At 45.1% G+C, this 57,671-nt stretch carries 52 protein-coding genes and 1 other RNA gene (1 of these 53 running past the window's edge); 45 read left to right on the top strand and 8 right to left on the bottom strand.

The features are described 5' to 3' along the window. The 9 genes from rnr to C3B52_RS27630 form a co-directional block, all read left to right on the top strand. On the top strand, window positions 1-445 hold the end of the coding sequence (rnr, locus tag C3B52_RS27670) for a ribonuclease R (protein WP_103109605.1). Its footprint begins 2,060 nt before the window's first position; 445 of the gene's 2,505 nt are visible here — the last part of the coding sequence; the start codon falls outside the window, past its left edge; it ends in the stop codon at window positions 443-445. A 106-nt stretch (window positions 446-551) separates the two neighbouring features. Then, window positions 552-1,025, top strand: coding sequence for an SsrA-binding protein SmpB (gene smpB, locus C3B52_RS27665; protein WP_049742086.1), 474 nt, complete (start codon window positions 552-554; stop codon window positions 1,023-1,025). A 255-nt stretch (window positions 1,026-1,280) separates the two neighbouring features. After that, window positions 1,281-1,636: a transfer-messenger RNA gene (gene ssrA, locus C3B52_RS27660) on the top strand. 205 nt (window positions 1,637-1,841) lie between these two features. Next, window positions 1,842-3,209 carry a sigma-54 interaction domain-containing protein gene (locus C3B52_RS27655; protein WP_103109604.1) on the top strand — a complete coding sequence of 456 codons (1,368 nt, stop codon included), beginning with the start codon at window positions 1,842-1,844 and terminating at the stop codon, window positions 3,207-3,209. Window positions 3,210-3,420: 211 nt separating this feature from the next. Further along, window positions 3,421-4,830, top strand: a complete 1,410-nt coding sequence (locus tag C3B52_RS27650) for an APC family permease (RefSeq protein WP_103109603.1) — start codon at window positions 3,421-3,423, stop codon at window positions 4,828-4,830. Further along, window positions 4,823-5,701, top strand: coding sequence for an agmatinase family protein (locus C3B52_RS27645; protein WP_235615880.1), 879 nt, complete (start codon window positions 4,823-4,825; stop codon window positions 5,699-5,701). The genes C3B52_RS27650 and C3B52_RS27645 overlap by 8 nt, the downstream gene beginning before the upstream one ends. Window positions 5,702-6,349: 648 nt before the next feature. Continuing rightward, the gene (locus C3B52_RS27640) at window positions 6,350-8,623 is read left to right on the top strand and encodes a S8 family serine peptidase (RefSeq protein ID WP_103109601.1); all 2,274 of its coding nucleotides are present in this window, start codon (window positions 6,350-6,352) and stop codon (window positions 8,621-8,623) included. 297 nt (window positions 8,624-8,920) lie between these two features. After that, window positions 8,921-9,028 carry an IS3 family transposase gene (locus tag C3B52_RS38285; protein ID WP_103109600.1) on the top strand — a complete coding sequence of 36 codons (108 nt, stop codon included), beginning with the start codon at window positions 8,921-8,923 and terminating at the stop codon, window positions 9,026-9,028. Window positions 9,029-9,225: 197 nt separating this feature from the next. Continuing rightward, window positions 9,226-9,702 (top strand): uracil-DNA glycosylase, encoded by a 477-nt coding sequence (locus C3B52_RS27630; RefSeq protein WP_235615879.1) that lies wholly within the window; start codon window positions 9,226-9,228, stop codon window positions 9,700-9,702. A 291-nt stretch (window positions 9,703-9,993) separates the two neighbouring features. On the opposite strand, the gene C3B52_RS27625 is transcribed toward C3B52_RS27630, so the two are convergent. Next, a complete protein-coding gene (locus tag C3B52_RS27625; RefSeq protein WP_103109599.1) occupies window positions 9,994-10,788 on the bottom strand; it encodes a pirin family protein in 795 nt (264 codons plus the stop codon). Window positions 10,789-10,935: 147 nt separating this feature from the next. Here C3B52_RS27625 and C3B52_RS27620 point away from each other — a divergent pair, with 147 nt between their 5' ends. The 13 genes from C3B52_RS27620 to C3B52_RS27560 all read left to right on the top strand — a co-directional run bounded on the left by C3B52_RS27620 (window position 10,936) and on the right by C3B52_RS27560 (window position 23,677). Continuing rightward, complete coding sequence (locus C3B52_RS27620) at window positions 10,936-11,496, top strand: NADPH-dependent FMN reductase (protein ID WP_103109598.1); 561 nt, start codon at window positions 10,936-10,938, stop codon at window positions 11,494-11,496. Window positions 11,497-11,748: 252 nt separating this feature from the next. After that, entirely contained in the window at window positions 11,749-12,594 is an 846-nt protein-coding gene (locus C3B52_RS27615) for a GIY-YIG nuclease family protein (protein WP_103109597.1), read from the top strand. Between the two features lie 63 nt (window positions 12,595-12,657). Next, window positions 12,658-13,302, top strand: coding sequence for a hypothetical protein (locus C3B52_RS27610; protein WP_103109596.1), 645 nt, complete (start codon window positions 12,658-12,660; stop codon window positions 13,300-13,302). A gap of 251 nt (window positions 13,303-13,553) precedes the next feature. Continuing rightward, window positions 13,554-14,201, top strand: a complete 648-nt coding sequence (locus tag C3B52_RS27605) for a 2OG-Fe(II) oxygenase (protein ID WP_103109595.1) — start codon at window positions 13,554-13,556, stop codon at window positions 14,199-14,201. Between the two features lie 260 nt (window positions 14,202-14,461). Then, window positions 14,462-14,704: an antitoxin VbhA family protein gene (locus C3B52_RS27600; RefSeq protein ID WP_103109594.1), complete on the top strand. Its 243-nt coding sequence runs from the start codon at window positions 14,462-14,464 to the stop codon at window positions 14,702-14,704. Then, window positions 14,697-15,293, top strand: coding sequence for a Fic/DOC family protein (locus C3B52_RS27595; RefSeq protein WP_103109593.1), 597 nt, complete (start codon window positions 14,697-14,699; stop codon window positions 15,291-15,293). Before C3B52_RS27600 ends, C3B52_RS27595 begins: the two co-directional genes overlap by 8 nt. 446 nt (window positions 15,294-15,739) lie before the next feature. Beyond that, window positions 15,740-16,933, top strand: coding sequence for a M20 metallopeptidase family protein (locus C3B52_RS27590; protein ID WP_235615878.1), 1,194 nt, complete (start codon window positions 15,740-15,742; stop codon window positions 16,931-16,933). A 34-nt stretch (window positions 16,934-16,967) separates the two neighbouring features. Beyond that, the gene (locus C3B52_RS27585) at window positions 16,968-18,281 is read left to right on the top strand and encodes an SLC13 family permease (protein ID WP_103109592.1); all 1,314 of its coding nucleotides are present in this window, start codon (window positions 16,968-16,970) and stop codon (window positions 18,279-18,281) included. Between the two features lie 19 nt (window positions 18,282-18,300). Beyond that, a complete protein-coding gene (locus C3B52_RS27580; RefSeq protein ID WP_103109591.1) occupies window positions 18,301-19,098 on the top strand; it encodes a serine hydrolase in 798 nt (265 codons plus the stop codon). A gap of 22 nt (window positions 19,099-19,120) precedes the next feature. Continuing rightward, window positions 19,121-20,458 (top strand): CapA family protein, encoded by a 1,338-nt coding sequence (locus tag C3B52_RS27575; protein ID WP_103109590.1) that lies wholly within the window; start codon window positions 19,121-19,123, stop codon window positions 20,456-20,458. A 160-nt stretch (window positions 20,459-20,618) separates the two neighbouring features. After that, window positions 20,619-21,914 carry a hypothetical protein gene (locus tag C3B52_RS27570; protein WP_103109589.1) on the top strand — a complete coding sequence of 432 codons (1,296 nt, stop codon included), beginning with the start codon at window positions 20,619-20,621 and terminating at the stop codon, window positions 21,912-21,914. Between the two features lie 157 nt (window positions 21,915-22,071). Continuing rightward, window positions 22,072-22,647 (top strand): sigma-70 family RNA polymerase sigma factor, encoded by a 576-nt coding sequence (locus C3B52_RS27565; RefSeq protein ID WP_103109588.1) that lies wholly within the window; start codon window positions 22,072-22,074, stop codon window positions 22,645-22,647. Continuing rightward, on the top strand, window positions 22,637-23,677 hold the full coding sequence (locus tag C3B52_RS27560) for a hypothetical protein (RefSeq protein ID WP_201264951.1): 1,041 nt from the start codon (window positions 22,637-22,639) through the stop codon (window positions 23,675-23,677). Before C3B52_RS27565 ends, C3B52_RS27560 begins: the two co-directional genes overlap by 11 nt. Before the next feature lie 74 nt (window positions 23,678-23,751). On the opposite strand, the gene C3B52_RS27555 is transcribed toward C3B52_RS27560, so the two are convergent. Continuing rightward, on the bottom strand, window positions 23,752-24,303 hold the full coding sequence (locus tag C3B52_RS27555; RefSeq protein ID WP_103109587.1) for a GNAT family N-acetyltransferase: 552 nt from the start codon (window positions 24,301-24,303) through the stop codon (window positions 23,752-23,754). 128 nt (window positions 24,304-24,431) lie between these two features. On the opposite strand from C3B52_RS27555, the gene C3B52_RS27550 reads away from it, so the two are divergent. The 4 genes from C3B52_RS27550 to C3B52_RS27535 all read left to right on the top strand — a co-directional run bounded on the left by C3B52_RS27550 (window position 24,432) and on the right by C3B52_RS27535 (window position 28,945). After that, window positions 24,432-24,767 carry a winged helix-turn-helix transcriptional regulator gene (locus tag C3B52_RS27550; protein WP_201264950.1) on the top strand — a complete coding sequence of 112 codons (336 nt, stop codon included), beginning with the start codon at window positions 24,432-24,434 and terminating at the stop codon, window positions 24,765-24,767. Between the two features lie 249 nt (window positions 24,768-25,016). Continuing rightward, the gene (locus C3B52_RS27545) at window positions 25,017-26,600 is read left to right on the top strand and encodes a sensor domain-containing diguanylate cyclase (protein WP_103109585.1); all 1,584 of its coding nucleotides are present in this window, start codon (window positions 25,017-25,019) and stop codon (window positions 26,598-26,600) included. Between the two features lie 141 nt (window positions 26,601-26,741). Further along, window positions 26,742-27,755: a hypothetical protein gene (locus tag C3B52_RS27540; protein ID WP_103109584.1), complete on the top strand. Its 1,014-nt coding sequence runs from the start codon at window positions 26,742-26,744 to the stop codon at window positions 27,753-27,755. A gap of 227 nt (window positions 27,756-27,982) precedes the next feature. Further along, window positions 27,983-28,945 (top strand): metal-dependent hydrolase, encoded by a 963-nt coding sequence (locus C3B52_RS27535; protein WP_103109583.1) that lies wholly within the window; start codon window positions 27,983-27,985, stop codon window positions 28,943-28,945. 120 nt (window positions 28,946-29,065) lie between these two features. Here the strand turns inward: C3B52_RS27535 and C3B52_RS27530 are convergent, their stop codons facing one another. After that, window positions 29,066-29,383, bottom strand: a complete 318-nt coding sequence (locus C3B52_RS27530) for a hypothetical protein (protein WP_103109582.1) — start codon at window positions 29,381-29,383, stop codon at window positions 29,066-29,068. A gap of 318 nt (window positions 29,384-29,701) precedes the next feature. Here C3B52_RS27530 and C3B52_RS27525 point away from each other — a divergent pair, with 318 nt between their 5' ends. From C3B52_RS27525 to C3B52_RS27505, 6 genes are all read left to right on the top strand, one after another. After that, the gene (locus C3B52_RS27525; RefSeq protein WP_103109581.1) at window positions 29,702-31,021 is read left to right on the top strand and encodes an MFS transporter; all 1,320 of its coding nucleotides are present in this window, start codon (window positions 29,702-29,704) and stop codon (window positions 31,019-31,021) included. 162 nt (window positions 31,022-31,183) lie between these two features. Next, on the top strand, window positions 31,184-33,763 hold the full coding sequence (locus tag C3B52_RS38055; protein WP_103109580.1) for a LuxR C-terminal-related transcriptional regulator: 2,580 nt from the start codon (window positions 31,184-31,186) through the stop codon (window positions 33,761-33,763). 88 nt (window positions 33,764-33,851) lie between these two features. Beyond that, window positions 33,852-34,028: a hypothetical protein gene (locus C3B52_RS36855; RefSeq protein ID WP_164684970.1), complete on the top strand. Its 177-nt coding sequence runs from the start codon at window positions 33,852-33,854 to the stop codon at window positions 34,026-34,028. An 88-nt stretch (window positions 34,029-34,116) separates the two neighbouring features. Further along, a complete protein-coding gene (locus tag C3B52_RS27515; RefSeq protein WP_103109579.1) occupies window positions 34,117-34,935 on the top strand; it encodes an alpha/beta fold hydrolase in 819 nt (272 codons plus the stop codon). Between the two features lie 225 nt (window positions 34,936-35,160). Further along, window positions 35,161-35,781, top strand: a complete 621-nt coding sequence (locus C3B52_RS27510; RefSeq protein ID WP_164684969.1) for a stalk domain-containing protein — start codon at window positions 35,161-35,163, stop codon at window positions 35,779-35,781. Window positions 35,782-35,804: 23 nt separating this feature from the next. Continuing rightward, window positions 35,805-36,623 carry a hypothetical protein gene (locus tag C3B52_RS27505; protein ID WP_103109577.1) on the top strand — a complete coding sequence of 273 codons (819 nt, stop codon included), beginning with the start codon at window positions 35,805-35,807 and terminating at the stop codon, window positions 36,621-36,623. Window positions 36,624-36,701: 78 nt separating this feature from the next. Here the strand turns inward: C3B52_RS27505 and C3B52_RS27500 are convergent, their stop codons facing one another. After that, window positions 36,702-37,136 carry a DUF488 domain-containing protein gene (locus tag C3B52_RS27500; protein ID WP_103109576.1) on the bottom strand — a complete coding sequence of 145 codons (435 nt, stop codon included), beginning with the start codon at window positions 37,134-37,136 and terminating at the stop codon, window positions 36,702-36,704. 262 nt (window positions 37,137-37,398) lie between these two features. Here C3B52_RS27500 and C3B52_RS27495 point away from each other — a divergent pair, with 262 nt between their 5' ends. From C3B52_RS27495 to argH, 3 genes are all read left to right on the top strand, one after another. Continuing rightward, window positions 37,399-38,694: a hypothetical protein gene (locus C3B52_RS27495; protein ID WP_103109575.1), complete on the top strand. Its 1,296-nt coding sequence runs from the start codon at window positions 37,399-37,401 to the stop codon at window positions 38,692-38,694. A gap of 343 nt (window positions 38,695-39,037) precedes the next feature. Beyond that, window positions 39,038-40,603 carry an APC family permease gene (locus C3B52_RS27490; protein WP_103109574.1) on the top strand — a complete coding sequence of 522 codons (1,566 nt, stop codon included), beginning with the start codon at window positions 39,038-39,040 and terminating at the stop codon, window positions 40,601-40,603. A 36-nt stretch (window positions 40,604-40,639) separates the two neighbouring features. Next, window positions 40,640-41,959, top strand: a complete 1,320-nt coding sequence (gene argH / locus C3B52_RS27485; protein ID WP_103109573.1) for an argininosuccinate lyase — start codon at window positions 40,640-40,642, stop codon at window positions 41,957-41,959. A gap of 62 nt (window positions 41,960-42,021) precedes the next feature. Here the strand turns inward: argH and C3B52_RS27480 are convergent, their stop codons facing one another. Both C3B52_RS27480 and C3B52_RS27475 read right to left on the bottom strand, forming a co-directional pair. Then, complete coding sequence (locus C3B52_RS27480) at window positions 42,022-43,182, bottom strand: hypothetical protein (RefSeq protein ID WP_103109572.1); 1,161 nt, start codon at window positions 43,180-43,182, stop codon at window positions 42,022-42,024. Continuing rightward, window positions 43,166-43,720 carry an RNA polymerase sigma factor gene (locus C3B52_RS27475; protein WP_103109637.1) on the bottom strand — a complete coding sequence of 185 codons (555 nt, stop codon included), beginning with the start codon at window positions 43,718-43,720 and terminating at the stop codon, window positions 43,166-43,168. The genes C3B52_RS27480 and C3B52_RS27475 overlap by 17 nt, the downstream gene beginning before the upstream one ends. A 157-nt stretch (window positions 43,721-43,877) precedes the next feature. Here C3B52_RS27475 and C3B52_RS27470 point away from each other — a divergent pair, with 157 nt between their 5' ends. The 4 genes from C3B52_RS27470 to C3B52_RS27455 all read left to right on the top strand — a co-directional run bounded on the left by C3B52_RS27470 (window position 43,878) and on the right by C3B52_RS27455 (window position 48,914). Next, window positions 43,878-44,561: a response regulator transcription factor gene (locus tag C3B52_RS27470; RefSeq protein ID WP_103109571.1), complete on the top strand. Its 684-nt coding sequence runs from the start codon at window positions 43,878-43,880 to the stop codon at window positions 44,559-44,561. Window position 44,562: 1 nt separating this feature from the next. Further along, entirely contained in the window at window positions 44,563-45,564 is a 1,002-nt protein-coding gene (locus tag C3B52_RS27465) for a sensor histidine kinase (RefSeq protein ID WP_103109570.1), read from the top strand. Window positions 45,565-45,660: 96 nt separating this feature from the next. Beyond that, on the top strand, window positions 45,661-46,344 hold the full coding sequence (locus C3B52_RS27460) for an ABC transporter ATP-binding protein (RefSeq protein WP_103109569.1): 684 nt from the start codon (window positions 45,661-45,663) through the stop codon (window positions 46,342-46,344). Continuing rightward, window positions 46,341-48,914: an ABC transporter permease gene (locus tag C3B52_RS27455; RefSeq protein WP_103109568.1), complete on the top strand. Its 2,574-nt coding sequence runs from the start codon at window positions 46,341-46,343 to the stop codon at window positions 48,912-48,914. The genes C3B52_RS27460 and C3B52_RS27455 overlap by 4 nt, the downstream gene beginning before the upstream one ends. A 63-nt stretch (window positions 48,915-48,977) precedes the next feature. On the opposite strand, the gene C3B52_RS27450 is transcribed toward C3B52_RS27455, so the two are convergent. Further along, entirely contained in the window at window positions 48,978-49,835 is an 858-nt protein-coding gene (locus C3B52_RS27450) for an SDR family NAD(P)-dependent oxidoreductase (protein ID WP_103109567.1), read from the bottom strand. A gap of 276 nt (window positions 49,836-50,111) precedes the next feature. Next, window positions 50,112-51,206: a suppressor of fused domain protein gene (locus C3B52_RS27445; protein ID WP_103109566.1), complete on the bottom strand. Its 1,095-nt coding sequence runs from the start codon at window positions 51,204-51,206 to the stop codon at window positions 50,112-50,114. 148 nt (window positions 51,207-51,354) lie between these two features. Here C3B52_RS27445 and C3B52_RS27440 point away from each other — a divergent pair, with 148 nt between their 5' ends. The 6 genes from C3B52_RS27440 to C3B52_RS27415 form a co-directional block, all read left to right on the top strand. After that, window positions 51,355-52,533 (top strand): DUF4272 domain-containing protein, encoded by a 1,179-nt coding sequence (locus tag C3B52_RS27440; RefSeq protein WP_103109565.1) that lies wholly within the window; start codon window positions 51,355-51,357, stop codon window positions 52,531-52,533. A 351-nt stretch (window positions 52,534-52,884) separates the two neighbouring features. Beyond that, window positions 52,885-53,823: an ABC transporter permease gene (locus C3B52_RS27435; RefSeq protein ID WP_103109564.1), complete on the top strand. Its 939-nt coding sequence runs from the start codon at window positions 52,885-52,887 to the stop codon at window positions 53,821-53,823. Window positions 53,824-53,825: 2 nt separating this feature from the next. After that, on the top strand, window positions 53,826-54,713 hold the full coding sequence (locus tag C3B52_RS27430) for an ABC transporter permease (RefSeq protein ID WP_103109563.1): 888 nt from the start codon (window positions 53,826-53,828) through the stop codon (window positions 54,711-54,713). 34 nt (window positions 54,714-54,747) lie between these two features. Further along, on the top strand, window positions 54,748-55,737 hold the full coding sequence (locus tag C3B52_RS27425) for an ABC transporter ATP-binding protein (RefSeq protein ID WP_103109562.1): 990 nt from the start codon (window positions 54,748-54,750) through the stop codon (window positions 55,735-55,737). Then, window positions 55,734-56,690, top strand: coding sequence for an ABC transporter ATP-binding protein (locus tag C3B52_RS27420; protein WP_103109561.1), 957 nt, complete (start codon window positions 55,734-55,736; stop codon window positions 56,688-56,690). The genes C3B52_RS27425 and C3B52_RS27420 overlap by 4 nt, the downstream gene beginning before the upstream one ends. 44 nt (window positions 56,691-56,734) lie before the next feature. Next, the coding region (locus C3B52_RS27415; protein ID WP_103109560.1) for an aminopeptidase at window positions 56,735-57,671 on the top strand (937 nt) is incomplete at its 3' end.

Below are 57,671 nucleotides of genomic sequence, written 5' to 3'. Positions count from 1 at the left end.
GGTTCGCGTTGCAAGTGTCAACGTAGATGAGCGGACTATCGACTTCGAAATTGTCGGCATGACCAAAGCAGCAGGCTTCCGCGGCAGCCGTGAGCGTACACCGCGTGTCATCGATGGTCGCAGCGGAGATCGTAAGCCTACGCGTGGCAAGCAGGATCGTTCTCGCTCCGGTCGCCCAGATCGCCCAGATCGTCAGCGGGACAAGAAGCATCCGGCAGAAATCCGCCAAAAATATAAGGATCGTCGCAAGAATGAAGGCAACAAGCCGCCTCGTCGGGCAGGTGCCAAAGCAGCTCCTGGCAGTGACGACGTTGTAGCACTCGGAACTGGTGAAGCAGCAGAAACGGCGACGAAACGTGAAAAAGGGTTCTGGGAAGATCTCGTAAAGTCCAAGAAAAAGAACCGTAAAAACGTCACCAGCCAAGCAAAACGGAAGCGTCGTTAAACATTTGTTTAAGAGCCGTTTTAGTGACTTTACCGGGTAAATGGCTTGCCACAAAGGGTAAAATTTGCTAGACTAACTGTTACGAAACACAAGCGAGGTGATCTCCATGTCAAAGGATAAAGCCGGAACCAAGACAGTCGCCCAAAATCGAAAAGCACGCCATGATTACCATATCGAGCAAGTATTCGAAGCAGGGATTGCTCTGACCGGTACGGAGATCAAATCAGTGCGCGCTGCCCGCGTGCAGCTCAAAGACAGCTTTGCCAGTGTTCAGGACGGCGAGCTGCTGTTGCACAAAGTACACATCAGCCCGTACGAGCAGGGGAATCGCTTTAATCATGAGCCGGAGCGGACACGCAAGCTTTTAATGGGACGTCTCGAAATCCTCAAGCTCAACGGTTTGATTCGCGAGCGAGGATACTCGCTGGTTCCGCTCAGCATTTATTTGAAGGGCGGCTGGGCCAAGGTCGAGCTGGCACTCGTCAAAGGGAAAAAGAACTACGACAAGCGCGAAGACCTCAAGAAGAAGGATGCAGCGCGAGAAGTGGAGCGTGCCCTGCGCGAGCGGCAGAAGGTGTAGGAGCGTTAGCCGCGATTTATTAGTGGCTTTGCGCAACTGGTGCACTCTGGCAAGCTTGGCAGCAATCAACGTTGAGTTTTGCATCACGGATGTGCTATATTAAATAGGCAGCAAGCAGTACACACTGTTAACAACTACTACAGTCTAGGTGTTGAACGGTTAGTCCTTTTCTTCACCTAGACTTTTTGTCACCTTTCCTTATAGAGCCAGTTTGAAAAGGCCAAATGACCTTTTTAAACACTCCTCTTATACCATGGGGGCGTTCTGGATTCGACGGGGATGGTAGAGCATGAGAAGCGAGCCGGGGGGCTGCGGACCTCGTCAACAACGCGGAACGCCATTAACTGGCAACAAACAACTTTCTCTCGCTGCTTAATAACCAGTGAGGCGCTACCATTCCATCGCCCATGTGGCATGACTAGCGCTCAACTTTAGTGGGATATGCCGGAGGCTTCCGCCTGGAGCCAAAGGAAGAAGATCAATCAGGCTAGGTAACGGGTCAGCGCGTCACTCCGCGAATCCGGTGCCGAAATTTAAATGAGTGACTGCGCTCGGAGATGCTCATGTATCGCTGTTTTCGGACGGGGGTTCGAATCCCCCCGCCTCCACCAAATACATAAGTGAAGCCACCTGATGAGGGTGGCTTTTTTGTTGCTCTTTGCTATTTATTCTGGGAACGAAAAATTTTTTATTGTCATCTCACAGTTTGAAAGCATATTCAAAGAAAGATCCGATCTGAATTATCCATCAATTCCAAAGTGTAAAAATACTAATAAAAAGTGTAAAATATTTTTACACACCTAGGAGGGATATAGATTGTATCATGAACAATTAAACCAGATGAAAGAGAATTTTAAACAAACAGATTTAATTTGTATTGTTGATAAAAAGGGAAATATATTATATTACAACAACTATAATGACGTTTGTAATAAATTGGGGAGCAATGATGTTATTGGCATGCCATTATTGGAGGTTTATCCGTGGCTTTCAAATGAAACAAGTACAGTGTTAAAAGTTATTGAAAAGGGAGAACCAATTGTAAATGAACTTCAATGCTATGAGGTTAATAAAAGCTTTACTGTTAATGCTATTAACTCCGCATTCCCACTAAAAAATAAAAGTGATTTATTGGGAGCTGTTATAGTTTCGACAAACTTAGATGAAAAACCTCATAAAATGAAGAAAAATAGCAGGATGAATAAAGATGCTCTTGCATCGTTGCATGCAAAGTATACATTTAACGATATTGTAACAGTTAGCGAGGAGCTGAATTTAACGAAAAATCAACTAAAAAAAGCAGCTCTTAAGGATTCTAATATATTTATTTATGGCGAAACAGGAACGGGAAAAGAGTTGTTTGCGCATTCGATCCACAATGATAGTAGCAGGGGAAATTTCCCTTTGGTTGCACAAAATTGTGCTGCCATTCCTAGTACTTTAATTGAAAGTATTTTGTTTGGAACAACAAAAGGAAGTTTTACAGGTGCTGAAGACAAGCAGGGAATATTTGAAGTTGCTGATGGTGGGACCATTTTTCTAGATGAGATTAACTCTATGCCTATAGAAATGCAGGTTAAGCTATTAAGGGTTATTGAGGAAAGAGCAGTTAGAAGAATAGGAGATCACAGAGATATCCCAATAAACGTAAGAGTTATTGCTTCAACAAACGAAAATCCAATGAATTTGTTAAAGGAAAAAAGGTTTAGAGAAGATTTATTTTATCGTTTAAATGTTGTTAGTGTAGAAATTCCCCCATTAAGGAAGAGAAAAGAAGATATTGATTATTTATGCTCCTATTTTATTAATTATTATAATCAAGCTTTTGGTGAAAACATAACTGGTTTAGACTCAGATGCAAGGAAAATACTAAATAATTATGGGTGGCCAGGTAATGTTAGAGAGTTACGGAATTGTATTGAAGGTGCGTTTAATTTAGTGGATGGAAGTGTAATAACCCCGCGAGAATTGCCCACACATATTTTAGCATCAGAGGAAGATGCACCAATAGAAAAGTTATCTGACGAAAGCTCATTAATGGATTTAGTAGAGCAGTATGAGAAGGAAATTTTGAAGGATGCTTTAGTTAAAACTCATTTTAATATTGCAAAGGCTGCTAGACTATTAAAAATACCCCGGCAATCCTTTTATAACAAAATGAAAAAGTACAAGCTTCAGACGTAGAACATATGTCAAAGAATTTTACACTTCTAAACATGGAGTTAAAAATGTTTGGCCCATTAATAATCAATTTATATGTGAATGGCTTAATAAGCTCCCTTAAAATCCAGTGATAAACTACGTTGGCATAATTGTTGCTTTGATAGTTTGCGATCTCTGAATTTTTTATCAATTGGCTAGAAAATGAAGAGATGAAACGAAAGGAGGAAAATACTTGAACAGTAACAGCAAGGGAATGTCTACAAAAGATTACTTTGGCCTGGCATTCGGAAGTATGATTGGGATTGGCTGGGTTATTTCCGTTCCTGCTTGGATGGGAACTGCAGGAAGTGTTGGTGCTATCATCGCTGTCGCACTAACAATGCTCATGATCATCCCAATTGGCTTTGTTTATGGTGAACTTACATCAAGTTTAAAAGTCAGAGGAGGAGAGTTTGCTTATACATTCGTAGCTATAGGGAAATTGCCAGCATTTATATGTGGATGGTTTCTTATTCTAGGCTATTTAATAATATTACCATGGGTTGCTATATCTGTTTCATTACTGGCAAGTTATGTTTTCCCATGGTTAAACTCAATACCCATTTATTCAGTGTTTAATTATCAAGTGTATCTGCCACAATTGTTAGTAAGTTTATTAGTGGTCGGGATAATTGTTTATATGAACTGGAAAGGTACAAAGCAATCAACTGTTTTTCAAAATACAGCCACCTTTATGATGATAGTTACTTTTATTCTCTTTATTATCGGAGGGATGTTCGTAGGAGATTCGGAAAATTTTAAACCATTATTCTCTTCCGAGGGAAAAGTAAATAGTATTGTTTTAGCGATGGCAGCTATTCTGTTTTTTATGAACGGGTTTGACACCATTCCAAAGACGGTCGAAGAGGCAGATAGCAAAATAAATTATTCTAATCTAGGAAAAGTTATAGTTGGAACTATCACATTAGGTGGTCTACTCTATATTCTAATTATCATTTCTTCCTCTTTTATAATGCCTGCAGATAAAATCGGAAATATGGGATCGTTGCCGTTAATCAATGCACTTGAAACAACTACGGGTTCAAAATTTCTTCCGTATATCGTTGCTTTTGGTGCACTTATGGGAGTTATTACAACATTTAATGGGTTTTTATTAGCAGGAAGCCGTTTAATTGTTTCATTTTCTAAAGCTGGTTTTTTACCTGAAGCATTTTCAAAAACCCATCCTAAATATAAATCCCCAACTGTTACCTTGATAGTTATGACAATTATTTCGGTCATCGGTATTTTATTAGGAAGTGGTGTCCTTCTTCCGTTTATTATCATGGGGGGAATTTCCTTCCTTATTGCATGGTTTTGTATGGCAATAAGCAGTGTGAAAATTCGTAAGGATCGTCCGAATCTGCACAGACCATATAAAATTCCAGGTGGACTTTCAATGGCATATATAGCGACCTTTTTCTCAGGACTCTTTCTTGTCTTGATGATAATTCCTGGTACTCCTATTTCAATGGGAAAAGTTGAATATATTTTATTTACCTGCTGGCTAGTTATTGGGTTTGTCGTATACGCATTCTTCTCAAAAGGTGACATAGCAATCGAAGATAATACATTAAAAAATGAGGGTGAGTATGTTGAGTAATCAAAAATTTGGTGTTGTCGGATTTCCATGGGACGGAGGAGCTTCTTTAGGACGACCAGGTTCTCGTTATGCTCCTAGTAAAATACGTGAGGCGTTTGTATGGTTTGTTAATCGCATTGAAAATAATCAAGTTTACAATGTTGAAAAGCGACAAACTTATCAGCTAGCTGATAATGGTATTCAAGATTTTGGGGATATAGATATTGCAGCGTATAGCACTGACGTTACTTTTAGAAATGCTGAAGAGAAAATACGTGGACTATTAGATGATAATGTATTTCCATTTGTATTAGGGGGAGACCATTCTATTTCATACCCTGTAATTAAAGCTCTTCATGATAAAACAGAGGGGAAAATTGGTATCATTCAATTTGATGCTCATTTAGATTTAGTTGATGAATCTCCAATTCAAGGGAAATTTTCCCAAAGTAGTCAAATGCGTAGAGCACTTGAACTTCCAAGAATTAATCCAGAGAATATTGTTCAAATTGGGGTGCGCAGTATTAATTATCCTTGGTATGAAAATTATTTAAAGGAAAGTGGAATTGTTCAAATTACAGCTAGAGAGGTACACAAGTCTACACCAGAGGAAGTCGTTGCTAAAACAATGGCGGCAATGAAAGATGTTGAGAAGATATATTTAACATTTGATATTGATGTATTAGATCCAGCATATGCACCAGGTTCTGGGGCAAATGAACCAGGTGGATTAACTCCTGTACAATGTATGGAGATGCTAGATATGCTTTATTCTAAAGTAGACGCATTTGATATTGCTGAAGTTAATCCACTTTACGATCATCAAGATATTACTACTACCTTTGCAGCCCGTATAATGTTTGACTGTGCGGTTGCAAGATTAAGTAAATAGTTACATTAAAACAAGAAAAGGAGGGCTTATATTACTGGCTCTCCTTTTCTTTGATTTTGGAGTTATTTTTTATTTACGATGAATAGTCAACCAACGCCGAACGTTTCCACCTGAAGCCGAAGGAAGAAGATCATTCACGCTAGGTAACGGGTCAGCGCGTCACTCCGCGAATCCGGTGCCGAAATCTAAATGAGTGACTGCGCTCGGAGATGCTCATGTATTGCTGTTTTCGGACGGAGGTTCGAATCCCCCGCCTCCACTTAAGTACCGAATAAAATACCGCCGGTTAGGCGGTTTTTTTAATTTATACAGATAAGATTTTCTGAATGACCCACATTCGTTCCATTTTTTCTATGACAATTTCTCTGAACATAGACTGTACCAGCTGCTTTGCACCGGCCCCTTGTCCAGTAGCACTCAAATATCAAGGAAAATAATACCTGAGTAACGAGTTCTAATGATAGTTGATATTAGTTAGACATTAATTTACAAAACTTTACATAACAAGCGATTTAAGCAAGTGATCTGAATTGACTGCTAAAATGGAGACAAGCAATTAGAAAAGCCACTCGGGTAGCCGGGTGGCTTTTCTAATTGCGTCGTGTGTCCAGGCACTCGAAAAAACATATAAAAAGGAGAGGTAGTTAAATGGGAAAAAAGCGTTATGTCATTGGTTACAAGAAGAATCTAGGGCTTCGTGCTCAAAGCATTGCTGAGCAGTTTGAGGGTCAAGTTGAGTACGAATTTAAGACTTTACCAAATCGAGTTATTGTTAGTGTTCCAGATCGGGCACTTAAAGCATTGCACAATAACCCCAACATTGAATTTATTGAAGAAGATCAAGAGTTTGACAACGTTGACCCTATGGCACAATCTACAGCAGAATGGGGTATTAATGCTACGCAGGTTCAAAATTTTTGGAATGCCGGATTTACTGGACAGGGAGTAATTGTATCTGTACATGACTCTGGATGTTCTCCACACGAGGACTTACAAGGCGCCATTATTGATTCATATAACTCGTACAGCCCGCCTAGTCCCATTATAACTGATGAAGCATCACATGGAACGTGTACACATGGCATTATTGGAGCAAGAAATAACAATTTGGGCTATGTTGGGTACGCTTATGATTGCAAGATGTATAATGTTAAACATAGCTATAATGGATTTGGCTCCCCATTAACGGTAGCGATGGGTATAGATTGGGCTCTTTCCAGAAATCCACGTCCACATATTATGTGTCTTAACGTTCAATTAAGTATGGGCAGTACAACATTACATGATTCGGTCAAAGCGGCCCATCAAGCTGGGGTTTTGCTTGTAGGTGCAGCTGGCAATTGGGCACAAGACAGTGCTTGGTCTGATATGGCATATCCTGCGAAGTATCCAGAAGTGCTAGCAGTTGGTGCAGTAACCTCTAATTTAAACAGAGCTTCATATTCTAATACAGGGCCCAATTTAGATGTGGTTTGTACAACCGACATGATGGCACCGATGGCAGACAATTCGGTATCTGTTAGTAGTAAGTATAAATATTTTAGTGGAACATCTTGCGCAACCCCTTCTTGCGCTGGCCTTTTAGCTGTATTAAAGAGTGCCTACCCGAATTACACTAATGTCCAACTGAAAAATAAATTACTCGAAGGAGTACAAGATTTAGGCACACCAGGACGAGATGACGAATATGGGCATGGTTTTGTCCGACTACTTCCCAATATGCTTCCGACAGCACCAACAGTTCCGATTGCACCAACATTGAGTGGAACACCAGGTGACGGTAAAGTAGTATTGAATTGGAATGCTGTCTCAGGTGCTACATCTTTTGATGTGTACATGAATGGCTTAAAATATCAGAGTACCACATTAACGAACTACACAATACCTAATCTAACAAATGGTTCATCATATAGCTTTTATGTGAAAGCCGTAAACAGCGCTGGTTCAAGCCCAAACTCAAACACGGTCAATGTAACACCTACTACTGGTGGAGCAAAGCCAACAAATGTAACACTGTCTGTAACACCAAGTATATATTCCTGCACGCTTAATTACTCTGCAACAGGTGCGACAAGCTACGATATTTACCGAAATGGTTCTCTAATCGTATCAGGACGCACCACAACCAGCTATACAGACACAGGACTTGCAGCCAATACGAGCTATACGTACTACATTATTGCGCGTAACACTTTCGGTTCCAGCCAAAGTAGCAGCGTCACGCAAAAAACAGAAGGTGGGACAGCACCTGGAACATGTTCATTGACAGTAGGCTCGCCAACGACAAGTTCACTGACGTTGAGCTACTCAGCACCAGGAGCTACATCCTATGATATTTACCGAGGCTCAACGAAAATCCAGGCAGGACGAACCGCAATCAGTTATACAGACACGGGTCTTGCTGCAAACAACACCTATACGTACTATGTCATTGCTCGTAACGATTATGGGACTACCACAAGCACAAATAAGCAAGGTACAACATTGCCAAACTCTGGACCTAATCCGGTAACCATCTCTGAGGGATTCGAAGGCACCAAATATGCATTCACCTTCACGGGAGATTGGGCTGATTCCAAAACCGAAGCCTCCACTGGGACATGGAGCCGTAAAAGTAAAGCGATCACCCACAAAGAAACCTCAACCATGCAATTTACTGAAAACATCCCGAGCAACTATGCTCAAACCCCAACACTGAAATTCGACTACTTCGTCAGCTCCGAAGCGAACTACGACTATTTGGAAGTGCTGGTCGAAGGAGTGAGTAAACTAAAAGCATCGGGAGAAACAGGATGGGTAAAAGATTATTCGGTGACACTAGGAACTGGAAACCAAACTGTGACCTTTAATTATGTCAAAGACGGTTCCACATCCAAAGGACAGGATTGCGCCTACGTAGACAACATCCGAGTCAGCTATTAATGGCTCTGGAACTAGCCTAGAATCTATCGTGGTCATGGTAATATCGACTGTCGTTGGAACGAAGACAATATAGCTTTTGCAAAGAACCAAAATGGGCAATCGCAAGGTAATGTAGTAACCGTGACAACCAAATAAAACACGATGACCTCCCCTGCATATTTCTGCAGGGGATTTTTTACATAATTAGGCTGAATTGAGGTTCTTTTTTATTTACTAAAGTGCGGAGGTGAGGTGACATGAGGTAATGGCGAGAACAAGAGACCCGAACCGAGATCGAATCCACGTACAGGAACAGAATTGTATCAAGCGGTAGAAGAATACATCTTCTTTTACAACCATAATCGGTTTCAGAATAAGTTCAACGACCGATCCCCTGTGGAATACAGGGAAACGGCCGGTGCTTGAATTCGTCCTTTTTTGCATGTCTACTTGACAGGGGTATGACAATGATGAGAGTGGCTCTTTTTATGCGCGGCAAGCGACAGCCGCACAGATGAACAATTTTACATGAGGACGGTTTTTTTATATAATCCCAAGTTTGGAACCAAAGTCTCTATCCCATGCTATGGAATGACAGGCTATTTAGATCAGGAGTGACATGCATGGATGTCAATGAGGGGAAATGCTTAAAAGTCTGGCCAGAAGAAGAGCCACCCTCTGGTGTGGAGAATTGCACCGACTGCGGTCTAATCACACATGGATCCCGTCTGATCTGGGGAGAGGGGAATCCAAATGCACCGATCCTGATACTGTTGGATAATCCGGGAGCAAGGGAAGACCGCGATGGAAATTCATTTATATGCGGAACGAGGCAAACCTTGCAAAAAGCGGCATATGAGGTAGGTTTTCATGATCATGATTTATACGTTACTTATGTATTAAAGCGACGTCCTAAAAAGGCATACGACAAGCCAGTAGCGCGAGAGGCATGTATACAACATTTACTCGATCAGCTACAGAGCAAGTCACCACGCTTTGTCTTTTGTTTAGGAAATGTTGCTACACAATCCTTTTTTGCAGAAAATGAGGCTGAAGTGAAAAACCTTCGGCAAGAGTGGCATTCGCCCAGGGGGGGTTAAAACGGCGGTTTCGTACCATCCGTTGGCTGTACGCAGACGGCCGAATCTTTGGCCGAATTTCATCGCCGATTGGAGGTTTCTGGCGGCAACTTACCATGAAAATGACTATAACAATAACTAGTGATGTGACCACTGTATCGGCAATGTTGCGAGACTGTGCTTAGAGATGCTTATGTATCGCTGTTTCACACTGGGGTACTGGCGCTGGACGGGGGTCCTAACCCCTGCTTTCACCATACATAAAAAATATGCACCCTTTATGGGTGCTTTTACATTTATCAGCAGCTTGACCTACTTCTCTTTATTCACTTTTAACCGAATCTTTACCTCTTTATAGGAAGGATAGGGGAGTACACTAGGGACTTGAATAAGGATAAGGCGAGAATCTCCATGGACACCTGCTCCAACTCTTAATAAACCAATTTCGTCTGCCTCGCAAACTACAAACTCTTGTGGCTCCACTAATCTTGTTTCGTTATGAATTTGCCAATTGGATTGGCCCTCGATCACGAGCCCAGCGATAGAATATCCATCGGGTACCATCATTTCGAAGGATTCTCCGGAAGAAATTGTAACATCCCACATTTTTGCGTCTGCCACCAATTGAACGGGAGAAGTGCCACCCACTATCGATTTGATGGTGGAGCCATCTTTTGTTTCAACCGGAAAGTCTTCTGCCTGATAGTCAGAATAGGTTGGGGTAGTGTAGTTAGCCTCCCCCAGAAAGGGCTCAAACCAAATTTGAAAGCCCGAAGTACCTTTTTCATATTTTTCGGAGTGCTGAACTCCGCTACCGGTTTGCATGACCTGTAAACTACCGGTTTTGAGGGAGCGTTCATTCCCGAGTGTATCCTGATGGTTTATGTGCCCGTTCAAGAGATAAGAAATGATCTCAAAGCCCCGATGAGGATGCGGAGGGAGAAAGGCGTCTTCTTTCGCTTGGAACCACGCCCAATAAAATAAAGTTCCCACTCTTTCTACTGCAGACCCCTCACCTGGAAATCCGATAGGCTTTTGCTCTACGAGTTTACCTTCGTCAAATTGGCCATATACTTGCTGATCAATGGAATAAATACGAATCGACATGCTATCATCCTTTCTTTCAAGGAAATAATCCTAAGTTTACCATTCCTTTTCGTGATTGACCTGATGCAAATAGCGAAAAAATACTCTCCCTTCTAGTTGTGAGGGGATGTTATGATGGAAAAACATAAGGAACGAGGAGGCAACTGCATGTCCAAAACCATTGGCATCGTTTGTGGCAGTTTACGAAAGAATTCTTATAATCGCATCATTGCTCAAGCATTGACTGAGATGGATGATTCGGTTGAGTTTCGCTGGATCGAGATTAACGATCTTCCTTTATTTAACGAAGACCTCGAAATTAACGGTGACTCAGAAGGTGTAACCTCGTTTAAATCGGCGATTCGCGATGTCGACGGTATTATGATCGTAAGCCCCGAGTACAATTCCCGAATTCCGGGAGTTCTAAAGAACGCTTTGGATTGGTCTTCAAGACCAGCGAAATCTTCCGTTCTCAGCAAAAAGCCAGTTGGCATAATCGGAGCAACCCCAGGGGGAATGGGCACCGCCTTTGCTCAAATGCAAACCAGGCAAATACTCGAAGCCATGCAAGCTCATGTGCTTCCGTTTCAAAAAGTTCTTATTTCACAAGTACATGAAAAGATTGATTCCGAACAGCAGGTGCTTACGGATGAAAAAACAAAAAGATATCTTCAACGTTATTTGCAGCAATTTATGAACTGGATTGACCACATTCCTACGTTAGAGTAGGAAAAGAAAAAACGGGAAAGCGCGTCACTTTCGCAAATCTGTCACGGAAATATAAACTACACTCGGAGATGCTCATGTATCTCTGTTTCACGCTGGGGTACTGGCGTCGGACGGGGGTTCAAAAGCCTCCATCAACAAAACCCTGACTGCATTAGGTCAGGGCTTTGTTATGTTCAGTTTTGTAGTCATATTGATTGTTTGTATAAAAGATGGCAGGATTGATTCATAATCGAACTTCACAGGTGGGATAACATGGCTTCATTATACTTGTCTGACATATTGAGACGGAATGGTCTAGATCCTAAGAGAGTAAAGCTGATAAGGCATTCGTTAAGGGATAAAGATTTTTTGAAATGCTTTCAGAAGGGCTATATAAATGAATACCAAAAAATTCAAAGAAATAATTTCTTTCAGGGCTGCGACTACATCTTAACGTTTATAAGCGAGTCGGGAATGAGTGCGAAGTTCATAGGGTGTTATAAAGTTGGTTCAGGTGAAGCGGTCAAACCAAGTATGATGCCATTGAACTTCCCGGTTGTTGAAATGTTTAATGGGTCTTCATACTACTATGATTTGAAGAAAGTCGATATGCTGAGCGATCTAGATGGCAGACTTATTATTGATTGGGGAAGAGCAGCGATTTCTTGGCAACAATGGGCTACGAATGATAAAGCAATCCTCTCCATTCAAGCAAGTCCGAGGTTGGCCTTCAACGGCTTTGAGAATGTCGTTATAAATTATGACGAGTTGAAAGATATCGTTACTGACCCAACGTTATATGAAAACTGGCATACTGCATTGTCTTCCATTTATGCGATCTACCTGATTACTGATCAGACTAATGGCAAATTGTATGTCGGGTCTGCTTATGGGACTGGTGGTTTATTAAGCAGATGGAAATATTACGTCCGTACCCAACATGGTGACAACAAAGGTATAAAAGCAGTATTGGAGATTTCTCCAGATCGATATGAGAACTTTCAATTTAGCATACTGCAGATTTTTCCCAAAAACATTACGGCTGAAGAAGTAATAGAAATCGAGAACCTGTATAAGAAGAAGTTGTTAAGTAATAAATATGGAATGAATGAAAATTGAGTACTCCACACATGTGGAATCGGTCATAAAGAAATACTTCCAAAGCAAAGGAGCACCACCATCTTGTCTTCCACTTTACGTAGCTTACTAATCATGATCCTTCTAGGGGCTGTAGGTGGCGTAACAATCTCTCTCCTGGACATAGAGCCTACCCCTATCGTTTGGATCACCTTTTTCTTGACCGTTTTTGTCATTCTCATCGGAAAAGACCTGTATATCTTAAAATTCAGCACCAACATGAATACGGTTGAACGCTACGTAAAAAATTCAAAGCATCCTTACTATCGTTTTTTGTATGCGTACCTGCATGACAACGATGCTGAATCCGAAAAGGAACTAGCAAAAATCACCTCGGATAAACTCCGTGCTTACATCACCATTTTGGTAGAGCTGGGTCGCGGTAACTACGATTTGGTAGAAAAAAATCTTGATAAGATTCATTCAAAAGAACATCGAGACTATTACTCGGCACATTTAGCACTGCTAAAAAATAATCAAGATGCTTACAACCAACACAGATCCGGGATCAAAAATCGTATCTACCAGTTGTCACTCGATGCTGAAGTGGCATATCATCAAGGAAACATGGCAGAAGCAGAACAATACGGTCAATTAGCCATCGCCGAATCCAAGGGCGTTCAAAAATATTTGATGATCAAGACACTTGAAAAAAATAAGCGCAATCCGCATCGAAGCTCTTACTTCTAGGTCATTTTCACCACATTTTTTACTTCAAGAGGGACTGTCCCGATTTAACGATCGAGACAGTCCTTCTCCATGTTTCCTTCTTGTCTTTTGCGAGAGGAAGGCTTTTTCGTGTGCAACGATTTTCCAATGATATCCATAATAAACCCACTATTAAAAACCTTTGCATTTGCGTGAATTTTTTAGAGTGCAATTACCCATTTTATGGTATTCTATTTTTTGCAACGGAAGTCATACAGATGGGGTGCATTACGATGAAAATGCATACGACAGAAAAGGAACGGACAATCTTTGATCACACTGGGAATAAGATTAAGACATACAATCGAGAAATTCGAATTCTTGCCAGGTATGAGGAACCGCTGGTTGTAGTTCTAGGAAATGTGCTGAGCGACGACGAATGCGATGAGCTAATCGAGCATTCCAGGGAACGATTACAACGCTCAAAAATAGGCGAAGATCGTGCGCTCAATTCCATTCGAACGAGCAGCGGGGTGTTCTGCGAGCAGACGGAGACGATTATAAGGATCGAGAAGCGAATCTCTCAAATCATGAATATTCCTATTGAGCACGGAGATGGCTTGCAAGTTTTGCGATATACCCCTGGCCAGGAATATAAACCTCATTATGACTTCTTTGCAGAAACGAGTCGAGCAAGTACGAACAATCGAATTAGTACGCTCGTGATGTATTTGAATGACGTGGATCAAGGCGGAGAAACGGTGTTCCCTTTGCTTAATTTATCTGTTTTTCCCACGAAAGGCATGGCTGTCTACTTTGAATATTTTTACCAAAATCATGAATTGAACAAGTCCACTTTGCATGCAGGGACACAAGTGATTCACGGGGAAAAGTGGGTTGCTACGATGTGGATGAGAAGACAAAACTTTCGGGTTTCCTAGATAGAAAATGATGTAGTACAGGAGTTTGAATCCTCCGCCTAACATTGAACACTGCACCACTCGATAAGAGTGGTGTTTTGCCATTTTGTAAAGCGTCATAAATGTTTAGGGTTTTGGAAAAAATAATAATAATGATTTCCTTAGCTAATTAAGGTATCTTTTTCCATCATCAACAGGTTAATAGAGGCTTTCTAAACTTTGAACGAGGTTTTTGATATAATGTAAATAGAGTATTTGTTTGGGAAAGGAGACAAACTTAGATGCATATACATGTAGCAAGTTTGCGCAAAAAAGTACTTACCCGAAGGAAAAGGGTGATTGTCCTGAAAAGATACTCACAGCAACAGCTTAGAAGTGCTCTATTAAATGCAAAAGCATCGTTAGAGATTGAAGGGCTTGTTTTAACTCCCGAAGAAGATCGCTTATTGTTAGATCGTGCGGATGGCAAAATGAGCTACAGTGAATTTTTAGCTCGTGCCAAGGAAATAGCCAAAAATGTATGAACAGGGTCAGTCTAAGTATTGCTATCCTGATAGCGACGTTTTAATAAATCTTCCTGGCTTTACAGAACAGGCTCAACTCGAAGCATTTGAACGGATCGTAACTGCCGAGCGGCTAAGAACCCTTTATCTGAGACCATTGAAAGGGAAGTTTGATAAAAAGCACTTATGCGATATTCATACGTTTATTTTTGGAAATGTTTACCCCTTTGCTGGGAAGATGCGGGACGAAGACATTTCCAAAGGGAATTTTCGCTTTGCTACAGCGCGATTTTTGCATGAACAAACCGATGAGCTGCTAAGTAAATTGAAGGAAGAGTGTTTTCTGAAGGAGTTATCCTTTGATCACTTTGTAGATAGGTTAACCTACTATCTCGTGGAGTTAAACGTCCTTCATCCATTTCGGGAAGGGAATGGTCGAGTTCAGCGCGAGTTTATTCGAAGCTTAGCTTTACAAGCAGGATATCAGATCAATTGGACAAGCGTTAAGGGTTCCCAAATACTAAAAGCAATGATCCTTTCTCCTAAAGATGATTCAGAATTGCGAGAAGTTATGAAAACAGTTTTGTCGGATAAATTGGATAACCAGTAAGGTCCTCATACTGCTTCTACCAGTGTGCAATGACTGGAGCTCAACCTTAGTGGGATACGCTGGAGCCTTCCGCCTGGAGCCGAAGGAAGAAGATCAATCAGGCTAGGTAATGGGTAAGCGTGTCACTTCGCGAATCCGGAACCGCCAAACACAAGAGAAGCCGCCTGATGAAGGTGGTTTTTTGTTTGTACGTCATCGCCTTCTCATATTTCCCCCCAACATATCAACACCCAAAGTAAACTAAAAATATCGAATATTAAATTGACAGGCTATAAAAATATGAGTATAGTAAATTTACAAGTCACATAACGACGACTAAACGACAAATTAACAGGTCAAAAGGGGGGCGAACAAAGAGCCTCATATTTTATCGCGATTTAACGACTATTAAACGTCAATTTTTATTTTTAACAATGCAAGCGTTTTCTTGAGCGAGGAGGATCAGCATGACACGAATGAACGCAACCGTAAAAGGGAAAGCAGATGAAAACTACATCAAGGAGCTTCGCCGAGAATTTCATCGCAATCCTGAGTTAAGCGGGCAAGAACAGCGTACTTCCCAGCGTGTAATAGAAGAACTGAAGAAGCTCTCGATTCATGAGATCCGCCACAATTTGGCAGGTTATGGAGTGTTGGCAATCATCGGTCAAAAGAAAGACGGACCTACCGTAGCGCTTCGTGCCGACATGGATGCACTGCCTATTTTCGAACAATCGGGTGTATCCTTTGCTTCCCAGAACGAAGGTGTCATGCATGCATGTGGACACGATGCACATACCGCGATGCTGCTCGGCGCAGCCAAAATTCTCAAGAGTGTGGAGCAGGAGCTGCCAGGCCAGGTTCTTCTGGTGTTCCAGCCAGCAGAGGAGAACAGTCCTGTCGGTGGCGCAAAGCCGCTCATCGAAGCAGGGGCCTTTCTCGATCCGAAGCCAGATGCGATCTTCGGCCTGCATGTATGGCCGTCCTTGCCTGCGGGGCAGGTTGGGGTACGAGAAGGGAATTTCATGGGCGCTTCCGACCGATTTCGGATTCGGATCATTGGAAAAGGCGGACATGCCAGCATGCCGCATGAAACGATCGATGCCGCTATCGTGGCTGTACAGGTGGCGCAGGTTCTGCAAACGATCGTCAGCCGCAACGTCAATCCATTGGATGCAGGAGTGCTCACCTTGGGGAAAATTCAGGCGGGTACAGGCCACAACGTGATTGCGAGCGAAGCCTTGCTTGAGGGAACTGTCCGAACCTTCGTGCCCAAGACACGGGAAATGATAAGAGAACGTTTTTATTCGATTGTGCAAAGTGTGGTTGAGAGCATGGGGGCTACGGTAGAAATCGATTACCAGCTCGGTTATCCGGTTCTCTCCAATACATCAGAAATGGTCGAAATCGTGCGTGGGGCAAGCACTGCATTGCTAGGAGATCGAGCGCTTCCTCAGGTAGAGCCTGCCATGGTAGCCGAAGATTTTGCCGTTTATTTGCAGCATTTTCCCGGAGCATTCTTCTGGCTGGGGTGTGGCTTTGAGGATACTTCTCTCAATGCACCGCTGCATCATCCGAGGTTCATGCTGGATGAGGGGATGCTGACCACTGGTTCCGAGATGCTGGCAGAAACAGCACTGCGCTTTTTACGCTCACGTTAATCCATAAAACCAAGTCATCTAAGGAGGTATTGCCATGGTAACTGCTCCATCGCTTTGGGGACTCATTCCGTTGTTTCTGTTCATTGTTCTGATCTTTCGGAAGTGGAATCCGATCGCTGCGATTGGCGGCGCCATTATTGTCGGGGCCGTGATGAGCGGAGCGAGCTTGATGGATGTCGCTACGGTCATCGCGAAAAACGGGATGACGGACTTTGTCGCCTATATCGGGCTGGTCATTCTGGCAGGCGGCGGTTTAGGGAAAATCGCTGAGAAGACCGGGGTAGCCCGGAATATTGTGAGCTTTATTTTAAAGCGGGTAGGTATTAACTCTCCGAATAAAGCAATGGTCAGCACCATGATTGCATCCTGTGTATTGTCTGCCTTGCTGGGGACGCTCGCAGGCGCTAATGCGATTATCGCACCCGTGCTGATCCCAGTCGTTGCCGCAGCAGGTCTTTCCTCCAGTGTCGTTGCCATTTTGTTTCATGGTGCGGCAGCGGCAGGATTGTTGCTTGGACCTTTTACTCCTCCGATGGTGACGTTGATGGAGCTAACGGGCCTCAGCTATCCGCAAGTGCTGATACACGCAGGACTGCCTTATGCGATCGTGCTGCTCATCGTTACGTTTGTCTACAGCAAGGTCATTTTGAAAAAAAGCCTCAAGGATCATGCTTATCCGAGTGAAGATGCCAACGTGCATGTAGAGGAGCCAAACCACGACCCTCTGCAAGTGAAGATTTCCAAGCAAGCTACAGCAGCTTTTCTGATTACGCTGATCGGTGCGATTATTTACGGAATTACGGTGAAGGGCGGAGCGAACTTTACCATCGTGGTGATCTTGCTTACAGCGATTGTCACAGGTCTTGCTGGCCGCATGAATCCCAACCAGATTTCCGAAACCTTCGTAGAAGGCGCGAAGCCGCTTTTGTGGATTTTCCTGCAATTTGTACTCTTTACGCCATTTATCTACTTCATCGAAAAAATGGGCGGATTCGAAGCGCTGAAGAACCTGCTGCTGCCTTTAGTAGAAAGCAGTGGTCAAACAGGAATGATCATCATCAGCACGCTCGTCAACGTCGCGGGTATTCCAGGCGCTGCGGTTGCGCACTCAATCCTGATGCACAAGATGTTCCTGCCGACCGTAACCAATCTGCATGTCCCGATGTCGATTTGGGCGCTGGCGCTCTTGGTAGGCTCGCAAATGCCATCCTTCCTGTACCCGACGGGAGACGCGATTGGTGCCATGGGTCTTGCCAGATCCAATGACTTGAAAAACGTCATCATCTTCGGTGTCGTAGCGACAGTAGCAGTGATGCTTCTAGTGATTGTATACGCGTTTCTTCTATAAATAAGGCAGGTGTAAAGACATGAAGAAGAGCAAGCTGGAACAGACGATTCAGGAGCTGGCAGCTTCTATCGACGGACGAGTAGCTGTATTCATCGAGTGGGATGAGGGGCGTGTCAGCCTGAACGAGCAGGAAGCCTTCCCATCTGCAAGTCTCATTAAAATTCCAATCATGCTCGAAGCGCTGAGACAGGAGCAGGTGGGTCAAACAGACTTAAACACCAGCCTGGCGATTCCCGCTGAAGAACGAGTCGGGGGGATGGGAGTGCTCGCCGACCTCTCATCGGAGATCCAGCTTCCTCTGCGGGACCTGGTCACGCTGATGATTGCGATTTCCGATAATACGGCTACGAATCTGGTCATTCAAAAAGTAACGATGGAAGCGGTCAATCAATTGGCAGCGGGTCTCGGTTGTCAGCATACTGTACTGGCGAGAAAAATGATGGACACAGAGGCCGTGCGGCAGGGGAAGGACAATTACACCTCTGCGCAGGATATCGGCTTGCTCCTGAAAGAGATCATTACAGGAGATACGCTGGATTCATCCAGAAAAGAGGCAGCCTTTCAAATGATGCGACAACAGCAGTTCCATACGAAGCTGCCCGCTTATTTCCTCGGTGAGCTGCCGCCAGACGCAAGCTTCGCCCATAAAACAGGGGAGCTGGCAGGAATTGAGCATGATGCTGGCATCCTGAAAATGGGCGACCGGTACATTACGATGGCGGTTCTCACAAGAGACCTGGCGGATGAAGCTGCCGGGCGAGAATTTATCGCCAAAGTGGGAAAAGCCGTGTTTGATACGTTTTACCAGAGAGATTAACAGGGTGTAGGAGGAAACCAAGATGAATCACAATGAAGAAGGATTGAAAATTGTACTAACAGGAGACAGCATTATCGCACGACGCATCGGTGTCTATGAGGACGAACCGACGAAAGAGCTGGTGAAGCTGATCAAGGAAGCAGATGTTTCCTTTACCAATCTGGAAGTACTGCCAAACGATTTTCAGGGGCATCCGGCAGCAAGAAGCGACGGGGCACACTTCGCGGCTCACTCGTGGGTACTGGATGAGCTGGTGGATATGGGCTTTAACTTGTTCTCCGTTGCCAATAACCACGCGCTAGACTATGGTGTAGAAGGATTGCTGGCTACTTTCAAAGAGCTGGAAGACAGAAATATGTCCTATGCAGGAGCAGGGCGTAATCTCGCAGATTCCCGGATGCCTGTCTACTATGATACGGATGCTGGCAGCGTAGCGATGATTTCCTGCACATCCACCTTCTTTGAAGAACAGTCAGCTGGAGACCAAAGCCCGGAGGCAAAAGGACGTCCAGGTGTGAATCCCCTTCATTTTGATGTGGTCTATGAAGTAACGGAAGAGCAGCTGTCTGTGCTGCGTCAGGTTTCTGATGACCTGGGCCTGGAAACACAGCGCAAGGAATGGGTCAGACTTGGCTTTGCTGCAGATACCAAGGATGCTAGCCTGCTTCCATTGGTAGACTCCAATTTGCGGGTAGCCGGAACCTTGAATGCCAATTTTCGTGCGGCTGAAAAAGCGGCGGTACGTACAGTGCCAAATGCACAGGATTTAGCCGAAATTGTAAAATGGGTAAAGGAAGCGAAATCTCGCGCGGACATCGTTATTGTCAGTCTGCATGCGCATGAGCAAGGGGATACCAGAGAGCAGCCAGCTGAATTCATTCAGATGTTTGCTCGAAGCGTCATCGATGCAGGAGCCGATATTGTCGTTGGACATGGCCCGCATCTCTTGAGAGGGATGGAGCTGTACGAGGGGAAACCGATTTTTTACAGCATCGGCAACTTTATTGGTCAAAATGAATTGATTTACAAGCTGCCCGCGGATTCGTATAAACGGTTCGGAATCGATAAAAACTTGGCGCCAAGCGAAGTATTCCGCATTCGCAGCCAGGACGGGAAAAAAGGCTTCCCTGGCGACTCATTGTACTGGCAGACGGTTGTACCTGTTTGCCGATTTGAGGACGGCAAGCTGGTTCAGCTAGATATCACCCCGGTTGAACTGACCTACTCGAATAAGCCACACAAGCGGGGCAGACCATTCTTGGCAAAAGGTCAACGGGCAGAAGAAATTCTTCAGAAATTTAGCGAACTATCCAGCGAATTCGGCACCAAAATAGACGAAAATGGACGGGTAGTTCTGTAACAACGAATAATCATAGGCAAGCCAGTGGTACTCTATGGACAAGTATCACTGGCTTTTTCTACCTTTCTCTTGATTGGTCCGAATATTTCTTGCAAAAGTTGTTCTTCATTGGTAAATATGAAAGTACAATTATCATTGTGTTGGGTTCAGGAGGACAGGAATGGAAATTCGCGTTGCAGTGATAGGGACCAAAAATATGGTTCAAAAAGTAATTAGTTCAAATACACATGAGCAAGTACATATTCGTCCCTACGTGTACGATCGTCCGGAAGACAGTGAACAGTTGATCGATGAAGCCATCAACAACGATGTTTTCTTGTTCACAGGACCCATCCCTTATTATTTGGGGAAGCAAAAAATAGAAGAACGCGGCTTGCTGGCTATGTATATTCCCACAGATGAGCTCGCGTTTAGCGTGTCGCTCAATTACGTTACGCACCATAGAAAAATTCCGCCGACCCGCTTGTCCATAGATATTCCTCGACGCGAAATCGTGACGAATATTCTAAGTGAACTGTCGATTGAGCCGGAGAACATTTTTATAAAAGAGTTCATCTACACGGACCATCATTATATTACACAAGAGATGGTCGCGTTTCATCAGCACAATTGGGAGTCAGGAAATGTCGATTTTGTACTGACGAGCGTGCAATCGGTTTTTGACGAGCTGCAAAAGAAAAACATCCCGAGCTTTCGTGTGATCATCCCGCACAAAAATATTCTCGATACGCTGCAAAGGGCAGTGACAGAAGGGGAACTTTTGCTCAGCAAAAAATCGCAGATTGCGACTGGAATCATCCAAATTAACGCGGATCAACAAGGAAAAGAAGTCTTGGATGAGCAGGTATGGAAACAAATGCAGGACCTCCTGATGAAGTTTTCCCAAAAAATGAATGCCTCGCTCAAGATGATCGATCGAAATACCTTCATTATGTATGGAACCAAGGGTGGTATTCAGCAAATTACCGAGGATTATCGAGTTTTTCCTTTGATCGATCAATTGGTAAGGCTGCATAACACACCGATTCATTTTGGATTTGGATTTGGGTTGACAGCAGTAGAGGCGGAGGAGCATGCTCATATTGGACTCTACCACGCGAAGAAAATGGGGGAGCATGCTGCGTTTATCGTGACAGAGGACAAGCAAGTGATCGGTCCGTTGAACAAGTCCGTAACGAAGATGTTCCAATTGCAGAGTCAAGATGATCAAACGCTAATGATCGCGAAAAAAACAGGTGTGAGCGTATCGGCCATTACGAAAATGATGAATTTTATTGACCTCAGACAGAATCAAATCTTTTCAGCAAATGACTTGGCAAACTATCTTCAAGTAAGCAAACGAACCTCAGAGCGGCTTCTGAAAAAGCTGGTGGACAGTCAATTTGCTGAGATTTCTGGGGAAGAACAACCCTACCATAAAGGCAGACCACGAGCGCTGTATAAGCTATTAATCTAATTGAGGAGCAACGTTTTAGACGCATTTCGCACCGCCAGAGAGCGGTGTTTTTTTATGATCATGGTCCGACCTGCAAAAAAAAATCAAAAACACCGAACCTTTTTCTGATATAGAGGCAATATAGGGTGTAAGCTGCTTACTCAGGAGGGCCCTCTGAATGCAAAGTGAATATATGTACCAATTACTTACGGAAATGAAGGATGGTAATCAACAGGCGTTTCATGAGCTGTATGATGCTACCTTTCAGGACGTCTATCGGACAGTCTCCTTTCTGGTGGATCACCAGCAGGATCGGGAAGATGTCATGAATGAGATCTATATGCAAATGTGGACCTCGCTTGCCAACTACGATACCAACCGACCATTTCATTTCTGGCTACACGGCTTGGTTATCCGCCAAGTGCAGAGATTTCGGGTCAAGAGCTGGCGGAGGTTCCGAATTTTTGAACGCATCCGTGCTTTCTCTCGGGAAGAGTCTCATTGGGATCAACCTGACGTGTTGATGGATGGGACGAACCAAATGATATCGCAGGCAATCAAAAAGCTGACTGACAAGCAGAGAATGGTGATTATCCTCCGCTTTTATCACGACTATACACTCGAGGAAATCGCAACATTACTGGATATTCCACTGGGTACAGTCAAGTCCAGATATCATGCCGGGCTCCAGGCGCTTCGAAAAAAATTATGGAATCTCCCCCCAGAAAGGATGGAACAGATCAATGACTATTGAACGCAAAGTTCGTGAACATCTGCACGAAAAAGCAGAAACGATGGAGTGCCCACCGGCCATTTCCAAACGAATCGAACAATCCTATTCTCACTATTTGCAACAAAAAAGGAGCGAAAAAACCATGAAAAAACGATTAATTGGTGGAATTGTTGCTGCTGCATTTTTGATTCCGACGGCAGCATTTGCGGCCCCTGCCGTGATAGAAATGCTTACGAGAACACCACTGACTGCTGAACAAGTCAAAGTGGATGAGATTGGGAATGCAACACTTGAGAAGCTGCATAGCGCATTTCCTGAAACGAAATCCTTTGAGATTATCGATGCAAGCAATGTTCAAGGTGTCCAAACAAGTATTACTCTGCAGGAAAAAGGCGGCACCGGCAAAAAGATTTCCCTTCATACAAATGGTACTACTGGTGCGATTGAACATGTGATTCAAGAGAATTGGGAGCCGAAGGAGAAGCCACTTTCTGATTTAAACGAACAGGAGATCAAGGCTAAGGTAGATAATCTCATTGATAAAATGTACGGCAGCAGCAAAGAGTACGAGTTTGCTATGGAGCAAATGGAGAACCCGGATCAAAAAACGTTTATGCTGAATTACACCAAAAAGGGATCGACAGCACCGTACTACCAAGTATTTGTTCAGGGCAATTCCATCAGTGCTTCTCTGATCGGCGGGGAGACCACACCTTCAAACACGAAAGTAGAAGGTTTCTTCACTACAAATGGTAAGCCTGATTATTTTGCCGATGCCTTTTTAAATGATGAAAAACTGTTTTCTCTACTAAAAATGAGTGGAACAGAATTGAAAGAAGAATTAGCAAAAGGGAAATCAGTTGTAGAGGTTGCAGCCTCTAAAAATGTCTCGAAACAACAAGTGATTGATGTCATTGCAAAAACACAGGTTGATTCACAAATTCAAGGTGAAAAGAACGGCGAAGTTCCGAAAAGCAATGCTTCAAATGCACAAATGTTAAAAGAGATTGAGCCAAAAGTATTGCAAGTGATTGAATTCAAATCTGAATAATAGTGCGCCTCCTGAATATTCCCCTTTGAGTAGATAGTGTAAGAAGCCCCTCACCAAGAAGTGGGGGGTATATTCTACTCATACCTTTGATTCTCTCTCCTCGAACTCCGCAAAACGGTGATAAACCCATCCAATATCTCATGACTAACAGCAAAGCCCTTGCGTTTATAAAATTCCAAGGCGTTATGATTGCCATTGGAAACAAAGATAAAGTAATCATGAATATCCTCAAATTGCTTCAGCCATTCCATCGACCTATCAAAGAGAGTTGATCCAATTCCGTATTGTCTATACGCTTCTTTGATATAGAATTGAGATAAACATCCCACATTCTTTCCGTTCACGGTAGAAAGATCAAAAAAAGTAGCGAACTCGTTGTCATAGGCTTCTTTAGGAGAGATGTTGGAATAGACATACCCTACAATGTTGTCATCGTGTTTCGCAACGATAATATGGTTGTGGAGGGCTTTTTGGACAGAGGGGACCATCCGGGTGTCAAAATTCATGCTGTCAAATCGTTCTGGGCTGACCTGTGTCTTTGATTTCCGGAACGCCATCAATTCATTACACAGCTCTCTACAGCATTCGATGTTTTCCTCGGGTATCCATTCATAGTTTATGTTCATAGAAAATTACCCCTTCTTTTTCAGCACTTTGTTCATCATGGGTATTAGTATAGGACATAGGGAAGCGATAACAAGTATGCAGTTTTTTCTTACTAAGTAAGGAAAAACTGAGTAAAGGAGCGTTTCAATTGAAACAGGAAGAAACGGGATATAAAAATATAAGAGATTGTCCATTAACCTTTGCCCTGAGCATCATTGGAGGAAAATGGAGACTGCCTATTATTTGGGCTTTGTGGAAAAACGAGACCTTACGCTACAACGAATTGAAGCGCAATATAGATGGAATTACCAACATGATGCTATCGCAGGCACTGAAGGAAATGGAGGATTACGGGTTAATCACACGCAAGCAGTATATGGAAATCCCCCCGAGAGTGGAGTACTCGCTGACGGAAGCAGGAAAGGATTTGGTACCGTCGCTGCAATCTCTAGCAAAATGGGGAAAGCACATGCAAAACCAGTAAGAATCTATGTCAATCCAAAACGGTATCCAAACACAACCACCTGAAGGAGGTGGTTTTCGTTTTTTATCGATAAAAATTAATTCGAGTCAACAGAAAGCGCTTACTCTTTTCTATATGCTTGAAAGGGATATCGGCGAGTGTTAGACTGATTTTTGTTTGTAACAAGATGATGACGAAATATTATCGCGTTTTCCAATATTGCTAGCAAGTATAGTAAACAGCTCCATCCTGAAAACAAGGGGGCATCCGATGCCTGTCTTACAAAGAAAGAAGAAACAAGGGAACAAAATTAGCCTGGTCACGCTGTTAACTGGGCTTGTTTCTATATCTGTTGCTCTGACTGTTACGATTCTTCTCATCTCCTCCTACCAATCCAAAAAACAAGCACTGATAAACACGACATTGACCTTGAATCACACGAGTGCAATCAAAATGAGTCACACGATTGACTCTTTGATCAAATCCATGCGGAGCAGCTTGCACTATTCTGCGAACCTCTTTTCAAATACAATGTCCGCAGAGGAAGGATATTCTAAACTAGAATTGATCCGCCATACAAACAACTATTTTAATTCGATTACAGTGGTGGATGAAACTGGGCTTGTTCGATATGTGTCTCCCGCCTCTATTGGTACAGCAGGGAAGTATATTACCACGGAAACAGCGAAAGAAGCATTAGCAGTAAAAAAGCCTTATATCTCCAAACCTTATCTAACTGTTAATACTAAACGTCTAATCGTACTGATCAGCGAGCCCATATTCGATAAAGAAGGAATCTACAGGGGGGTTATCGCAGGAACAATCTATCTGCAAGAGAACAACATATTGAATACGATTTTTGGGAGCAACCCGACCGACGAGCTAGATTCTTCTTTTTATATTGTAGGGTCTGACGGTCATTTGTTGTTCCATCGTGATACAAGGCGGATCGGAGAGGACATCAGTGAGAATCAAGCCGTACGCAAGCTGATTCAAGGGAAAAGTGGATATGAACAGATGGTCAACTTGAGGGGAGAGACGGTATTATCTGCTTACGTGAAGGTTCCAGAGAATGGCTGGGGCGTCGTAGTCGTGTCGCCGATCAGTGCCGTCTATGAACAATTAAATCGGCATTTGACCTCCATTTTGCTATATATGCTGCCGCCATTTTTATTATTAATGCTCGTCGTTATTTGGCTTGCGCGCAGAGTTGCAAAACCTTTTGTTTCCCTGGCTGATCTCGTAAGCAAGGCAGGAAGAGAAGAGGTCCAACTCTCTGAAGGAAAGCAGCATTGGAATCGCGAGGCTGAGCTGTTAACACGCGCCATTAGCTATGCATTAACAGATATGAAAAAACAGACAGACCAATTGGCACATGACGCCAGGACGGATCCACTGACAGGATTAACCAACCGAAGAACGTTCGAAGCAACCATGCAGCAATGGGTGGAGGAGCAAGCCTCTTTTTCTGTAATTTTGATGGACCTTGATCGCTTTAAATCGATCAATGACACCTATGGTCATCAGTCTGGAGACGAGGTGCTGAAGCATTTTGCCCAAATTGTTTCTGCGTCGCTGCGGTCAGGCGATGTATGCTGTCGTTTCGGAGGGGAAGAGTTCGTTGCATTGGTTTCACATGCTAGTGCTGAAGAGGCTTATCAAGTGGCAGAACGAATTCGGCATACGTTAGAGGTGAGTACCAATCCCATCGGACAGACAATAACCGTGTCACAAGGCATCGCGCACTATCCTTCGCATACGGATTCGGCTGAAGACCTGTTGCATTTGGCTGACGTGGCATTATATGACGCGAAAAAAACAGGAAGAAACAGAACGGAAATAGCCAAGGGTTGAGGTGCTATCCGATACGTTTGGAGCTGCTTGCTTTTAAACAGTTGTTGCAGGATTCCTCTGCGGCGACTGTTTTTTATGTGTCACAAAATCCGTTCAGCTGGATCAAATAAGTGATTCGGAAGCAGAAAGGGAGAATGACACATGAAAAAACAAATGATAGTAGCTGTAAGCATGGTGGCATTGCTGTTGGCCGCAGCATCCCCGTTTGCCAACATGGAGACACCTGTGTACGCAGCTGGTCAGGGTGAAGCTGTAAAAGCAGAAATGAAGACTCTCGCTCAGTTGGATAAAAACGTCGTAGAAGCGGCCAGGCAAGCGATGCAAAAGCAGGCAAGTGGTATACCCATCGAACTGGATCGAATTAGCGGAGAGAATGCTGATTGCTGGGTGATTTCCGCAAAAGACAGCAGGGGAGAGGTCCTGGTTACCAAGAAAGAGGGAAAAGTCGTATTTGTAAAAGTAACGCTCAAGTTCAACGAAGTAGCTGCCAATCTGCAAAACACAGTTACAAGTACGTTGAAAGGGATGGATGCAAAACGTGCCTATGTGATTGATTCAGTCGAGCGAATCAACTGGGAAAAAGAAAACGATTGGCAATTTAATGGGAAAGATGTTTCGGTAAGCATTGACGCCCAGACTGGGAAAGTCAACACGGCTTCTCTGAGGTATACAGCCCAACAAATGAATGCCAAAGTGGTCGAGACAGCGCACAAGACACTGAAGTCGCTTTCTAACGGAAATACACAAGTGTTACTCCCGGACGTAACTCTTGTAAAAGATACACAAAGACATTGGGATCAAGTATGGAGCTTTATGGATAGTAGTCGGACATACAGCATTATTATAGGGGCAAAAACAGGAAAAGTCGTTTCTGCAACCATTTTCAACGAGTTTAGTAATGACAACTATGTTTCGGATGAAGACATTCCGAAGGTGTTTGCTAAACCTTTCTATACAAAAGAAAAGGCGATTGTTGCTGTGAACCCCATGATGAAAAAAGTATTCAACCTTGATTTGAGCGGATACACTGTCTCGTCTAAATACAATGAGTATACGTTTACGAAAAAGGGAAAACCGACTGTAATCGCATCTATCAATAAAAAAGGTGTCTTCTATGATTTCACCGTTACGCCGGAAAACGGTTTGATCAATTAGACAGTATACTTTTCATTGGCGTAATCAGGCATTCTAAAAAGAGGAAATCGTAAGGGCCTCCCAGGACTAGGTTCGGGAGGTTTTTTCATTTCATTCATGTAAATATCGTAAAGATCTCACCGATAATCTTCGAAAAACCTTTACCTGCGATTTATCGATTGAAAGTGATTTGCGAGTAGAGTGAAGGTGAAAGGATCACCTTATGACAAAGCAGAGGGGGTATCATAATGGATACGGGTAGTCATCTCTTGTTTGGCGTGACGTTGGCTGGATTGGCACACGCGACTACACTTGCTGGGAATGATCCAGCGGTGAGTCAGGCATTGATGATTGCTACTGTTGTAGGCTCGCATGCACCCGATTTTGATACGGTATTCAGATTACGCGGTTTTTCTGCTTACATTCGTTTTCATCGAGGGATTACTCATTCGATCCCAGCTTTATTCCTTTGGCCACTGGTCATCAGTCTACCGCTAGCGTGGTCATTTGACGTGATGGATCAGCTTGGAATGTTATATTTCTGGACGTGGATTGCGGTAGTGTTCCATGTCTTTCTCGATATGCTGAATGCATATGGTGTCCAATGTGCACGCCCGATTAATCGGCGCTGGGTCCATATGGATGTGCTTGCGATTTTTGAACCGTTCCTGTTTTCCATCCATTCGGCAGCAGCAATCTGGTGGCTGGCTTTTGGGGGAGAAGCAAGTGTGCTCTTTCCTGCTGCGTACGGGCTTACCTTGCTCTACATTGGTGTGCGTGCCTGGCAGCATTGGCGCTCGGTCAGGCGTGTGGCATCTGCACTGGAAACGAAGGGCGTGTGTCATGTCATCCCCAGCTTTCACCCGTTTCATTGGCGGTTTGTCGTGGAGACCGATAAGCTCTTTTATACCGGAAAGCTCGAATACGCGCATGTGATACTAGAAGAGGTTTATCCGAAGCAGCAGCATGATGATATTATCAAGGCGACAGTCGGAGTGGATGGCGTACGTGCGTTTCTCGGCTTTGCACAGCGTATCCACGTCACCTGGAACGAGAGTCAGGATGGCTATGAAGTCATTTGGAGCGATGTTCGTTTCTGGTATAATCGCAAGCTTCCTTTTGGCGTGGAGGTCCAGCTGGACAGGGAGCTGAATGTCGTGAATCATCAATTGGGCTGGAGGAAAAAAGCGTGGGACCCACCGTTTGTGTAGGGGAAGAGTACCTTTGACACATTGGCGAACAAGAAGGTGGATCGATCCCAAATATTCAGTATTATAAATAAAAAAGGAGCACTCCAAAATGTGTTGTCATTTTGGAGTGCTCCTTTTTGCTTACCAATCCCAGCTGCTTTTTTTCAATCCAAGCTTTTCAGCGATCACATAAGCGATCGGCAGATGAGCAGGCTGAAGGGATTGTTCCGTGCAGCTTGACTCTGGCTTATAGTTGGTCTCTCTTGCCTTTTGCAGATCAGCTTCCGCAATATTATTTGTCTTTTGCGCTCCTTCATAGCAAGGAGGTGTGATATAGGTTTGGTTCGTGTGCTCTAAGATGATGCGGGTACCTGGTGGTGGGGCTGACTCGATTTTGATGGCAAATAAACAGGTTACTAAAACGACAAATCCAATTACAAAAAATGTCATTCGTTTCATGAGATCAACTCCAGCCTATCTTTTTAGCTTTGCTAAAGGAAGAAGACTTATTTTAGCACGTCCAATCATTGTTTTTAATGGCTAACTATGACTATTTTGGGTTGGCGTCTGGATAAGAGCAGATTTATGCGTGTAATCAAGTGTAGGGAATGACCAAACATTTTAGTGTAGGTGCTATACTAAATTTGCTACAGCATTTTACAATGGGAAGGAGCAAAGTGCAGAGAGGGGCTTCCTTTTTTTGAATATTGGGTTAAAATGGTACCGTTTTAAAGCCTTCATTCATGAAGCATACACGTAGAAAGGTGGTACAAAGCAATGTCGAGTGAACCCGCTATAGCGAATCATGTAAGTCAGAAACACTGTATACAGAATTACATTCGTTCCCCGGATAGTCAAAAAAAGCTATACAAGCGTACTTTATTGATTGTTGTCATATCTCAAATTTTTGGTGGTGCTGGTCTTGCAGCAGGTGTCACGGTTGGGGCGCTGCTTGCACAGGATATGCTGGGATCAGATAGCTTTGCAGGAATACCTGCTGCCTTGCTTACCTTAGGCTCTGCTCTTGCTGCTCTGCTGGTAGGGCGGCTGTCGCAGCGATTCGGACGACGTCTTGGACTCGCAACGGGCTTTTTAAGTGGAGGAATTGGCGCGATTGGTGTCGTTCTTGCTGCGGTCTTGCAAAATGTTCCGCTGCTCTTCCTTTCGCTGCTGATTTATGGAGCAGGTACTGCCACTAATCTGCAAGCGCGATATGCTGGTACTGATCTGGCCGGTCCGAAGCAACGAGCGACAGCTGTCAGCGTTGCGATGGTGTCAACTACATTCGGAGCAGTAGCAGGACCGAATCTCGTTGAAGTGATGGGGACATTCGCTACCTCTATCGGTGTCCCGGCTTTGGCAGGTCCATTTATATTAGGCGCTGCTGCCTTTACGTTGGCTGGTCTTGTCTTTTTAATTTTTCTTCGTCCTGATCCACTCATTGTTGCCCAAGCAATTGCCGAAGCAAAGCGTGCAGAGCAGAAGGATAGCACGGATCCCAGCACAGGCGCGGTAAACAATCGAGGTATCATTGTGGGAGCATCCGTCATGATCTTAACGCAGATCGTAATGGTCGCGATTATGACGATGACACCGGTACACATGAAGCACCATGGACATGGACTGAGTGAAGTAGGGCTTGTCATTGGCGTACATATTGGTGCGATGTATCTCCCGTCTCTCATTACGGGCGTGCTGGTTGACAAAATCGGACGAATTGCCATGGCTTTTGCATCTGGTGTCATTTTGCTTGGAGCCGGATTGCTTGCAGCATTTGCTCCTGCCGACTCCATGCCATTGCTCATCGCTGCTCTCGCTTTGCTGGGGCTTGGGTGGAATTTTGGCCTAATCAGTGGCACGGCTCTGATTGTGGATGCGACGCCCCCTGCCAATCGGGCAAAAACACAAGGAACCGTTGACGTCTCAATCGCGCTGGCTGGTGCATCAGGTGGCGCGCTATCTGGCATGGTTGTAGCAAGTTCAAGCTATGCCACTCTTTCACTCGCCGGAGGATTTCTGGCACTTTTATTGATTCCTGTCGGGATATGGTACCGGAGCAATCAAAAAGTGGTGAAGTCCGAAAATATGAGTATGTAGAATATATCCTCCGAAAACATCGTTCTTAACAGGAACGATGTTTTTTTGTTGAATCATAACGGATGGACGCTTGTAATTTTTTTCATGCATGGATTATTCTGATAATAGGTTTCAGCTTTCGATCGGACATTCTTTTATATGAGATCAGACGGGGAGATGCGCATGGATCAACAAAATGACAGTCCACTTATTACCACCAAACTGTATGTTCCCAAGTACGGTTCGGACCTTTTGCGTAGACAACAGCTCGTGGACCAAATCGACGAGGCTGCGACTGCTAGATTGATCCTGGTATGTGCACCGGCCGGATTTGGCAAGACAACGGCAGTCAGCCAATGGATACAAAGCACCGGCTATCCGACAGGCTGGGTCTCCCTCGACGAATTCGATAATGATCCTGCTCGATTTTGGCGTTATGTTGCGCAGTCGATCTATATGATGCAAAAGGAACAGGACAGAGAGGCACCAACTTTTAACCATTTGCCGAGCGCAGCGTCGACGGAGGCAGTGGTGTCTGCTTTGCTTGAAGTGACGGCTAGTATGCGAAGCGATTTTTATCTGGTTTTGGATGATTATCATGTTATCAAGGAGCCTTCCATTCACGATGGCTTGCAGATGCTGATCCAGCATGCTCTTTCCTTTATGCATATCGTCCTCATTAGTCGGGAGGAGCCGCCGTTATCCTTGCATCGTTTTCGGGTACGCAAGCAGGTAAAGCAGCTGGGCTCGGATAATCTTCGGTTTAATGAGGAGGAGTGCGGCCGCCTTTTTAACGATGTCCTGGGGTTGAATCTGTCAAACCAGGACATCGGCTTGTTAAACAAAAGGACGGAAGGGTGGATTGCCGGTCTGCAATTGGCGGCGCTTTCCATCCAGGGGAACGTAGAACATGCTGTGACCATTCATCGTTTTTCCGGAAATGACAAATATGTCGACGATTATTTGACCGAAGAAGTATTGAAACGGTTGCCAGAAGCCGTCCAGGCCTTCCTCTTGAAAACATCCATCCTGCAACGCCTATCGGGAGATCTGTGCGCAGCCGTCACCGGAGAACAGGATGCTCACGCCATCCTGCGTATGCTGGAGAGAACGAATTCATTTGTAATTGCGCTGGATGGTGTGAATGAGTGGTATCGCTATCATCATTTGTTTGCAGACATCCTGGGGACGCACCTGAGAAAAAAGGATAAGGAACAGCTTCCGGCTTTGCATCGATTGGCGAGCAATTGGTTTGAGAAGAACGGGTGGGTGACAGAGGCGATTGAGCATGCGCTTTCGGGGGAGGACTGGGTTCGCGCAACCCGCTTGATTATCGCAAATGCTCCCGTGATGCTGAAGCGTTACGAGAATAAGACCCTTCGCAAATGGATGGAGCGTTTTGAAAAGTCCTGGCTAGAAAGTAATCCCGAGCTTTGCATTGCCTTTGCTTGGATGCATGTGCTGTCGGATGAGATCGAGCAGGCAGAAACGCTGCTTCGATTTGTTGATAAAAGCTTGCTTGGGGACATTAGGAATTTAGATGAGTGCAGGGTGGAAATCTGTGTACTACGAGGTTATATCGAGGTCATGCGTAGAAATACAGAGCTTTCGTTGACGTACATGGAGCAGTCCGTTCAGATGGAGCCCAAATTCAGTCGGTATTTCATCAATGGCATTGAACTTAATTCGGATGAGCCTTACGTACTTCGCAGTCGCGTGGCGCTGAGCGGGTATTTGACTAAAGTCAGTGAATATTATTTGAAACTGCGCACGATTTGGAAGCATAGTGGACTTGGGATATTGGCATATGGCTCGATCGTGTTGGCAGAGCTTTATTATGAGCGAAACGACTTTGAACAGCTGCGTTATTTCGTACCAAGGGCGATTGAGCTCGGGACCATTTCGTTGAACTTCGGTGTACTAGTTCCGGTTTATTTGGTATTGAGCCGATGGAGAAAAGCGGAGAAGCGCTATGATGAGATGCGGCTGGCTTTGGATGAAATCAGTGAGCTATGCCGACAGCACGATGCTCCCGCGCATTGGAGTGCTTTTGTAGATGTATACCGTGTCAGACTCTGGATCGATGAAGATGATCGTGAAAAAGTAGAGAAATGGACGGAGCCACTTAACAAGATCAGCAGCGAAATGGGCGCGTCTAGGCATGAGTTTGAGCGACTGATGCTGGCACGTTCCTACGTCTATTTAAAGAACAACGAGGCGGCCATCCGATTGTTAACAAGCCTCGTTCATGAGACAGAGATGAAGTCCCGACTTGGTAGCCGGATTGAGTCTTATATTTTGCTCAGCCAAGCGTTCCAGAATCAAAAGAAGTATCATGAAGCAGCAGATTGCATTCGTAAAGCGGTGGCATTAGCAGCGCCAGAGGGGTATGTTCGTATATTTTTAGATGAAGGCCCGACAGTTGCGAAAATGCTATACACGCTCTACAAAAGTAAAACTGCCTCCAAAGAGGAGCTGGCGTATATTTCTATTCTACTGAAACAGATGGAAAAAGAGTTTCCTGCCCTCGACATTCAAATTCGCATCTCCACAAAGCTAGACAAATTAACTGAAAGAGAATCGGAAGTGTTGGCGTTGCTCGGGGCAGGCTTATCGAATTCGGAGATTGCGGAGAAGCTGCACTTATCACATGGTACGGTGAAAGGATATGTGTATCATATTTTCAATAAGCTTCAGGTGCGAAACCGGGCACAAGCGATCATGAGACTAAAAGAAAGCGAGAATCATGATAGTAGTACCTAATTTCATAACTAGAGTTAGGTTTCTTTCCGAAAAACTGTTGCTATCATAGTACTGTTTCTGGATTCTTTCAAACATTCGGGAGGAAAACATGGAAAATGCTCTTATTGCTTTTGTCACTACGCTCGTGGTCGGAGTTGTTAGTTATATTGGTACCTGGTTTAGCAGTTTTGAGATTTCACGAACATTTACGAAATGGTACTTTATTGTTATTTTTGCGGCAGCATTGATTCTTGGTGTCCTTTCTTATTTCTTCTGGGTTGATTAGTGGCAAAGACGTTAAGAGGGTTTTTGCGGAATATATGGAATTATGACTAATTAAGTACAAGGAATCGGAAATAAAGGAGGCGGCAGTGATGAATCAGGGCGGCAAGTATATCAAGGTAGAGCCAGGAGTAGAAATCTTTGTTCAGGATGTAGGAAGTGGAGATCCGATTGTATTCATTCCGGGGTGGACGTTTACCACGGAGGTTTTTCATAAGCAGGTCGAGCATTTTCAAAAGACAAACAGAGTAATTGTCATCGACCCAAGAAGTCACGGCAGATCGTCTATCACGATGCATGGAAATGATTATGCGACGCATGGCTCCGATTTGGCAAAAGTCATCGAAGCGTTGGAGCTGAAGAATGTTACGCTGGTCGGCTGGTCATTTGGATGCTTGACCATTTGGGAATACATCAGGCAGAACGGGACGCAAAATATAAAATCGCAGGTCTTAGTCGATCTGTCGCCGAAGCCACTGTCAACCAACCATGAACAGGACTGGGTGGAAGGACCTTTGGACGAAATCGCGGCAGTTTATAGCACCTATTTGAGAGACTCCGAGAAGCAGCGGGAGTTTGTTACAGCCTATGTAACCGACGTCATGGTACAGAGAGAGCTGGAGGAAGGGGAGCTGAACTGGATTGTAGAGCAATCGCTAAAAACACCACATTACGTTGCAGCGAATCTGTTTGCAGCCGGTATGTTCTCTGATTACCGAGAAGAAGCCAAGCTGGGAAGTGACGCTGTACCGACTCTTACCGTCATTGCTGAGCATTGGGCTGATAAGGCGAAGAGTTTTGTGGAACAGCATGCGCCTAAATCAGCTATCGAGGTTCTCGGCGGACACTTGATGTTTTGGGAGCATGACGAGAAATTTAACCAGATTGTTGAGAAGTTTATTACAGCGTAAATTTTCTAGCCCTTTTGGAGGGGGAAAATATCATCCAGTGTGTGATGGGGCTCACCCAGAACATACTGGTTTCTTTTTTTTGGTCCCTGAAGGAGAAGGAGAGTGGTTCTAAAAAACTAGTTCAAAAAGCTCGAGTGAATTGGTAAATTATGCCCTTTTCTCATTTTTTATTTATTTGAAATAATGGTACGAAACTACTTTTATTTTCCAAATGAGGAGGAAACGATGCGAAAGAAGAGCTTTATTTTACTCATGGTATTCATGGCGACCTTACTTACTCCATCAGTCTTGGGGGCTGCTGGACTCAATATCAGCGCTGTTCTTTCCCCACAGATCAAGCTGGTCAAAGAAGGACAGCTCATCGACACCACGTCGAATACTCCAATCACCTATAACGGTAAGACGTACGTCCCTTTGCAAGTGGTAAGTCAGGCCATGGGTTATCAAGCAGAATGGGATGGCAAAAATCAAACGATTCATTTATCACCCGCGGATAACCAATACCCGCTTGTCAGCATGCCTGATGTTCAGCTCATATCTGTGGAGCCTAAGTATGATCTGATTACGAGCTTGGATGGGAAGACGTGGTTAGGCAGTATCAACCTGAATTTTGTTCATCAAAATGACAAGGACTTGGGCAGACAGCCGGTACTTGTTGTGGAAATGGTAAATAAGGATAAAACGGTTTTGACTAGTACGACCACCCTATTGAATAAATCCCAAGGAACGCAAAAGGGGTATACACTAGGAGACCACATTCGTTTACCATACAGCATCAAGATGAGTCGGGAAGAAGTCATCAAGCAAATGCAGGCTGACTACTATTACCGCATTAAGCTGAAGTAATCGGCAAAGGGAGAAAATACTTCGTGGATAAAAAGGCAAAGCAGATTTTGATGAAAACATTTTGGAGCAGTCAAGGCTGGAAACCCCGTCCGACTGAGTATACAGGAGCGGATTTTGAATATGCAAAAAGCAAGGGACTAATGTTTGACCCACTGACGATCAGTCATGACGAGTGCGCACACAGGCTGGTTGAGATCCGCGAAAAGGTGACAAAGGAGCAAGTAGCGTCAGCATTTTTACATAGTCTGTCTACGAGAAAGGTGTACCTGCGCAGTGCGCTTTCCAGCTGGGCCTTGTCCAAGTCATTTACGGCACACGCGTTTGAAAGCAACAAAGGCAAGGGTTTTCTGGTAGAAAACGGCGTTCATTATGCGATGTATGGGGATTGCCACATTTGTGACGGCTACCATATCGCAAGCCTTGCGCGCTATCAAAAGGAAGACCTCAATGTGCTGAATTTCGAAAGAATCAAGTGGGGCGGCGTGCGTCTGAATCATATTTTGTATATGACGCTTGATCTGGAGCTGCTCGGCCGTGAAGAGAATATCGAGGTGCAAGAAGAGGACATAGCTATTCTACATCAGGTGTTAAAGACGATTTCGGAGTGTGAGCCGACAGATGCGGCCCGTCAGTTGGAGAAGAGGCTTCACGGAGTGTTTCCTTCCAGTAAGGCGGAGCGGGATATCTTCATGGAAATTCTCGGGACGGCTGGCATTCTGATTCCGGCCAAGGACAGACCTGGACGCGGTGGGAAAAACGATTTTATGGCGGTCGTCAATTGGCGCGGTGAAGACGGTTTTTCCGAGCCAGAGGTACAAAACTTGTTTGGTCAATGGCTGTAGCACGCAATTTCACTTGCCCGCGTATGCTCCTCGAAGCGTCCTGGAGTCGAGGAGCATCGCGGTAAGTATGGCAAACCCCTACAAGTGAACAATTTCAATCCGCTTATCAAACTCCCGCAAATACTCCACAACCAATTTCCGATGGCAATGATGTGGCTTCTCTTCACTGCATAAAAAGCAAGGAACACGATCGCCGAGAAGCTCGTCCATCTGTGTTTCGATTTTCCTCTCCTGCAGTAAATCTGTAAAAGTTCGTTCAAATTCTACCCAAGAAAGCTCCTTTTGCTTGATTGCTTTTAACAGGGGCTCTGTCGGCGCTAACGAGAGATCATGAATATATTCGATGTTCAGTAATTCCAAAACGTATTCCAGGTCATCCTTTTTGGCAAAGCCGGCGAGCTGCGATGTATTTTGCAGACGAGTATCAATTACACGATCAACCTTGTGGTGCTGTAAAGTGGAGGCAAAGGTACGCAGAGATTTTTTAGAGAAGCCGATTGTCGTCACGAGCATGTCCATTCTCCTTATCTGTCTGTGCTTGTAATAGGGGGGTATCACGCCGATTGCGAAAAAATTGTGCTATAGCATGGATTCGACCTGGGTAAGGTTTGATCCTTTTTGTATATTTACTCATTATACTGTATGATTTTTCGGAAAAAACACAAAATAACTGGACATTAGGTAGCAGTTATAGCTATTGTGGAATTATACCTATATTAAAAGTGAGAATGAATCGCAAAATGATCGTTATCGGGTTTTGGATTGGGAGGTCATTATGTACAAGGTTGGGGTAATCGGTCCTCATTCATCCGTAGAACGCATTATTCAGATTGGCAAGGAATATGAGCAGACGATGGAGTTTGTTGCGTATCCATATCGTGACTTTCATGAAACGGAGAGCATCGTTCGCGAGCACAATCAGGATGTTGATGTTTGGCTGTTCTCGGGCCAGATTTCTTATATGACGGCGATGAAGGCGTTAAACTCAGAAGAAAAATTGGTTTATATTGAGCATACAGAGTCTGATATATATAAAAGTCTGCTGCACATGGGGTATTACCAGAATGAATTTTTGAATCGGGTGAGCATCGATGAAATTACAACCTCTCACCTGGAGCAGGCACTTCGGCAAATTGACATCGAGCCAAAGGAAATGTATATAAAGACGTTTGATATCAACTCAAGTACACAGGAATTAATCGATTTCCATCTCGAGCTGTGGAAAAGCGGCAAAACGAAGGGAGCAATCACCTGTTTTGAGGCGGTTTATTTAGGTTTAAAAGAGGCAGGAGTGCCCACATACCGGATCTCGACGACGGACATGGAAATACGTCAAGCACTACGCATTTTGGCAGAACGAACAAGAACTTTTTACTATAAAGACACGCAGATTGGCGTCCAGATCATTGAGATGGAGAATTTTGACAAGATAACCGAGAAGGCGAAAAGCTCCTATCATCTCCAGTATTTCGAGATGAAGGTGAAAGAAACGCTTCTGCGCTATTGTGAGAATCTGGACGGCTCCTTGATGGAAAAAGGAAACGGGCGTTATGTCATTTTCAGCTCACGTGGAGCCATCGAGCGGGAATTGAGAGTTTTGCAGGAAACGATTGCCCAGCTAGCAGAAGAATCCGATCACTCGGTCGCGGTCGGAATTGGCTACGGGGTCACTGTTCATTCTGCCGAAATAAATGCCCAACGTGCCATCCAGCTGTCAAAAGAAAGAGCGGAGCATGGGATCGTCATTGTTCAAGAGGACGGAACCATGATTCAATCGGCAGGGGAAGAGGAGGAGCTGCGCTATTCGTACCGTTTTGACGACAAGGAGCTGATCGAAAAGCTCAAGGACGTCAAAATCAGCGTGAAAAACTATCATAAGGTAGCTGCTCTGATCCGGAGAATGAATTGGAACGACTTTACGATTAAAGACCTTGCTGCCCATTTGTACTGGGACGAGCGCAACGCCAGACGCTTTATGGTCAGTCTGTGCGAGGTTGATTTGGCAGAGTATGCAGGGGAAGAAGCATTCTCTACACGTGGAAGACCAAGTAAACGATATCGGTTGAAATAACTGTCCAATATGTGGGCGGTTATTTTTTTTGCGCGTAAAAAATCGGCGTTGTATTGCGGGTGATCCACAATTGGAAGAGTTCAGGCGAGATTTTTTTTTTATAAATCTTCAGAATTTGAGATTGAAAAATAGAAATGATTAAAATATAATCCTTTTAAGTCAATTACCCTTTTATTACCCTTAAATAGCTTTGGCTGATCTATAGAGCTAATTCAAAGCGGTAGGGCGATATGGGTTGAATGATGCTCTACGTGTCAAAAAATAGAGGAAGGAGGATTGTGGTTCCTGATTTGTATAAGGTAAGCATCTATAGATTCTACTACGTGAAGAGAGAGGTACACTCATGAGTCAAGAACAATACCTGAAAAAGAAAATGGGCTTTTGGTCTCTCACAGCACTTTCTCTCGGGGGGATTATCGGGTCAAGCTGGCTCTTTGGTCCTTGGGCAACAGCTAAATTAGCTGGTCCTGCTGCGATTATATCTTGGTTGATTGGTGCAATCGTTATTACTTTTATCGCACTTGTTTACGCTGAGCTAGGAAGAGTGAAGCCTGAATCTGGCGGTTTAGGTCGCTACCCACTCTATTCCCACGGAAAAATGCTGGCAACCGTAACGAGCTATTCCATATGGCTAGGCTATTGTGCCACAGCGCCAGTGGAATCAGCGGGTGTTATTCAATACGCCAATCAGTTTTGGCCAGGGCTTTATGATGTAGCCAACGAACAGCTGACGACAGCAGGTATTTTGGCAGCATGCGTCCTGATGATCTTCTTCGTTGTCTTTAACTACTTCGGAGTGAAGCTGTTCGCTGTCACGAATACAGTGATTACCGTTATTAAATTCGTAGTACCAGTACTCACGATCCTTGCCTTCTTTATGACAGGCTTTCATACAGAGAATTTTACGAGTCAAGGCTTTGCACCAAACGGGTATGGCGCAGGTTTGAGTGCCATTTTAACAAGTGGAATTTTCTTCGCTTACACCGGTTTTGGAAACGTCATCATGATGAGTGGGGAAGTCGTCAACCCGCGAAAGAATATTCCGCTCGCTTTGATTGCTTCACTGGTTGTTGCAGCGATTATGTACGTACTGCTGCAAGTGGTCTTTATCGGTGCGGTTCCACCAGAAATGCTGGCAAATGGCTGGAGCGGAATCAAGTTTGATTCACCGTTTGCAAACCTGGCGATGATTGCCAACATGGTCTGGTTGTCTTGGATTATTACAGCAGATGCGATGGTATCGCCAACAGGCTCGGCGCTCGCTTACACAGCCGGAACCTCCAGACACGTTTTCGGAATGGCGAAAAGCGGTTTTCTGCCATCCTACTTCGGAGTCATCAACAAGCGATTTGGTGTTCCAACTCGTGCACTCGCTTTCAATTTCGTCATCGGCTTGCTTTTCTTGTTCCCGCTCAAGAGCTGGACGGCGATTGTTGCCATCGTTGGGGCGATCGGAATTTATAAATATGCCTCTGCATGTGTAACCGTCATGGTATTCCGTAAGGTTGGATTGACAAAAGACAATGGTTTGCCAGGTATGGCAGTGATTGCGCCACTCGCGTTTGTCTTTGCAACACTGCTCATTTATTGGACAAAATGGGGCAAGGTACAGCTGGGGATCACGGGTTTAATTATTGGAGTAGCCGCTTATTTGATCACTCACTTTGTCAAAAAGGAAAAGCCGATGGAGATCCTCGGTGGTCTGTATTTGATTGTCTATATCCTGATGCTCATCCTGTTGTCTTACTTGGGCAATTTCGGTGGACTCGGTGTTCTTCCAGAGCCGTTCATGTCGATCATTGCAGCAGTATTAGGGTTCATCTTTTACAACTTCGCAGTTTACAACGGTGTCTGGTATATGCGCAAAAAGGGCAACATTGCAGAGCTTGAGGAAAGCGTAACCCAGTAATCGTCATCACAAACAGAAATAAAGGAGAACTTGGATATGAAGCTTTGGGGAGGCCGTTTTAGAAAAGAAGAAAACAAACTGATGGAGGATTTTAATAGCTCTCTGCACGTAGATAAGAGATTGTATGCAGAGGATATTAAAGGAAGCATTGCACACGTAAACATGCTCGTGCAATGCAGTCTCCTGACTCCAAAAGAGGGGGAGGATATCGTACAATCGCTGATCTCCATTCGAGATGATATTGAAAATGGAATATTGCCGATCGAAGGAAACTACGAGGATATCCATAGCTTTGTGGAGTCCAATTTGACCCAGCGCATCGGGGATACAGCGAAAAAGCTGCATACCGCTCGAAGCAGAAACGACCAGGTTGCAGTCGATATCAGACAATACGCGAAAAACAAGGCTCTCGAAGTGGTTGAATACATTGAGGAGCTCCAGGACAGCTTGGAGAAAAAGGCGAGAGAAAACAACGTCATCATGCCAGGCTACACCCACCTGCAGCGTGCACAAGTCGTTACCCTCCAGCATCACCTGCTGGCGTACTACAACATGCTGAAGCGTGACAGACAAAGAGTTCTGAACGCCATCGAGATCATGGATGAAAGTCCGCTCGGCTGCGGTGCGTTGGCAGGGACTACTCACCTAATCAACAGAGAAATGACTGCCAAGGAATTGGGCTTCAAAAAGCCAGTCGATAATTTCCTGGATGGTGTGAGTGATCGTGATTACTTGTTGGAGCTGCTGTCTTGCTTCTCCATTCTGATGATGCATCTGAGCCGTTTGAGTGAAGAATTGATTTTGTGGAGCAGCCAGGAGTTCCGCTTCGTTACGATTGATGACGCGTACTCGACAGGCAGCAGCATTATGCCACAAAAGAAAAACCCGGATGCAGCCGAGCTGATTCGTGGAAAAACAGGCCGCGTGTATGGATCGCTGACATCGCTTTTGACGACGATGAAGGGATTGCCGCTTGCCTACAATAAAGACATGCAGGAAGACAAAGAGCCGTTCTTTGATGCATTGGATACGGTGCTGTCTTGCCTGCAAATCATGTCCAAAATGATTGCGACCATGAAGGTCAACAGTGAAAATATGAAAAAAGCGGTGAAAGAGGGCTTCCTCAATGCGACAGAGGTTGCTGACTATTTGGTTAGCAAAGGCGTTGCCTTCCGGGATGCACATAGCATCGTTGGCTCTATCGTCATTTATTGCGAGGATCATCAAAAAGCGATTGAGGAGCTGTCGCTTGCGGAATTGAAGCAGCAAAGCCCATTCATCGAGGATGACATCTATGAATTCATTGAGTATCGCAACATCTTGAACAAAGGGATCAAGGTAGGTTTGCTGAAATAAGTGCATGGAATGAAATAGGCAAAACCCGAGGACTTTTCCAAGTTTCTCGGGTTTTGCGTGTTTTACTTGCTTGGTATTTTTTCGATTAGTTGACCAACCCATTTCTCCTTCTCTTGGTGCAATTCAAGAGCAGCATAGACACCATTCTCCCGTTTCCAAAGCATGTACGCTTGCTTCTCGGTCGGATGGACAAGAAGTAGTGGCATCGTATCCCCTTTGATCCGATATTTTAGCAGCTCTGTCTTGGCTATCTCCTGTAAATAAGCGGCTTCGATGGGGTTCCCAAGACTTATTGGGGGATGATGGAGCAGTTCTTCCATCTCAAAATAATCAATTTTTACCCAATCGACATTCGTCAGCTGAAAAGCGGCAATCGCTTCCTCCCAAACTGCCTGTAGCATCTGTTCCACCTCTTTGTTTTCCTCACTAGTGCCCCGCCTATATCGAATGCTCATCAGCTCACCTTGGGCGTCAAGTGTAACAAAGTAAGAAAAGGAATCATGGGAGTCAGGCATGCTTCTAGGCTGAAATTCGACGATTGATTCTAACTGAACCCCAGTAGGCTTTTCCTTGCCTTCTTCTCCACGGATGGTTGCCGATGGAGTGACAGTGGAAGCGATATAGTCTTGCACAAGCTGTTTGTCGATGTATGTAAGCCAATCGGCAGCTTTTTCTTTGGCTTGTTCGATAGACAGAGGTGTTTGCGCGTCATTTTCCAGTCCGTAGCGGTTGAATGAAATCAACTGTCCGGTTTTTTCGTCGACGGTAATAGCAGCAACGTCGTCTCCAGCTTTTTTCAATGTCATCACATAGACTTGATGATTGGTGGGCCTGTCATAGTCACTTTCAATTGTGTATGGGAGCCTCAATTCAGGGAATGCCGTCAGTACCTTTTCAAAGGTAGCTTTGATCGAGTCTGGCATATTGTCTAGTGAGACGCTTTTTGCGGTCGCTCCTGTCGTTATGTAGGGGGAGGGAAGGGCCGACTGCTGGACAGGCAAAAGACTCTCGTAATTTTTATAGAATAGAAAGCCAAAAAAGAAGACCGCTGCGCCTATCACAATCCATTTCAAGTGATCGTACAATTGTAACTTGCTCTTGGACTGCTCTACTTTTTTTAACAGGACTTTCTGAATTTCTTCTGTTTTCTGTCCGGTTAAGGTGTAATGGGGCATGCTTCTCAATTTTTGAAACAAGCTTTCATGATCATGAGAAAGTTTCATGCTGTATTCCTCCTTTTGCTACAGGATTGAGCTCGTTTTCTAGTTGTTTTAGTGCGCGATGCATCGTGACATTTACTTTTGTTAGACTCCAGCCAAGGATTTCTGCCGTTTCTGCTCCTGATAATCGCTGGATTCCCCTCAATATCAATACTTCACGATAGGACTGCTTTAGCTTGCTGATGGCTTCATACAGCTCTCGAGCATCCTCACTGGCTTCAAGTGCCTCGGTAGGTGTCTTTTCGGTGGATAAAAAGGAAGTCAGTAGCTTGCCGCTAAACAGCTTTTTTAGCTTTTGCTTTCTGTAATGGTCAATTGCTGCGTGACGAGCAATGCTGATAAGCCATGTCTTGCGATTGGATTTGTTCTCGAAACGATCAAAATGGGTAATGACCTTGATGAATACATCCTGAACGATATCTTCTACGTCCATGCTTCCTGTGTAATAGACAAGGTAGTTATAAATGTCGTCCTTGTATTGAACAAATAAGCGTTCAATTTCTTGCTTATTCTGCACATTTTTCACTCCAATCTTATTCATGCACAGATTAGACGGATAATCTTTCTTTTTTATTACAACATCTTCCATGTGTGAAAATGCTGCACCTTTGCTAATCTTCCCCCTTTTTACTATGATACAGATACAATCATATGGCTCTTGTCATACTGTTAAAAATCCATATTAGGATGATGATTCGATGAACATTTTACTTGTAGAAGATGATAAAACGATCGCGTCTGGACTCGAGTACTCCCTACAGCAAGACCAGTTTTCCACAGTTTTGTGCCATGACGTCGCATCTGCGAAAAAGGTTATAACCGATCAGCTGGATCAGTTTTCTCTATGCCTATTTGATTTATCCCTGCCAGATGGAAGCGGGTATGAATTGTGCAAAATGGTGAAGCAGCATAGCGACATCCCCGTAATTTTTTTGACGGCTGTTGATGATGAGGTAAATGTTGTGATGGGACTGGATATGGGAGCGGACGACTACATTACAAAGCCTTTTCGCATTCGCGAGTTGCTTTCACGGATCAAATCGGTTTTGCGCAGATATCATAAGCAGCCGCAGACCAAGACGGTCATTGAAATCGATCCGATCCGCGTCCATACATTAGAAGGAAAAGTGTACAAGCATGGCGTTGAAATCCAATTAACTGCTTTGGAGTACCGCTTATTGCTGATCTTTGCGAATCATCTCGGGCAAATTCTCTCCAGAAATCAGCTGTTGGAACAAATTTGGGATATTGCAGGGGACTTCGTTAACGATAATACGTTAACCGTTTATATGAAAAGGCTGAGGGAAAAACTGGAGGATGATCCGAAGGCCCCAACCATCATTAAAACCGTACGTGGTTTAGGGTATAAGGTCGGTGAGTAGCATGCTGCGTAATTATGAAATCCGCCTCGTATTCTTGGTGATGTGTACGATCAGTTTGGTTATGCTTGTAGTCGCGGCGTTTTTTTCACTTGCTGCCGTCGTCCTCGTTCTACTTACTTCTATGTTACTCATCGGATGCAGCCTTCTTTTTACGAGATTGAGATATCAGGAGATTGAAAAGCTGTCGGGCTACTTGCGGCGAATTAGCAGTGGAGACTATACCCTCGACGTCCGCGATAATCGCGAAGGGGAATTCAGCATTCTGAAAAATACGATTTATAAAGTAACCGTCATGCTGTCGGAGCAAAGCACTCTCTTGCATAAAGACAAGATCCATCTGACAGACGCGATTTCTGACATATCCCATCAGCTAAAGGCACCTCTCACCTCGATGCTGGTCATGGCGGATTTAGTAGACGACGCCAAACTGCCAGAAGCGAAAAGAAAGGAATTTACACGCAATATTCGCACTCAGCTCGAACGGCTGGATTGGCTTGTTTCAACGTTATTAAAGCTATCAAAAATTGATGCAGACGCCGTGCAGTTCAAGAATGATTCAGTCATGGTGGCAGGGCTCATAGAAAAGGCGCTACAGCCCGTTCTCATTCCGATCGACATCAAAGACCAAACGATTTCGATAACGGGAGAAGACAGCGTCTCTTTTTTAGGTGATCTAAATTGGACAACAGAAGCGATCATCAACATTTTAAAAAACGCTGTGGAGCATACGCAGGAGGGTGGAACCATCGCGATTTCTTTTTCAGAGAATCCACTGTATACAGAAATTGTGATCAAAGATAACGGGAAAGGCATCCCCAGGGAAGAGCTCCCATTTATTTTCAAGCGTTTTTATAAAGGAAAGGGTGCGGGAGAGGGAAGCAGCGGCATCGGTCTCTCGATGGCTCACAGCATCATCACGAAGCAAAATGGAGATGTAGATGTTCAGAGTGATATTCATGAGGGAACTACGTTTCGGATTCGTTTTTACAAGCGAGTCATCTAGCAAGGTTTACGTGACGAGACTGTCACTTTCCAGTCACTGCAGTGTCACTTCGGACAGATATACTACATCCATCAGCAAACGTATGGAGGTTTCAGTATGGAAATTTTGAAGATCGAACATCTGTCTAAAGTGTTTGGAAAAGGTGATACAGCAGTAAAAGCGCTCGATGACGTATCGTTCTCGGTGAACAAAGGAGAGTTCGTTGCCATCATCGGTCCGTCTGGCTCGGGAAAATCCACGCTATTGCATTTGCTAGGTGGTGTAGATCGACCGACGAGTGGAAAAGTATTTGTGGATCGTACAGATATGTACAGCCTGAATGAAACGCAGCTGGCGATTTTCAGGCGGAGGCAGATCGGGTTGATTTATCAGTTTTACAATCTTCTCCCGATTTTAACAGTGGAAGAAAATATGCAGCTGCCGCTCCTGCTTGATGAGCACCAGGTGGATCAAAAGCAGTTTGAGGATCTAGTGAAGACGTTGAATTTACAAAATCGCTTAAATCATCTACCTAACCAGTTATCCGGTGGACAGCAGCAGCGGGTCTCGATTGGAAGAGCATTGATGAATCAGCCCGCGATCATACTGGCAGATGAGCCAACCGGTAATTTGGACAGCAAAAACAGCAGCGAAATCATTGACTTATTGAAAATGTTCAACAAGACCTTGCATCAGACGTTGATTATGATTACCCATGATGAGCGAATTGCTTTGCAGGCCGATCGCATTATCGCGATTGAAGATGGACGGATTGCGAGAGACGAGGTCATTCGACCATGAATATCATCAATAAGCTAACGCTCAGACATTTAATCGAAAATAAGAAACAGACGCTTGTGACCATTATTGGAGTCATTATTTCAGTAGCGATGGTAACGGCTGTTATCACGCTTGGCTCGTCTTTTTTGACGCTGATGCAAAAGGAAACGATAAAAGATTATGGTGAATGGCATGTTTTGTATAGGAGCGTAAACAAAGAGCAGCTCGAAGCGATCAAGCAGGATACTGAAACCAAACAACTCATGACTTCAAAGGAACGCGGCTATGCCTTGCTTCCAGGGAGCCAAAATGCAGGTAAGCCCTATTTGTTTATTAAAGCGTATAATGCCCAAGGCTTTACAAACTTTCCGATTGAATTGAGCGAAGGGAGACTTCCAGAGAGCGCGAATGAGATTGTTCTCTCGGAAGCGATTGCCACAAATGCCAAAGTCACCTATCAGATCGGGGATCACTTAACCCTCGAAGTTGGGCAGCGCTATAATCAATCTAACCCAAGCGATTCGAATTTGTCGCAAAATGACCAATTGCGCACTAGCGCTGGTGCGAGCATGGAAACCTTAGTTGATACAAAAGCCGAGACGTATACCGTTGTCGGGTTTATCAAACGTCCTACATGGGAGCAGACGTGGGCACCAGGGTATACAGTTCTTACGTATGTAGATGAGAATATGCTGGACGCAAACAAGACAGTTGACGTAAGCGTTGTCGTGAAGAACATCGATAACACTGTATATGATCATGCCAATGACTTGGCAGAGAAAAACAACATCAGCTCGTTTAAAACGAATGATTCGTTACTGCGTTATTATGGTGTGATGGGTGGCGGATTGGGCCAAACCTATAACTCTTTATTGCTCATTGTTGTGCTTGTGATTGTCGTTGGCTCTGTTTCGTTAATCTACAATGCCTTTGCGATTTCTGTCTCGGAGCGTTCACGTCATCTCGGGATGCTCTCAAGTGTTGGGGCAACGAGAAGACAGAAGCGTAATTCGGTATTTTTTGAGGGAGCGGTGATTGGCGCCATTAGCATTCCCTTGGGCGTCATCTGCGGCATGCTTGGAATCGGCATTACTTTTGGCTTTATCAACCCGATCCTTGAGGATGCACTGGGAGTCACTGAAAAACTGACGTTGGTCGTCACGCCTTTATCAATTGCACTCGCTTGTCTGGTATCGGTTATCACGATCTTCATATCTACGTACGTTCCAGCTCAAAGGGCCTCTAAGATTTCTGCTATCGATGCCATTCGGCAAACTTCGGATATCAAACTCACAAGTAAGGCACTAAAAACCTCCAAGCTGGTCAAACGGTTATTCGGTATCGAAGCGGAGATTGGCTTAAAAAATTTGAAAAGAAACAAACGCAGATATTACGCGACTGTTTTTTCCCTTGTCATTAGCATCGTGCTGTTTCTGACCGTGTCCTTTTTCACCTCCAACCTGCAGAAATCACTTGAGATTTCGCAACAAGGCTATAACTATGATATCGCTATATACACAGTCGGCGAAGGGGCAACGCTAGAGGACGAACAATCGGTAAAAACGATCACATCGTTGGAAAATGTCACTGAATCGAATCTGATGAAACAAATGAATGGCAGCTTCATGTGGCTTGCTGAAGAGGTTGTTCAAGAAAATGTAAAACCGTACTTGTACCAGGAACGTAACTTGTACAAATACAATATACGTGTAAATAGCATGCAAGAAGACAAGCTGAAAACGTATGCCAAACAGGTTGGGGTTGAGTATGCGAAGCTGACGAATCTGGATCAGCCGACGGCCATTTTGATTGATACCATGACGTTCCTGGATGAAAAGGGTAAATTTATCGAGACGAAAGTAGGTGGGAAAGTCGGAGAAATGCTGGATCTCGTCTCCGAGGATGATAAGCAGCAAGTTGTCAACAAGGTAGAGCTGGCCGCAGTCACTGACAATTTCCCAATGGGAATTGTACAAACCGATAGCATCCTTCAAGTGAATCTTGTCGTGTCCGAGCCCGTTTTCGAGCAGCTCTTGAAAAAAAGCGTCTTTGTTAGCTCTTATCCAGGACTCTACCTGAAAAGCAAGGAGCCTTTGAAAACACAACAGGATATTGAGGAAATGCAAAAGGATTTAACTGTCATGAACCTGTTTCAAGAAAGACAGCGCTCTGAACGAAAGATATTGTTCATGTCTGTTTTTGTATATGGCTTCGTGGCATTAATTACGGCGGTTTCAATGGCGAATATATTCAACACGATTTCGACGAGCGTGGCTCTTCGTAAACGGGAATTTGCGATGCTGAGGTCGGTTGGAATGACGCCGAAAAGCTTTCATAAAATGATCAACTACGAGAGCATTTTTTATGGAATCAAGTCGCTCGCCTACGGTCTTCCAATCAGTGCCGTGATTATGGTGTTGATCTATCGCTCCTTCATGTATAGCTTTTCGTACGAATTTGTCTTGCCTTGGGCTAGCATTCTATATGTGATTGCTGCTGTATTTGTGATCGTGAGCTTGTCCATGTATTACGCGAGTATAAAAGTGAAGAAAGCAAACATTATCGATGCTTTGAAGCAGGAGAATTTATAGATGTAGAGGAGAAAGAAGCCCTTCCTTTAGAGGGGGCTTCTTTTTCTATGCTCATTTATGGCCCTAAATCGTAGAGGGAACGACGAACGTCGGATTTTGCTGATTCAAAATATCTTCCATCCGCTGCTTCACACTCTGCTTATAGGCTGGATCAGGCAAAATGTAAAAGCGATTGTTCTTGATTGCAATAAACGTCTGCTCCGCAATCTCATCAGGAGAGATGCCTTGCTCGACACCTGCTCGGATGAACTGGTCAATCATGGTGGTCATCTGAGTAGGGGCTGCGATGTCGCCAGGCTTACTTAGCTCGGCAGGACGATTCCGCTCAGCATCGCAGATTTGTGTACGCACAAAGCCGGGGCACAGTAAGGAGACGCCGATGTTAGAGCGCATCAGCTTCAGCTCGTGGTAGAGCGTTTCCGTCAGACTGACAAGTGCATGCTTGCTTACCCGGTAAATACTGTTTCCTGGACCTGATTCGAGTCCCGCGAGAGATGCTGTATTCACAATATGACACTCTGTTTCCTGCTGCAGCATGATTGGGACAAAAATTCGTGTTGCGTGTATGGCGCCCCACAGGTTGACGTTCATGATCCATTGCCAATCGGCAGAGGTGCTGTTCCAGATGGTGGAGCCTCCGCCAACCCCGGCATTGTTAAACAAGAGATGGATTGCACCGAAAGTCTCCATTGTTTTTTGAGCCAGAGCTGAGATGTCGCTTTCTTTGGCTACATCAGTCACTACGGCAAGGACGGTTGCGCCAGCAGATTTCAATTCCTGCTCCGCTGTGGCAAGTGCCGCTGCCTCCACGTCCGCAAGCACGATCTTCATGTCTTCCTGCGCACAGCGTGTTGCCAGTGCGCGACCGATCCCGCTGGCAGCTCCTGTGATGACGGCTACCTTGTTTGAAAAGTTATTCATGGCATCCTCCTTGAAAGAAAAATAAACAGACGAAGTAGTTGTTTGTTTTTATAATAATAGACATATGTTATTTTTGTCTATTAAATATTAATCTTCATGTTTTCGTTTATGCCGACAAGAGCGGGCGTTTTCCAGACAGATCGAGCTTGCAGATCAGGGGAAAACGAATTGCATAAGCAAAAAAGAGTATCTGGCGAGGTGTGATGGTTACACCAAGCCGAGATACTCCTTTTTCCCTGAAGCTTATTACGAACAAATTCCTTCGCGCAGACCTGTTTACCGACTAGCAGAAAACTTGCTTACCCCATTGAAAATCCAATACTCAAGACCCTTGGCAGCCTTTTGAACCAAGTTTACGGAGCTGTGGGTCTGTGCAAAATGCAGTTCATCCTCTGTGAGCGGAATCATCCACAACAGATTGACAGGATCACCGCCGACCATAGGAAAAGATACAGCAGGAGCCTCGTCCGGCTTCGCGAGCAGCATCGAAGTAAATCGCTCATCTATCTCACTGATTTCTCGGCACGGAATCGTGTGCCCCTGAGCAAGGAAGGTCAGGTATGACCAGGGCAGGGAGGTTTGACCGCTGATGTATGCCAGCATTTGCTGCTCGTTTTTGGCTAGCCACTCGGTTTCGCAGGCAAAAGCGAATTCGAATCTGCGCAACAGCTCCGGTGTCTCTGTATACATCTCGACCTTTGGCTGAGGCAAAATGGATACTCCTAGTGTGACAACATAGGTGACGTTTTCCTTCTCGATCGTCACCATGGCTTTAGGCGGCCAGTGGCCTCCGTCAATGGCGTAATACTTTTTTACAGGACCAAGGCTTGCGGTGATGGCACCGAGAAACTGCTCCTGCATAGCTGGCCATGGATCATCGTCCCAGCTCGCCCAAAATTTTTGTGCCGACTCGATGCGGGCAAACAATTCGTTTGTCTCGGGGGTTCCTAGTGGAACGCAGATCGAGGATTCTCCGGTGCAATCCTTGGCATAAGCAGGATAGCTGGAGCCATCTGGCGCAGAGCCTGCCCACCCGGGAATGACGGAGAGCACCTCACCTTGATAGAGCAGAGCCGCAGCATCGCCTTCCTCGAACCAGACGACGGAAAGCTGATCCGGGTCCAGTCTGGGAGCACCGTCCGGGTGGGCACAACAGTCACGCGGCAGCATCGGAGCTTGACCATCCTCCATGGCTGCAACATCTATCGTGTCTGGGGCCTTCCCGTAGTTTCTGACCCAGCCAGCGCGGATGCTGGCGTATTCCTCACCTGGATTATTCCATAAATAAAAGTAGACACAATGTTCATCCTCTTCTACAAAGGCTTGAATCTGACAAATGGGCGAAAATTCCTCTAAAAGAACGTTTTTCATCGAATCACCTTCAATCATTGAAATCGTTTGTCCGATACTTATTTAGAGAGATTACGTCTTGCATAGAACAGGGATAGAATACCATAATTGACTTTTGGTGACAAAATTCCGTCTAGTGAAAATTTGGGTTGAGAAACGAGGGAGAAGGATGAAGCACTGCACGTTATACGTCTCTATACAGCAGCACCAAAAAGTAATCGATGCAATCATGGAGGCTTTTCGTGACAAGTCGGTTGAGGTGTCTGCAGATGGGCAGACCGTAACGGTAACAGATAAAAAATGGTTTAGCAAAAGTACGGTCACGTTTACTCTCATGCGCGAGGATAGTGATTCGGAAGCATTTCTGCAAATGAAGCAAGGGATGTACGGCTTTTTCGCACAAATCGAAACAAGCCACGAAAAAGTAAAGCAAAAGCTACTGCTGCAAATAACCGCTCTCAATGTGGCGGTCGGAATCGCAGCAAGCAAAGAGATAGATGAGGAACTGTTCCGCAGAATTATTACAGTTGCTGGCGAAGTGCTTGGCATCGTTTTTCTGCCCTCGGGAGATATGTTGGACAAGCAGGGCAGCTTGATCCTGAATACCTCGGGGGAATCGGAGCTTGATGATTTTATGTTAAATGTGAGCGTGGACTTGATCGATAGGCATGTCCGGCCTTCGCAGTCGGGAGAAGAGCGGAAAGCACGCAGCATCAAGCTTTTGCAGGAGCAGGGGATTCCCTCCATTGCACATCTGCCGGTCATCGTCGGGGATGAGGAGGCGATCATCAGGACAAAGGAGGAGATTGTCCAGCGTGCAATCGCCTTGTGCTTGATTGCCTTATACGCTGGCGGAATCGCCGAAAATGGTAACGTCCAGGAAGAGCGAGAGTTTATTGAGGAAATTATTGAGCAATACGGGGCAGCCAATTTCTTTACGGAAAAAGAAAAAATGCTATTGGGTGATCCCCAGCCCAACCAGACAGATACGATCCAGATGGTATGGATGTACGAGTGCTACTGGGTGCTGTTGTGGGCACTCGGGTATAAGGAAGAGCTCGAGTTTCCCGGCCAAATTTGTAATGTGGGAATGGCGGTTGACGCTTTGCGAAGCGCTGGTGACTACGACACCTTCTATCAGAATGCAGTGGTGCGCAGCAAGGCAGAGATTCTGGATCAGGCCGATTTGATCTACCGCTACGACTGGGCTTGCGTCAATGCGAGAATAAATGGCAGGACTGTAGAGGGCGGGCTGAACGATGAGGTCGTATTGGAACGTCACAGGGCGCTGAATTGGCTCGTCAACTACATGGAGGACGAGTGGGATGATGTGCGGACAGATACGTAAAGACGCATGATAAAAATGCTGGAAAGGATAAGCTGATGTCGCGGAAAACGATGTCAGCTTTTCTTTTTTCATAAAGTTATCAGGTGCTTGTTTCGAATCGTATGGTAGCAGGTAGCCACCTATGGAAAAAAGATGAAAAATACGTGTTGAATTTTCTTTAAATTTCAAATAGACTATTTTTAAGTAAATAACGACATGATAACGACACATGTCGTTAGAAGAAGTACCGAACAGGGAGGGGCGAAAGATGTCAAACGACAGAATGGATTGTAGGGAAGTCAGCAGCAAGCATTTTCGTGGCAGAAACAAGGGGAATTATCAATTTGTTGCTCACAGCCGGGTGAGGACCTCATGAAGCAATATATTTTAAAAAGGTTGCTGTCGGGTGTCATTGTGCTCTTTGGACTATCCGTTTTTACGTTTATGCTCATCCATTTCATCCCTGGTGATCCGGTGCGGATTATGCTTGGGCAGCGGGCAACGGTAGAACAAATCGAAGCATTGAGGGAAGAACTCGGACTTAATAAGCCGCTCGTCGTCCAGTATTTGGACTACGCGTCCGGCGTGGTCAAAGGAGATTTGGGTACTTCGCTCAAAACAGGCAGACCCGTGAGCACAGAAATTGCCGAGCGGTTTCCAGCTACAGCAAAAATGGCCGTGGCAAGTCTAGGGGTGGCCGTGGTTGTCGGGATTGGGCTCGGAGTTCTCGCGGCGAGGTTTAAAGATACGTTTTTGGATGGCCTTATTATGACGTTTTCAACCTTTGGCATGGCTCTTCCGGGCTTTTGGTTGGGGCTGCTGGTGATTCTTGTGTTTTCCGTACACCTGGGCTGGTTTCCGATCGCGGGAGGAACCGGATTTATGGATATTGTGCTGCCTGCGGTCACGCTTGGAACTTTGACGGCGACGGCACTGAGCCGCTTGACGCGTGCGGGCATGGTCGAGGTTTTGTCCAATGACTACATCCGAACCGCTCGTGCAAAAGGAATGGGGGAGCGAATCGTGCTGCTGCGCCACGCCTTTCGCAACGTGATGATCCCGATTGTGGCGGTCATCGGACTGGAATTTGCGGGACTTTTGGGTGGTGCCGTCATTGTCGAGCAAGTATTCAACTGGCCAGGAATCGGGACTTTGGCAATTCAAGCCATCAGCTCGCGGGATTTCCCCATGATTCAGGGAACGACCTTGTTTATCGGTGCGATTTACGTCCTTGTCGTGATTTTGATTGACGTGTTGTACGCTGTTCTTGATCCTCGCATCGATTACACAGCAAAAAGGGAGGGAGCGTAAGCATGAGCGAGCTGAACAAAACAATTCCTGTCCGTTCGATCTGGCGGAAGGAAAGATCACTACCCCGCTTTGAACTCTTGGACAAGATTATGCAAAAAAGAAAGGCGAAATACAGCTTCTTCATGATGCTGGGGATTATTCTCATCGGGATCATTGGTCCATGGATTGCCCCGCATGATCCGACCAAAACGTATTACGAAGCTTTCATGCAGGGACCCTCGGCGGAATTTTGGCTCGGGACGGATGCCATCGGTCGTGATATTTTATCGCGTCTGCTGTATGGAACCCGGGTGACTCTGACTGTCGCTGTGATGGCTTCTGCGATGACGTTTGTCGCTGGAACGCTCATTGGTGTAACGAGCGCGTACCTGGGAGGAATTTTTGACAACGTGATGATGAGGATCATGGACGTTTTGCTTGCACTGCCAGGGATTGTACTGGCTTTGGCGATTGTAGCTGCACTTGGACCCAGTCAGGAAAATGCGATGATTGCGATCGGGATCGCATCTATACCCGGTTTTGCCATCTTGGTTCGCGGAGCCGCTCTAACGGTCAAAGGCTCAGGGTATGTGGAAGCGAGCCGGTCAATTGGAAGCTCCAACTGGTGGATTATTATCAACCAACTGATTCCGAATATTTCAAATATACTGATCGTGTATACAACGATGTTCATTGGGGGTGCAATTTTAGGGACATCTGCACTCGGGTTTATTGGACTGGGAGCCCAACCCCCGACTCCCGAATGGGGAACGATGCTGAGTGAAGGCAAGGATTACTTGCGGGAAGCTTGGTGGCTGGCGACGTTTCCGGGACTGGCGATTACGATTGTCGTCTTTACCGTCTACATGCTAGGTGATGCCCTGCGTGATATTTTTGATCCGAAATCGTAAGGACGTGGTCCATCATTTGCAAGGAGGAGACAACATGAAAAACGTGCTGGAAGTATCCGGTTTGACAACCACGTTTGCTAAAAATGAAAAGGCTTTCAAGGTAGTGGACGATCTTTCTCTGTATGTGGAGAAGGGGGAGGCCTTGGGCATCGTAGGGGAGTCCGGCTGTGGAAAAAGCGTCGCCTCGCTCTCGATGATGCGCTTGCTTGGGAAAAACGGAAAAATCGAGGGAAGCATCCAGTTAAACGGCAAGGAATTGTTGGCGTTCAGTGAAAAGGAGATGCAGAGGCTCAGAGGAAAAGAAATGGCGATGATTTTTCAAGAGCCGATGACCTCTCTCAATCCGGTATTGACCATCGGCAAGCAAATGAGTGAAGGACTGGAAAAGCATGAAGGCATGAAGCGCGCCGAGGCAAAGGAGAAAGTGATCGAGCTGCTTACACAGGTAGGTATCTCGCGGGCAAGTGAAATCTACCACGAGTACCCGCATCGCCTATCGGGAGGAATGAGGCAGCGTGTCATGATTGCGATGGCGATTGCCTGCAGCCCGAAGCTACTCATAGCGGATGAACCGACGACGGCTCTCGATGTGACGATACAGGCGCAAATTCTCGATCTGATTCAAAAAGTCCGCAGGGAGATGGGCATGTCGCTGATCATGATCACGCATGATTTGGGCGTGGTCGCCGAGACCTGTGACCGGGTCATGGTGATGTATGCCGGGCAGGTGATTGAATCGGCTGATGTACGATCCCTGCTGCGTAACCCGAAGCATCCGTACACCATCGGGTTGATCCAGTCGAGTCCGCATAAAGCCAAAGGACAAAAGCGACTGAACAGCATTGCTGGTAGCGTACCAACTCCAGACGAATATCCCAAGGGCTGCCGTTTTGCCCCGCGCTGCGACAAAGTCATGCCTGTTTGTCTTGAACAGAATCCGCAGCTGATGGCGGTGGACCAGCAGTCCCAGTGCAGATGCTGGCTGTATCAGGAAAATAGCGAGAGATCGGCGGTGAATCTATGACGACGCCACTTTTGGAAGTGAAAAATTTACAGAAGCGGTTTCTCCTGGGCAAAGGGTGGTTTCAAGAGCCGTCTTACGTTCATGCAGTGAACGGTGTGAATGTGATCGTAAATGAAGGGGAGACATTGGGGATTGTCGGGGAGTCAGGCTGCGGCAAGTCGACGCTGGGAAGGTGCATATTGCGCCTGATAGAGCCGACAGAAGGAGAGATTGTTTTTCAAGGCAAAAACATTCGGACTTTTAGCAAAGCAGATATGCACAACGTCCGACGGAACATGCAGATGGTGTTTCAAAATCCATTTGATACGCTCAATCCCAAGCTGACCATCCAGCATATTTTAACCGAGCCGCTGATAGCCCATCGCATACCCAGAGAACAGCGCCAAGCACTGCTCGAAGAGACGATTGAAATTGTCGGCTTGAGCAAAAGGCATCTCACGCGGTATGCCCACGAATTTTCAGGGGGACAAAGACAGCGGATCGGGATTGCGCGGGTTTTGATGCTCAGGCCAAAGGTGATTATTGCCGACGAGCCCGTATCCGCTCTGGATGTGTCGATCCAATCGCAGATTCTCAATCTGTTGCAGGATTTGCAAGAGCAGTTTTCTCTGACGTACCTCTTTATTTCTCATGATTTAAGTGTTGTTGAACACATTGCCGACAGAGTAGCCGTCATGTACTTAGGGGAAGTCATTGAGCTGGCGAAAAAAGAAGAGCTGTTTCAGAAGCCGTTGCACCCGTACGCGCAATCGCTGCTGTCTGCTGTACCTATCTCTGATCCGGATGAGAAAAAGGAACGGATTATCTTAACAGGAGACTTGCCCTCGCCCTCCAATCCCCCTGCGGGCTGCAAGTTTCACCCACGCTGCTGGGCGTGCATGGACGTATGCAAAAAGGAAGTGCCAGCTTTGAAAGAAGTAGAGGGCAGAATGGTCGCTTGTCATCTCTATTAGGTGCAGGCGGCCGAAATTAGAAAAGGTGGAGGTGCCATGGATCGATGCTGGACTCGCGTTTAACCAAATTGGCAGATGTACTGGTGAACTATTCGACCCACGTTCAGCCCGGAGATCATGTACTGATTGAGGCGATTGAAATCGACACACCATTGATCAAAGAGCTGGTGAAAGCTGTCCATCAGGCAGGCGGACACGCTCATGTAAATCTGCAGGATCATTCTGTACAACGTCAGCTATTACTAGAGGGGACAGCTGAGCAATTGAAGACTTGGGCAGAGATTGATCGGTTCCGGATGGAGAAGATGCAAGCCTTTATCCTCATCGAGGGAGGACACAACATCAACGAACTCTCGGATGTGCCCGACGAGCAGATGAAGCTGTCCGCTTCCTTTTCTAAAACAGTGCGTCAGGTGCGGCTCCAGAAAAAATGGGTATATCTGCGCTACCCGAATCCCGCTGTGGCACAGCTGGCCAATAAGAGTACAGAAGCCTTTGAGCAGTTTTTCTTTGATGTCTGCACGATGGATTATGCCAAAATGGCCGAGGCCATGCTGCCACTAAAAGAGCTAATGGAAAAAACAGACCGTGTGAAAATCATTGGACCCGGCACAGAGCTTGCTTTTTCGATCAAAGGAATCCCAGCAGTTTTGTGCGCAGGCGAAAACAATATTCCCGATGGTGAAGTGTTCACTTGTCCAGTACGTGAATCGGTAAACGGTGTCATCACCTTTAACACGCCATCTCCTTATCAGGGCTTTACGTTTGAGAATGTGCGTCTGGAATTTGCAAACGGAAAGATTGTGAATGCGACAGCAAATGATACGAAGCGTCTTGAAGGCATTCTTGATACGGATGAAGGAGCACGCTATATTGGCGAGTTTGCGATCGGCGTCAATCCTTTCATACGAGAACCGATGAAGGACATTTTGTTCGACGAAAAAATTGATGGCAGCTTCCATTTCACACCGGGACAATGCT

The organism is Brevibacillus reuszeri (genome assembly GCF_002897295.1).
In the GTDB taxonomy this organism is placed as follows: Bacteria; Bacillota; Bacilli; order Brevibacillales; family Brevibacillaceae; genus Brevibacillus; species Brevibacillus reuszeri_A.
Note: the sequence above shows the minus strand (reverse complement) of the source record. Positions and strands in the feature narration are given on the sequence as shown.

What these genes read in the sequence shown, in the direction of transcription:
- smpB (WP_049742086.1), top strand. Translation starts at nt 552, where the DNA reads ATGTCAAAGGATAAAGCCGGAACCAAGACAGTCGCCCAAAATCGAAAA.
- C3B52_RS27640 (WP_103109601.1), top strand. Translation starts at nt 6,350, where the DNA reads ATGGGAAAAAAGCGTTATGTCATTGGTTACAAGAAGAATCTAGGGCTT.
- C3B52_RS27630 (WP_235615879.1), top strand. Translation starts at nt 9,226, where the DNA reads ATGGATGTCAATGAGGGGAAATGCTTAAAAGTCTGGCCAGAAGAAGAG.
- C3B52_RS27625 (WP_103109599.1), bottom strand. Translation starts at nt 10,788, where the DNA reads ATGTCGATTCGTATTTATTCCATTGATCAGCAAGTATATGGCCAATTT.
- C3B52_RS27620 (WP_103109598.1), top strand. Translation starts at nt 10,936, where the DNA reads ATGTCCAAAACCATTGGCATCGTTTGTGGCAGTTTACGAAAGAATTCT.
- C3B52_RS27615 (WP_103109597.1), top strand. Translation starts at nt 11,749, where the DNA reads ATGGCTTCATTATACTTGTCTGACATATTGAGACGGAATGGTCTAGAT.
- C3B52_RS27605 (WP_103109595.1), top strand. Translation starts at nt 13,554, where the DNA reads ATGAAAATGCATACGACAGAAAAGGAACGGACAATCTTTGATCACACT.
- C3B52_RS27600 (WP_103109594.1), top strand. Translation starts at nt 14,462, where the DNA reads ATGCATATACATGTAGCAAGTTTGCGCAAAAAAGTACTTACCCGAAGG.
- C3B52_RS27595 (WP_103109593.1), top strand. Translation starts at nt 14,697, where the DNA reads ATGTATGAACAGGGTCAGTCTAAGTATTGCTATCCTGATAGCGACGTT.
- C3B52_RS27590 (WP_235615878.1), top strand. Translation starts at nt 15,740, where the DNA reads ATGACACGAATGAACGCAACCGTAAAAGGGAAAGCAGATGAAAACTAC.
- C3B52_RS27585 (WP_103109592.1), top strand. Translation starts at nt 16,968, where the DNA reads ATGGTAACTGCTCCATCGCTTTGGGGACTCATTCCGTTGTTTCTGTTC.
- C3B52_RS27580 (WP_103109591.1), top strand. Translation starts at nt 18,301, where the DNA reads ATGAAGAAGAGCAAGCTGGAACAGACGATTCAGGAGCTGGCAGCTTCT.
- C3B52_RS27575 (WP_103109590.1), top strand. Translation starts at nt 19,121, where the DNA reads ATGAATCACAATGAAGAAGGATTGAAAATTGTACTAACAGGAGACAGC.
- C3B52_RS27570 (WP_103109589.1), top strand. Translation starts at nt 20,619, where the DNA reads ATGGAAATTCGCGTTGCAGTGATAGGGACCAAAAATATGGTTCAAAAA.
- C3B52_RS27565 (WP_103109588.1), top strand. Translation starts at nt 22,072, where the DNA reads ATGCAAAGTGAATATATGTACCAATTACTTACGGAAATGAAGGATGGT.
- C3B52_RS27560 (WP_201264951.1), top strand. Translation starts at nt 22,637, where the DNA reads ATGACTATTGAACGCAAAGTTCGTGAACATCTGCACGAAAAAGCAGAA.
- C3B52_RS27555 (WP_103109587.1), bottom strand. Translation starts at nt 24,303, where the DNA reads ATGAACATAAACTATGAATGGATACCCGAGGAAAACATCGAATGCTGT.
- C3B52_RS27545 (WP_103109585.1), top strand. Translation starts at nt 25,017, where the DNA reads ATGCCTGTCTTACAAAGAAAGAAGAAACAAGGGAACAAAATTAGCCTG.
- C3B52_RS27540 (WP_103109584.1), top strand. Translation starts at nt 26,742, where the DNA reads ATGAAAAAACAAATGATAGTAGCTGTAAGCATGGTGGCATTGCTGTTG.
- C3B52_RS27535 (WP_103109583.1), top strand. Translation starts at nt 27,983, where the DNA reads ATGGATACGGGTAGTCATCTCTTGTTTGGCGTGACGTTGGCTGGATTG.
- C3B52_RS27530 (WP_103109582.1), bottom strand. Translation starts at nt 29,383, where the DNA reads ATGAAACGAATGACATTTTTTGTAATTGGATTTGTCGTTTTAGTAACC.
- C3B52_RS27525 (WP_103109581.1), top strand. Translation starts at nt 29,702, where the DNA reads ATGTCGAGTGAACCCGCTATAGCGAATCATGTAAGTCAGAAACACTGT.
- C3B52_RS38055 (WP_103109580.1), top strand. Translation starts at nt 31,184, where the DNA reads ATGGATCAACAAAATGACAGTCCACTTATTACCACCAAACTGTATGTT.
- C3B52_RS36855 (WP_164684970.1), top strand. Translation starts at nt 33,852, where the DNA reads ATGGAAAATGCTCTTATTGCTTTTGTCACTACGCTCGTGGTCGGAGTT.
- C3B52_RS27515 (WP_103109579.1), top strand. Translation starts at nt 34,117, where the DNA reads ATGAATCAGGGCGGCAAGTATATCAAGGTAGAGCCAGGAGTAGAAATC.
- C3B52_RS27510 (WP_164684969.1), top strand. Translation starts at nt 35,161, where the DNA reads ATGCGAAAGAAGAGCTTTATTTTACTCATGGTATTCATGGCGACCTTA.
- C3B52_RS27500 (WP_103109576.1), bottom strand. Translation starts at nt 37,136, where the DNA reads ATGCTCGTGACGACAATCGGCTTCTCTAAAAAATCTCTGCGTACCTTT.
- C3B52_RS27495 (WP_103109575.1), top strand. Translation starts at nt 37,399, where the DNA reads ATGTACAAGGTTGGGGTAATCGGTCCTCATTCATCCGTAGAACGCATT.
- C3B52_RS27490 (WP_103109574.1), top strand. Translation starts at nt 39,038, where the DNA reads ATGAGTCAAGAACAATACCTGAAAAAGAAAATGGGCTTTTGGTCTCTC.
- argH (WP_103109573.1), top strand. Translation starts at nt 40,640, where the DNA reads ATGAAGCTTTGGGGAGGCCGTTTTAGAAAAGAAGAAAACAAACTGATG.
- C3B52_RS27480 (WP_103109572.1), bottom strand. Translation starts at nt 43,182, where the DNA reads ATGAAACTTTCTCATGATCATGAAAGCTTGTTTCAAAAATTGAGAAGC.
- C3B52_RS27475 (WP_103109637.1), bottom strand. Translation starts at nt 43,720, where the DNA reads ATGAATAAGATTGGAGTGAAAAATGTGCAGAATAAGCAAGAAATTGAA.
- C3B52_RS27470 (WP_103109571.1), top strand. Translation starts at nt 43,878, where the DNA reads ATGAACATTTTACTTGTAGAAGATGATAAAACGATCGCGTCTGGACTC.
- C3B52_RS27465 (WP_103109570.1), top strand. Translation starts at nt 44,563, where the DNA reads ATGCTGCGTAATTATGAAATCCGCCTCGTATTCTTGGTGATGTGTACG.
- C3B52_RS27460 (WP_103109569.1), top strand. Translation starts at nt 45,661, where the DNA reads ATGGAAATTTTGAAGATCGAACATCTGTCTAAAGTGTTTGGAAAAGGT.
- C3B52_RS27455 (WP_103109568.1), top strand. Translation starts at nt 46,341, where the DNA reads ATGAATATCATCAATAAGCTAACGCTCAGACATTTAATCGAAAATAAG.
- C3B52_RS27450 (WP_103109567.1), bottom strand. Translation starts at nt 49,835, where the DNA reads ATGAATAACTTTTCAAACAAGGTAGCCGTCATCACAGGAGCTGCCAGC.
- C3B52_RS27445 (WP_103109566.1), bottom strand. Translation starts at nt 51,206, where the DNA reads ATGAAAAACGTTCTTTTAGAGGAATTTTCGCCCATTTGTCAGATTCAA.
- C3B52_RS27440 (WP_103109565.1), top strand. Translation starts at nt 51,355, where the DNA reads ATGAAGCACTGCACGTTATACGTCTCTATACAGCAGCACCAAAAAGTA.
- C3B52_RS27435 (WP_103109564.1), top strand. Translation starts at nt 52,885, where the DNA reads ATGAAGCAATATATTTTAAAAAGGTTGCTGTCGGGTGTCATTGTGCTC.
- C3B52_RS27430 (WP_103109563.1), top strand. Translation starts at nt 53,826, where the DNA reads ATGAGCGAGCTGAACAAAACAATTCCTGTCCGTTCGATCTGGCGGAAG.
- C3B52_RS27425 (WP_103109562.1), top strand. Translation starts at nt 54,748, where the DNA reads ATGAAAAACGTGCTGGAAGTATCCGGTTTGACAACCACGTTTGCTAAA.
- C3B52_RS27420 (WP_103109561.1), top strand. Translation starts at nt 55,734, where the DNA reads ATGACGACGCCACTTTTGGAAGTGAAAAATTTACAGAAGCGGTTTCTC.